This window comes from Rhizobium atlanticum (assembly GCF_030182485.1).
Lineage (GTDB): Bacteria > Pseudomonadota > Alphaproteobacteria > Rhizobiales > Rhizobiaceae > Rhizobium.
In genome coordinates this window covers 227,207-283,500 of record NZ_JAQJCJ010000005.1, presented here as the reverse complement: position 1 = coordinate 283,500, position 56,294 = coordinate 227,207, and the positions used below count along the sequence as shown (strand labels likewise).

General features: G+C 60.4%; 52 protein-coding genes, 3 tRNA genes and 1 riboswitch (1 of these 56 cut by a window edge). Of the genes, 12 read left to right on the top strand and 43 right to left on the bottom strand.

What is annotated here, in order from left to right:
• On the top strand, positions 1–6 hold the 3' end of the coding sequence (locus PH551_RS10220) for a DUF3572 domain-containing protein (protein WP_285192891.1). 303 nt of this gene lie to the left of the window's left edge; 6 of the gene's 309 nt are visible here — the last part of the coding sequence; the start codon falls outside the window, past its left edge; its stop codon occupies positions 4–6.
• Positions 3–677, top strand: coding sequence for a hypothetical protein (locus PH551_RS10215; RefSeq protein ID WP_285192919.1), 675 nt, complete (start codon positions 3–5; stop codon positions 675–677). The genes PH551_RS10220 and PH551_RS10215 overlap by 4 nt, the downstream gene beginning before the upstream one ends.
• Here the strand turns inward: PH551_RS10215 and PH551_RS10210 are convergent.
• Positions 652–1,239, bottom strand: a complete 588-nt coding sequence (locus PH551_RS10210) for a GNAT family N-acetyltransferase (protein ID WP_285192890.1) — start codon at positions 1,237–1,239, stop codon at positions 652–654. The two genes, PH551_RS10215 and PH551_RS10210, sit on opposite strands and share 26 nt — an antisense overlap.
• 74 nt (positions 1,240–1,313) lie before the next feature.
• On the opposite strand from PH551_RS10210, the gene PH551_RS10205 reads away from it, so the two are divergent.
• A complete protein-coding gene (locus tag PH551_RS10205; RefSeq protein ID WP_285192889.1) occupies positions 1,314–2,606 on the top strand; it encodes a DNA polymerase IV in 1,293 nt (430 codons plus the stop codon).
• Between the two features lie 225 nt (positions 2,607–2,831).
• Positions 2,832–4,088 (top strand): L,D-transpeptidase family protein, encoded by a 1,257-nt coding sequence (locus tag PH551_RS10200; protein ID WP_285192888.1) that lies wholly within the window; start codon positions 2,832–2,834, stop codon positions 4,086–4,088.
• Between the two features lie 34 nt (positions 4,089–4,122).
• Here PH551_RS10200 and dnaE read toward each other — a convergent pair whose 3' ends face one another.
• Positions 4,123–7,620 (bottom strand): DNA polymerase III subunit alpha, encoded by a 3,498-nt coding sequence (gene dnaE / locus PH551_RS10195; protein WP_285192887.1) that lies wholly within the window; start codon positions 7,618–7,620, stop codon positions 4,123–4,125.
• Between the two features lie 513 nt (positions 7,621–8,133).
• Here dnaE and PH551_RS10190 point away from each other — a divergent pair.
• Positions 8,134–8,598, top strand: a complete 465-nt coding sequence (locus tag PH551_RS10190) for a DUF5680 domain-containing protein (RefSeq protein ID WP_285192886.1) — start codon at positions 8,134–8,136, stop codon at positions 8,596–8,598.
• Positions 8,599–8,790: 192 nt separating this feature from the next.
• Here PH551_RS10190 and PH551_RS10185 read toward each other — a convergent pair whose 3' ends face one another.
• From PH551_RS10185 to PH551_RS10065, 25 genes are all read right to left on the bottom strand, one after another.
• Positions 8,791–9,474: an ABC transporter ATP-binding protein gene (locus PH551_RS10185; protein ID WP_097598359.1), complete on the bottom strand. Its 684-nt coding sequence runs from the start codon at positions 9,472–9,474 to the stop codon at positions 8,791–8,793.
• A 14-nt stretch (positions 9,475–9,488) separates the two neighbouring features.
• Positions 9,489–10,793, bottom strand: coding sequence for a lipoprotein-releasing ABC transporter permease subunit (locus tag PH551_RS10180; RefSeq protein ID WP_285192885.1), 1,305 nt, complete (start codon positions 10,791–10,793; stop codon positions 9,489–9,491).
• A gap of 15 nt (positions 10,794–10,808) precedes the next feature.
• The gene (gene proS / locus PH551_RS10175; RefSeq protein ID WP_285192884.1) at positions 10,809–12,131 is read right to left on the bottom strand and encodes a proline--tRNA ligase; all 1,323 of its coding nucleotides are present in this window, start codon (positions 12,129–12,131) and stop codon (positions 10,809–10,811) included.
• Positions 12,132–12,719: 588 nt separating this feature from the next.
• Positions 12,720–12,995: a DUF1467 family protein gene (locus PH551_RS10170; RefSeq protein ID WP_020921013.1), complete on the bottom strand. Its 276-nt coding sequence runs from the start codon at positions 12,993–12,995 to the stop codon at positions 12,720–12,722.
• A gap of 163 nt (positions 12,996–13,158) precedes the next feature.
• The gene (gene mce, locus PH551_RS10165; protein WP_097598362.1) at positions 13,159–13,563 is read right to left on the bottom strand and encodes a methylmalonyl-CoA epimerase; all 405 of its coding nucleotides are present in this window, start codon (positions 13,561–13,563) and stop codon (positions 13,159–13,161) included.
• Between the two features lie 2 nt (positions 13,564–13,565).
• Entirely contained in the window at positions 13,566–15,236 is a 1,671-nt protein-coding gene (locus PH551_RS10160; RefSeq protein WP_097598363.1) for a ribonuclease J, read from the bottom strand.
• Positions 15,237–15,253: 17 nt separating this feature from the next.
• Positions 15,254–16,018, bottom strand: coding sequence for a biotin--[acetyl-CoA-carboxylase] ligase (locus PH551_RS10155; RefSeq protein WP_285192883.1), 765 nt, complete (start codon positions 16,016–16,018; stop codon positions 15,254–15,256).
• A complete protein-coding gene (gene nuoN, locus PH551_RS10150) occupies positions 16,018–17,463 on the bottom strand; it encodes an NADH-quinone oxidoreductase subunit NuoN (RefSeq protein ID WP_097598365.1) in 1,446 nt (481 codons plus the stop codon). Before nuoN ends, PH551_RS10155 begins: the two co-directional genes overlap by 1 nt.
• Before the next feature lie 18 nt (positions 17,464–17,481).
• Entirely contained in the window at positions 17,482–18,993 is a 1,512-nt protein-coding gene (locus PH551_RS10145; protein ID WP_285192882.1) for an NADH-quinone oxidoreductase subunit M, read from the bottom strand.
• Positions 18,993–20,993, bottom strand: a complete 2,001-nt coding sequence (gene nuoL, locus PH551_RS10140; RefSeq protein ID WP_183699442.1) for an NADH-quinone oxidoreductase subunit L — start codon at positions 20,991–20,993, stop codon at positions 18,993–18,995. Before nuoL ends, PH551_RS10145 begins: the two co-directional genes overlap by 1 nt.
• Positions 20,994–21,000: 7 nt before the next feature.
• The gene (nuoK, locus tag PH551_RS10135; RefSeq protein ID WP_010066755.1) at positions 21,001–21,309 is read right to left on the bottom strand and encodes an NADH-quinone oxidoreductase subunit NuoK; all 309 of its coding nucleotides are present in this window, start codon (positions 21,307–21,309) and stop codon (positions 21,001–21,003) included.
• Positions 21,310–21,332: 23 nt separating this feature from the next.
• Entirely contained in the window at positions 21,333–21,947 is a 615-nt protein-coding gene (locus tag PH551_RS10130; RefSeq protein WP_183699702.1) for an NADH-quinone oxidoreductase subunit J, read from the bottom strand.
• A gap of 140 nt (positions 21,948–22,087) precedes the next feature.
• Positions 22,088–22,579 carry an NADH-quinone oxidoreductase subunit NuoI gene (gene nuoI, locus PH551_RS10125; RefSeq protein WP_004680064.1) on the bottom strand — a complete coding sequence of 164 codons (492 nt, stop codon included), beginning with the start codon at positions 22,577–22,579 and terminating at the stop codon, positions 22,088–22,090.
• A gap of 40 nt (positions 22,580–22,619) precedes the next feature.
• Positions 22,620–23,663: an NADH-quinone oxidoreductase subunit NuoH gene (gene nuoH / locus PH551_RS10120; protein WP_064801830.1), complete on the bottom strand. Its 1,044-nt coding sequence runs from the start codon at positions 23,661–23,663 to the stop codon at positions 22,620–22,622.
• Between the two features lie 12 nt (positions 23,664–23,675).
• Positions 23,676–25,757 carry an NADH-quinone oxidoreductase subunit NuoG gene (gene nuoG, locus PH551_RS10115; RefSeq protein ID WP_085777780.1) on the bottom strand — a complete coding sequence of 694 codons (2,082 nt, stop codon included), beginning with the start codon at positions 25,755–25,757 and terminating at the stop codon, positions 23,676–23,678.
• A 222-nt stretch (positions 25,758–25,979) separates the two neighbouring features.
• Positions 25,980–26,663, bottom strand: coding sequence for a 5' DNA nuclease (locus PH551_RS10110; RefSeq protein ID WP_285192880.1), 684 nt, complete (start codon positions 26,661–26,663; stop codon positions 25,980–25,982).
• A 2-nt stretch (positions 26,664–26,665) separates the two neighbouring features.
• Positions 26,666–27,970, bottom strand: coding sequence for an NADH-quinone oxidoreductase subunit NuoF (gene nuoF / locus PH551_RS10105; protein WP_064801825.1), 1,305 nt, complete (start codon positions 27,968–27,970; stop codon positions 26,666–26,668).
• 10 nt (positions 27,971–27,980) lie between these two features.
• Entirely contained in the window at positions 27,981–29,144 is a 1,164-nt protein-coding gene (locus tag PH551_RS10100) for an NADH-quinone oxidoreductase subunit E (protein ID WP_285192879.1), read from the bottom strand.
• 16 nt (positions 29,145–29,160) lie between these two features.
• Positions 29,161–29,433, bottom strand: coding sequence for a hypothetical protein (locus PH551_RS10095; protein ID WP_085777776.1), 273 nt, complete (start codon positions 29,431–29,433; stop codon positions 29,161–29,163).
• Entirely contained in the window at positions 29,433–30,623 is a 1,191-nt protein-coding gene (locus tag PH551_RS10090) for an NADH-quinone oxidoreductase subunit D (protein WP_097598371.1), read from the bottom strand. Before PH551_RS10090 ends, PH551_RS10095 begins: the two co-directional genes overlap by 1 nt.
• Positions 30,624–30,689: 66 nt before the next feature.
• Positions 30,690–31,292 carry an NADH-quinone oxidoreductase subunit C gene (locus PH551_RS10085; RefSeq protein WP_285192878.1) on the bottom strand — a complete coding sequence of 201 codons (603 nt, stop codon included), beginning with the start codon at positions 31,290–31,292 and terminating at the stop codon, positions 30,690–30,692.
• Between the two features lie 18 nt (positions 31,293–31,310).
• Positions 31,311–31,895, bottom strand: a complete 585-nt coding sequence (locus PH551_RS10080) for a NuoB/complex I 20 kDa subunit family protein (protein ID WP_064801815.1) — start codon at positions 31,893–31,895, stop codon at positions 31,311–31,313.
• A complete protein-coding gene (locus PH551_RS10075) occupies positions 31,886–32,251 on the bottom strand; it encodes an NADH-quinone oxidoreductase subunit A (protein WP_010055493.1) in 366 nt (121 codons plus the stop codon). The genes PH551_RS10080 and PH551_RS10075 overlap by 10 nt, the downstream gene beginning before the upstream one ends.
• 247 nt (positions 32,252–32,498) lie before the next feature.
• A tRNA-Asp gene (locus tag PH551_RS10070) sits at positions 32,499–32,575 on the bottom strand.
• A gap of 51 nt (positions 32,576–32,626) precedes the next feature.
• A tRNA-Asp gene (locus PH551_RS10065) sits at positions 32,627–32,703 on the bottom strand.
• A gap of 411 nt (positions 32,704–33,114) precedes the next feature.
• Between PH551_RS10065 and PH551_RS10060 the strand changes: the two genes are divergently transcribed.
• Together PH551_RS10060 and PH551_RS32895 are read left to right on the top strand one after the other, a co-directional pair.
• Positions 33,115–33,190, top strand: a tRNA-Val gene (locus PH551_RS10060).
• 314 nt (positions 33,191–33,504) lie between these two features.
• The gene (locus PH551_RS32895; protein ID WP_085777772.1) at positions 33,505–33,717 is read left to right on the top strand and encodes a hypothetical protein; all 213 of its coding nucleotides are present in this window, start codon (positions 33,505–33,507) and stop codon (positions 33,715–33,717) included.
• A gap of 24 nt (positions 33,718–33,741) precedes the next feature.
• Here the strand turns inward: PH551_RS32895 and PH551_RS10055 are convergent, their stop codons facing one another.
• Together PH551_RS10055 and PH551_RS10050 are read right to left on the bottom strand one after the other, a co-directional pair.
• The gene (locus PH551_RS10055; RefSeq protein ID WP_085777771.1) at positions 33,742–34,290 is read right to left on the bottom strand and encodes a glutathione peroxidase; all 549 of its coding nucleotides are present in this window, start codon (positions 34,288–34,290) and stop codon (positions 33,742–33,744) included.
• A gap of 478 nt (positions 34,291–34,768) precedes the next feature.
• Positions 34,769–35,131: a hypothetical protein gene (locus PH551_RS10050; protein WP_285192877.1), complete on the bottom strand. Its 363-nt coding sequence runs from the start codon at positions 35,129–35,131 to the stop codon at positions 34,769–34,771.
• A 163-nt stretch (positions 35,132–35,294) separates the two neighbouring features.
• On the opposite strand from PH551_RS10050, the gene PH551_RS10045 reads away from it, so the two are divergent.
• Positions 35,295–35,900 carry a class I SAM-dependent methyltransferase gene (locus tag PH551_RS10045; protein ID WP_085777769.1) on the top strand — a complete coding sequence of 202 codons (606 nt, stop codon included), beginning with the start codon at positions 35,295–35,297 and terminating at the stop codon, positions 35,898–35,900.
• A gap of 5 nt (positions 35,901–35,905) precedes the next feature.
• Here the strand turns inward: PH551_RS10045 and PH551_RS10040 are convergent, their stop codons facing one another.
• Positions 35,906–36,307 (bottom strand): (R)-mandelonitrile lyase, encoded by a 402-nt coding sequence (locus tag PH551_RS10040; RefSeq protein WP_221127957.1) that lies wholly within the window; start codon positions 36,305–36,307, stop codon positions 35,906–35,908.
• Positions 36,308–36,448: 141 nt separating this feature from the next.
• Here PH551_RS10040 and PH551_RS10035 point away from each other — a divergent pair, with 141 nt between their 5' ends.
• Entirely contained in the window at positions 36,449–37,435 is a 987-nt protein-coding gene (locus tag PH551_RS10035) for an aldo/keto reductase (protein ID WP_285192876.1), read from the top strand.
• Positions 37,436–37,660: 225 nt separating this feature from the next.
• On the opposite strand, the gene PH551_RS10030 is transcribed toward PH551_RS10035, so the two are convergent.
• From PH551_RS10030 to clpP, 6 genes are all read right to left on the bottom strand, one after another.
• Positions 37,661–39,859 (bottom strand): esterase-like activity of phytase family protein, encoded by a 2,199-nt coding sequence (locus tag PH551_RS10030; protein ID WP_285192875.1) that lies wholly within the window; start codon positions 39,857–39,859, stop codon positions 37,661–37,663.
• 92 nt (positions 39,860–39,951) lie between these two features.
• Positions 39,952–40,860, bottom strand: a complete 909-nt coding sequence (locus PH551_RS10025; RefSeq protein ID WP_483315411.1) for a DMT family transporter — start codon at positions 40,858–40,860, stop codon at positions 39,952–39,954.
• Between the two features lie 183 nt (positions 40,861–41,043).
• A riboswitch (FMN riboswitch) is annotated at positions 41,044–41,194 on the bottom strand.
• 117 nt (positions 41,195–41,311) lie between these two features.
• Positions 41,312–41,587 (bottom strand): DNA-binding protein HupB, encoded by a 276-nt coding sequence (hupB, locus tag PH551_RS10020; protein ID WP_003558438.1) that lies wholly within the window; start codon positions 41,585–41,587, stop codon positions 41,312–41,314.
• 206 nt (positions 41,588–41,793) lie between these two features.
• The gene (lon, locus tag PH551_RS10015; RefSeq protein ID WP_085777766.1) at positions 41,794–44,211 is read right to left on the bottom strand and encodes an endopeptidase La; all 2,418 of its coding nucleotides are present in this window, start codon (positions 44,209–44,211) and stop codon (positions 41,794–41,796) included.
• A 403-nt stretch (positions 44,212–44,614) separates the two neighbouring features.
• Positions 44,615–45,892 (bottom strand): ATP-dependent Clp protease ATP-binding subunit ClpX, encoded by a 1,278-nt coding sequence (gene clpX / locus PH551_RS10010; protein WP_004680013.1) that lies wholly within the window; start codon positions 45,890–45,892, stop codon positions 44,615–44,617.
• 302 nt (positions 45,893–46,194) lie between these two features.
• Positions 46,195–46,824 carry an ATP-dependent Clp endopeptidase proteolytic subunit ClpP gene (clpP, locus tag PH551_RS10005; RefSeq protein WP_038688182.1) on the bottom strand — a complete coding sequence of 210 codons (630 nt, stop codon included), beginning with the start codon at positions 46,822–46,824 and terminating at the stop codon, positions 46,195–46,197.
• Between the two features lie 396 nt (positions 46,825–47,220).
• On the opposite strand from clpP, the gene PH551_RS10000 reads away from it, so the two are divergent.
• Together PH551_RS10000 and PH551_RS09995 are read left to right on the top strand one after the other, a co-directional pair.
• Positions 47,221–48,474 (top strand): GGDEF domain-containing protein, encoded by a 1,254-nt coding sequence (locus PH551_RS10000; protein ID WP_285192871.1) that lies wholly within the window; start codon positions 47,221–47,223, stop codon positions 48,472–48,474.
• Positions 48,475–48,619: 145 nt separating this feature from the next.
• On the top strand, positions 48,620–49,864 hold the full coding sequence (locus PH551_RS09995; RefSeq protein ID WP_285192870.1) for a cytochrome P450: 1,245 nt from the start codon (positions 48,620–48,622) through the stop codon (positions 49,862–49,864).
• 61 nt (positions 49,865–49,925) lie between these two features.
• On the opposite strand, the gene PH551_RS09990 is transcribed toward PH551_RS09995, so the two are convergent.
• The 7 genes from PH551_RS09990 to PH551_RS09960 form a co-directional block, all read right to left on the bottom strand.
• Positions 49,926–52,052, bottom strand: coding sequence for a bifunctional diguanylate cyclase/phosphodiesterase (locus PH551_RS09990; protein WP_285192869.1), 2,127 nt, complete (start codon positions 52,050–52,052; stop codon positions 49,926–49,928).
• Between the two features lie 233 nt (positions 52,053–52,285).
• Positions 52,286–52,639, bottom strand: a complete 354-nt coding sequence (locus PH551_RS09985; RefSeq protein WP_285192868.1) for a cupin domain-containing protein — start codon at positions 52,637–52,639, stop codon at positions 52,286–52,288.
• A gap of 253 nt (positions 52,640–52,892) precedes the next feature.
• A complete protein-coding gene (locus PH551_RS09980) occupies positions 52,893–53,204 on the bottom strand; it encodes a DUF982 domain-containing protein (protein WP_285192867.1) in 312 nt (103 codons plus the stop codon).
• 260 nt (positions 53,205–53,464) lie between these two features.
• The gene (locus tag PH551_RS32890) at positions 53,465–53,605 is read right to left on the bottom strand and encodes a VOC family protein (protein WP_350223849.1); all 141 of its coding nucleotides are present in this window, start codon (positions 53,603–53,605) and stop codon (positions 53,465–53,467) included.
• A 318-nt stretch (positions 53,606–53,923) separates the two neighbouring features.
• Positions 53,924–54,439, bottom strand: coding sequence for an AAA family ATPase (locus PH551_RS09970; RefSeq protein ID WP_285192866.1), 516 nt, complete (start codon positions 54,437–54,439; stop codon positions 53,924–53,926).
• Positions 54,440–54,851: 412 nt separating this feature from the next.
• A complete protein-coding gene (locus tag PH551_RS09965; protein WP_285192865.1) occupies positions 54,852–55,076 on the bottom strand; it encodes a hypothetical protein in 225 nt (74 codons plus the stop codon).
• 102 nt (positions 55,077–55,178) lie between these two features.
• Entirely contained in the window at positions 55,179–55,373 is a 195-nt protein-coding gene (locus PH551_RS09960; RefSeq protein ID WP_064711990.1) for a hypothetical protein, read from the bottom strand.
• 625 nt (positions 55,374–55,998) lie between these two features.
• Between PH551_RS09960 and PH551_RS09955 the strand changes: the two genes are divergently transcribed.
• Positions 55,999–56,241 carry a BON domain-containing protein gene (locus tag PH551_RS09955; protein WP_285192864.1) on the top strand — a complete coding sequence of 81 codons (243 nt, stop codon included), beginning with the start codon at positions 55,999–56,001 and terminating at the stop codon, positions 56,239–56,241.
• Positions 56,242–56,294: the final 53 nt, after the last annotated feature.

Here is a 56,294-nt window from a genome sequence, read left to right as displayed (position 1 = left end):
TACTGAGCGTGACAGAGTTCGATGTTTCGCACATCCGGCTCGGCGAGCGGCCGCTGATCGTCTGCGACGTCGACGATGTCGTCCTGCGGTTCATCGACCCCTTCCAGCTTTTTCTTCAGAGCCAGGGTCACGCGTTTCTGCCGCGCTCGTTCAAGCTTCACGGCAACATCGTCTCGAAAGTGGACGGCACGGAGATCGGGAACCAGCAGGTCAGCCGGTTGATCGAGGAATTCTTCGAGGCGCAGGAGCTGTGGCAGACGCCGCTCGACCGCGTAGTCGAAACGCTCGACCGGCTTTCGCGCGAGGCCGATGTCCTGTTTCTGACGGCCATGCAGCCGCGGTTCCAGCAGCAGCGCCGTCGCCTGCTCGACAGGATGGGCCTGCTCTTTCCGCTGCTTGCCAGCGAAGAGCCCAAGGGGCCGATCGTCCACGCCTTGCATGCCAGCCGCTCCCTTCCCGTTGTCTTTATCGACGATATGGCGCGCAATCTGCATTCCGTCAGGGATCACGTCGCCAATTGCCTGCTCATTCACCTGATGCCGGATTCGCCCGTCCATCGTTTCGCTCCGGCGGCAGCCGACGACATCACCCGCGCCACCGATTGGGCGCATGCGGCCGAGCTGATCGAGGCCCACTTCCTTTCCGGCACAATCAACCGCGCAGTTCCAGCCGCATGAGCGGACGGCCGTCCTTGCGTCTGGCAATCGTCTCGAAACCGGCTGCCTCGAAGATTGCCGTCGAGCCGATGCAGAGCGTCACCGATTTCGACTGCTTCGCATGATCGATCGGGCAGGCTTCGAGCAGCCGCGCGCCCTGGCGCCGGGCATGGTCGATCGCGCCGGCGAGCAGGCGATGACTCAATCCCTTGCCGCGCAGTTTCGGCAGCAGGAAGAAGCAGCTGACAGCCCAGATAGAGGGATCACGCGCATCATCCTCCTCCAGCGGCCGCGAGACGGTGCGCGGTGAATTGAACTGCGGCACGTCGTGGCGCGGCCCGACCTGCACCCAGGCGACCGGTCCGCCATCGGCATAACAGATGATCCCCGGCGGCGGCCCGGCCCCGATCCGTTCGCGCATATGCGCCTTGCGCTCGTCGGCCGTCATCGTCGTCCTCACCGCATGCGGCAAGCGCAGCGCGACACACCAGCAATTGTAAAAAGCGCCCTGCGGGCCGAACAGAGTCTCGAAGTCGCCCCACCGGTCTGTCGTCACCGGCTCGAAACGAAGATCTTTATCCAAAGGCAAAGCTCCCGTCCTCTTGTGACTCATAAGCTTAAGGCGTAGTGTCGCGCCGTTCAACCTTTGTTCTCACCATGACGCCCGCGCCTGACAAGACACCCGGCTTCTGTCGCGACTGCCTTGCCGAGCAGAAGTGTGAGGCGCGTCGTTGCCTATCCTGCGGCAGCCCGCGTCTGGTGCGCCATCGCGAGCTCTATCGACTGACGCTTGCGCATATCGATTGCGACGCCTTCTACGCGGCGGTCGAGAAGCGTGACAATCCCGAACTTGCCGACAAGCCGGTCATCATCGGCGGCGGCAAACGCGGTGTCGTGTCCACTGCCTGCTATATCGCCCGTATCCACGGCGTGCGTTCGGCGATGCCGATGTTCAAGGCGCTGGAGGCATGCCCCCAGGCCGTCGTCATACGCCCGGACATGGAAAAATATGTCCGGGTCGGGCGCCAGGTGCGCGCACTGATGCAGGATCTGACACCGCTGGTGCAGCCGCTGTCGATCGACGAAGCCTTCCTGGAGCTGGGCGGCACGGAGAGGCTGCATCATGATCCACCGGCGCGTACGCTCGCCAAATTCGCTCGCCGCATCGAAAAGGAAATCGGCATTACCGTATCGGTCGGGCTTTCCTATTGCAAATTCCTCGCCAAGGTCGCTTCCGACCTGCAGAAGCCGCGCGGCTTTTCCGTCGTCGGCCGTGAAGAAGCGGTGGAATTTCTGGCGCCGCGTCCCGTCACAACCATCTGGGGCGTCGGCAAGGCCTTTGCCGCGACGCTGGAGGCGGACGGCATCCGCACCATCGGGCAGCTACAGCAGATGGAGGAGAACGACCTGATGCGCCGCTACGGCAGTATCGGCCAGCGCCTTGCGCGGCTCTCGCGCGGCATCGACGACCGCGAGGTGCATCTCAACGACGCCGCCAAGAGCGTTTCGGCCGAAACGACCTTCTTCGACGACATCTCGCGCCACGACGATCTGGTGCCGATCCTGCGCAACCTTTCCGAAAAGGTTTCCTGGCGGCTGAAGAAAAACGATATCGCCGGCCGGACGGTGGTGCTGAAGATGAAGAGCGCCGACTTCAAGACGCGCACCCGCAACCGCAAGCTCGAGGACCCGACCCAGCTTGCCGACAGGATCTTCCGCATCGGGCTCGAACTTCTCGAAAAGGAAACGGACGGTACGAAATTCCGCCTGATCGGCATCGGCGTCACCGATCTCGGCGATGCCACCCGCGCCGATCCGCCCGATCTGATCGACCGGCAGTCAGGCCGGCGGGCGGCGGCCGAAGCGGCGATGGACAAGCTGCGCGACAAGTTCGGCAAGAATACGGTCGAAACCGGCTACACCTTCGGCAGCGGCAAGCGCGATCACTAGAACATCTCGCGGTGCGCGCTTGTTAGAGATGCAAAATAAAAGCAATACCTTAGACCAAACAGATCAAACTTTGATTCATCCGGCATGCTTTGCCTTTTATGTATGCGTGTCGTCAGCGCGGAACCGCTGCACCGTTCCGGGCAGGCCGATGAGTCCGGGGTTTAAAATCTTCCTTAAACTTCGTCTCATAATGTGCCGGGCCAGTATTGCGTATGGTTGGGTATCATGTTCTCGCGTCTCGTCTTCGGCCTCGGCTTGCTGTCGGCCACCGCACTCGTGCACCCTGCTCTTGCCGCGGATGCACGCACGCTGCAGATCTTCGTCTCGAAGAACAAGCAGTCGCTTGTGGTTTATGACGGCACCGACGTCGTCGCGACCTCGAAGGTCTCGACCGGCAAGGACGGCCATACGACTCCGAGCGGCATTTTCTCGGTGCTCGAAAAGCAGAAATACCACGAATCCAACCTCTATTCGGCCGCCCCGATGCCGTTCATGCAACGGCTGACATGGTCCGGCATCGCGCTGCACGAATCCAATTCCGTGCCGCGTTATCCGGCCTCGCACGGCTGCGTACGCATGCCCGGCGCCTTCGCAAAAATGCTCTACCGAATGACCGAGCCCGGCATTCCCGTCATCATCAGCGACGACGAATTGGTGCCGCAGCCGATCGACCATCCGAACCTTTTCCGCCCCGATGCGCCGGCAGCGATGCCGCTCCTTTCGGATGTCGAGCTGCGGCCCTCCATCCCCGTCAGTCCCGGGACACCGGTGCAGGTGGCCATGAACGACATCGCCGCAACGCCGATGCCGGCGGCATCGCCGGTTACCGCGCTGGAGGTCCGGCCGCCGTCCGAACCGATCAGCATGCTCGTCACGCGGCGCACGCTGCGCGAGACGGTGATCGACATCCAGACGCTACTCAATCAGCTCGGCTTTTCCGCCGGCGAGCCGGACGGCCTGCTCGGTCCGTCGACCGTGCAGGCGATCAACGCCTTCAAGATCCTGCGGCCGACGGAATTTGCCGGCGACAGGAGCCTGGTCTCCGACAGACTTCTCACATCGGTCTATTCCGCAGCCGGCAAGGGCGAGCCTCCGAACGGCGTCATCATGGTGCGGCAGGCCTTCAAGCCGATTTTCGAAGCGCCGGTAACGATCGCCGATCCGGGATTGGCACTCGGCACGCATTTTTTCACGCTGCATGCGGTCGATGAACAGGCCGGAACGGCGGACTGGTTCGGCGTCACACTTAGCAACAACCTCTCCCGCGAGACGATGAAACGACTCGGCATCACCAGCCAGGAAAGCTCGATTGTCATGGGCAAGCCGATTGCCCTTTCGCTGAGCCGCATCACGATCCCCGACGAGGCCCGCCGCAGGATCGACGCACTGATCGCGCCCGGCTCGACGCTGACGATCTCCGACACCGGCCTTGGCCGGGAAACCGGCGAAGGCACGGATTTCATCACGATCACCCGTGGGTGACGAGATCAACGGGGTCGATCATCAACTGGGTTGATCAGACAAGCTCGACGTCAACGACGCCGGGGGCGGCGCGAAGAGCGGCAGCAATCTCGGGGGTGATCCGGTATTTCTCCGGCAGCGCCACTTCCACCTCGCGTTTGCCCTCCTCCTTGATGACAATGAAGGAAACCAGACCGTCACCCTTAGCATTCAGATGGCCGGCAACCATCTTCAGCGGCCCGGAATCGCGGACATAAACGCGCAGCGCCTTCTGCATCTGCAGCGACTTTTCCTCAAGCGACTGGATCGTCTGAATGCGAAGACCAATACCCTCCGGCCGCTCCTCACCGGTCGCTGTCAGCAGGAAGGATTTTCCGGACTCGAGCACGTCGCGATACTGGTTCAGCATCTCCGAAAACAGCACCGCCTCGAACTGGCCTGAAGAATCGGAAAAGACGATGATGCCCATCTTGTTGCCGGTGCGGGTCTTGCGCTCCTGCTTAGAGATGACGGTTCCGGCAAGGCGTGCATTGGCGGCGCCTTGTTTTATGGCCGCTGAAAACTCGGCGAAAGTCTGCACACGCATCTTCTGTAGGATGTTGTTGTAGGAATCGAGCGGGTGGGCCGTCAGATAGAAGCCCAGCACCTGGAACTCTTTGAGCAGCCGCTCCGATGCCAGCCAGGGTGAATAGGGCGGCAAGGAGATCTTCTCCGGGCCCGAGTTTAGTGCGCTGCCGAAAATGTCCGATTGGCCGCTCAGCTTATTTTCCTGGGCGCGCTGGGCATAACCGAGGATGCGGTCGAGGCCGGCGGAAAGCTGGGCGCGGTCGGTGCCGAAACAATCGAAGGCGCCGGCATAGATCAGGCTTTCGAGCGCGCGGCGATTCACCTGGCGTGGATCGATGCGCAGACAGAAATCCTCGATGCTGGCAAAAGGCTTGTCGCCGCGCACCTCGACGATGTGGTCGACGGCGGATTCGCCGACGCCCTTCAAAGCGGCGAGCGCATAATAGATGCGGTTGTCGCCGGTCTCGAAATGTCGGAAGGATGTCTGCACCGAGGGCGCAATCACCTCAATGCCCAAGCGCTTGGCGTCCTGCCGGAAATCATTGACCTTTTCTGTATTCGACATGTCGAGCGTCATCGAGGCGGCGAGGAACTCGACCGGATAATGCGCCTTCATATAGGCCGTCTGGTAGGAGACGATGGCGTAGGCGGCGGCGTGCGACTTGTTGAAGCCGTAGTTCGCAAATTTCGCCAAGAGTTCGAAGATGTTGTCGGCCTGCGGCTTCGAGACGCCGTTCTTGACAGCGCCGACGACGAAGCGTTCGCGCTGCTGGTCCATCTCCGCCTTGATCTTCTTACCCATGGCGCGGCGCAGAAGGTCGGCTTCGCCAAGCGAATAGCCCGACAGGACCTGGGCGATCTGCATCACCTGTTCCTGATAGACGATAACGCCCTGCGTTTCCTTGAGCAGGTGGTCGATCATCGGATGGATCGATTCCAGCTCTTCGTCGCCATGCTTGCGAGCATTGTAGGTCGGAATGTTTTCCATCGGGCCCGGACGGTAGAGCGCCACCAGCGCGATGATGTCCTCGATGCAGTCCGGCTTCATGCCGATCAGCGCCTTGCGCATGCCGGCACTTTCCACCTGGAACACGCCGACCGTCTCGCCGCGCGACAGCATCTCGTAGGTCGGTTTGTCGTCGAGAGGAATGGCCGCAAGATCGACTTTGATGCCGCGCTTGGCGACGAAATCGACGGCGACCTTCAGCACCGTCAGCGTCTTCAGGCCGAGAAAGTCAAACTTGACGAGGCCGGCCTGCTCCACCCATTTCATGTTGAACTGGGTGACCGGCATGTCGGAGCGCGGATCGCGATACATCGGCACCAGCTTGGACAGCGGCCGATCGCCGATGACGATACCGGCGGCATGCGTCGATGCGTGGCGATAAAGCCCTTCGATCTTCTGGGCAATGTCGAGCAGGCGCGCCACCACCGGTTCCTTCGCCGCCTCCTCCTGCAGCTTCGGCTCCTCTTCGATCGCTTTAGAGAGCGGCGTCGGATTGGCCGGATTGTTCGGCACGAGTTTGCAGATCTTGTCGACCTGACCGTAGGGCATTTCCAGCACGCGGCCGACGTCACGAAGTGCGGCGCGCGCCTGCAACGAACCGAAGGTGATGATCTGCGCCACCTGCTCGCGCCCATATTTCGCCTGAACGTAACGGATCACCTCTTCGCGACGGTCCTGGCAGAAGTCGATGTCGAAGTCAGGCATCGAGACGCGTTCCGGATTGAGGAAGCGCTCGAAGAGCAGCGAGAAGCGCAGCGGGTCGACGTCGGTGATGGTCAATGCATAGGCGACCAGCGAACCGGCGCCCGAACCGCGACCGGGACCGACGGGAATATCATGCTGCTTGGCCCACTTGATGAAGTCGGAAACGATCAGGAAGTAACCCGGGAAGCGCATGCGCTCGATAACGCTGAGCTCGAACTCCAACCGCTCACGATAATCCTTTTCCTCGTAACCCGGCGACATGCCGAGCGTGGCAAGCCGCATGTCCAGCCCTTCCACCGCCTGGCGGCGCAATTCGCCCGCCTCGGCGCGTTCGGCCTCCTCGGCATCTTCGGTGGCGCCGGTAAAGCGCGGCAGGATCGGCTTTCTTGTCTTCAACACGAAAGAGCAGCGCCTGGCGATCTCGATCGTGTTCTCAAGCGCTTCCGGCAGGTCCGCAAAGAGCTTGGCCATCTCGGCCCGGCTTTTCAGATAGTGATCCGGCGTCAGGCGAAAGCGGCTGTCGTCCGAGACGATGGCGTTATGCGCAACCGCCATCAGCGCATCATGGGCGTCGTAATCGTCGCGGGTCGGAAAGAAGGCCTCGTTCGTGGCGACGAGCGGCAGGTCATGCGTGTAGGCAAGCCTGACGATCTTCTGCTCGTGCCGCTTGTCGTAGGTGCCGTGCCGCTGCAGTTCGACATAGAGTCTGTCGCCGAAGAGACGCTTCAGCGTGAGCAGCCGGGCTTCCGCCTGGCCGGGATGACCTTCCCTGACAGCCGCGTCGACCGGTCCGGTCAGGGCGCCGGTCAAGGCGATCAGACCTTCCGTGCCTGCCTCTTCCAGCCAGGAGGCTCTGACATGTATGGCCTGGTTGCTATCGCCGCCGAGATAGGCGCGGCTGACGAGATCGACCAGCCTTTCGTAACCGGCCTCCGTCGCGGCAAGTAGAACGATCGATGGCAGCTTGATCAGGGCCTGCTGACCGCCGCGCTTCTCACTTTCCAATCCGTCTTCCATGTCGATGGAGACCTGGCAGCCGATGATCGGCTGCAGGCCCTCGTCCATTGCCTTCTGGGAGAATTCAAGGGCGACGAAGAGATTGTTGGTGTCGGTAATGGCGATCGCAGGCTGACTGTCGCTGGTCGCCTTGTAGAGGATCTTCTTCAGAGGCAGCGCACCCTCAAGAAGCGAATAGGCGGAGTGGACCCTCAGGTGGATGAAGCCCGGCGTGCCGCCGGTCGCCTCACCCATTGAACCCTTTTCCGTCTCCGCCATGATATGCCTTCCCAATCAGCCGAAATGAATCGGATGCATTGTCGGCATTGAGGGCAATGATGTCCAGAAGAAGACCCGCTTGCGAACCGCATGACTGCCATGCGATCCCCTGAAAACTTTAGATCGCGATGACGATCAGCGAGAAGCTGGCAACGAACATTGCGATGGAGGTGAATGCTGCGATATCACGGATCATGTCAGTCATCTGGCTCTCCTTTACTCGTTATGTTTTCAATTTGTTCCATCTACGTTCCGATGTCAACAGGAATCTTTTCCTTTGCGCTTGCGTTTGAAAATGCCGGCTCCGGACTGCGAATCGAACCTCGCCCTCGGCGCTGGCTTTGAACATGCTCCGCGACCGGCTCGACATCGCCTGCCGAACGGATCCGTACAGCGCATTCGATGTCTGATGCACCTGCCCCAAGTCGATCGGGCGATGCCCACTCTTTCGTTCTTCTTATGTTCTCATCGTTCTGCTATATCCGTATCAGATGAGGCAGGAGGAAGATGATAATGCTCGACACCGTGATGCTGAACGACTTCATCGTAGAGGCGAAGGCCGCGACCTATGTCGGCGGTGGTGTGCCTCGCCCGCCCTGCCGGCCGGGTGCTCACGATATCGGCTACGAGCGCGGCGACTGGTCCTATCTCGACAGCTACTTCGGCGGCACCGACTTCGCCGGACAGGAAGTGATTTGGTTTGCCGGCGAACCCGTCTGGGCCATGAATTATTTCGGCCGCGTCGTCGCGTCCGATTTGATCGACGGCAGAGCCGCCGGAACGGTGATCAAGGCGGCGCTGTCGGCAATGTATCGGGAGGGCCGCTTTCTCGGCGGAATGGAATTCGATCATCCGTTCGGCCGCTATGTCGACCGCAGCGAAGGCGGCTGCGAGGGATTCAGCGGCCAGGAATGCATCATGGTCGAGGAGCGGAAGGCCTATGTGCTCGATTATCGCGGTGGGCTGGTTATTCCCTGATGTCCGACCAGGAGGTCGGCGAGATCAGCCCCTCATCCGCATGCCGGCACCCTTTCCCCGCTTGCGGGGCGAAGGGAGATGGCCGCGACCCCTCCGTTCCCCACCTACCTCTCGCGGGGCAAGTCCCCTCGCCCCGTTTACGGGGAGGGGGTTAGGGTGAAGTGGTCAACCAAACAGCCATGGATAGCCGTCTCAAAAGTCGACGATCTTGCCGTCCGAAATCGTGACGCGCCGATCCATGCGGCCGGCAAGTTCATGGTTGTGGGTGGCGATGAGGGCGGCAAGGCCGGATTGGCGCACCAGCGCCTCCAGCGCATCGAAGACGTAGCTTGCCGTTTCCGGATCCAGATTGCCGGTCGGCTCGTCGGCAAGAAGCAGCGTCGGCGCATTGGCGACGGCGCGGGCGATCGCGACGCGCTGCTGTTCGCCGCCGGAAAGTTCAGCCGGGCGATGCGAACCGCGATGGCCGATGCGCATATAATCGAGAAGCTGGCCGGCTCGCTCCCGGGCCTCCTTCCAGGACAGGCCGGCGATCAGCTGCGGCATCATGATGTTCTCAAGCGCGGAAAATTCCGGCAGGAGGTGATGGAACTGATAGACGAAGCCGATCTCGCGTCGGCGGATCGCCGTGCGCTTCTCATCTGAAAGGCCATCGCAGGCAAGGCCGTTAATGGTAACCTCGCCGCCATCGGGATGCTCGAGCAGGCCTGCGACATGCAACAGGGTCGACTTGCCTGTGCCGGAGGGGGCGACAAGGGCGACGATTTCCCCTTTAGACAGCGAGAAATCCGCACCCTTCAGGATCGTGAGCAGCGTATCGCCCTGCCCATAATGGCGCTCGACGCCGGTAAGCTTGAGGACGACGTTGCGGTTCATGAATGCGGCATTCCTTATTCGTAGCGCAGTGCCTGCACCGGATCGAGCCTGGAGGCGCGCCATGCCGGGAAGATGGTGGCGATGAAGGAGAGGCTGAGCGCCATGATGACCACCGAGATCGTTTCGCTGATATCCATCTCGGCGGGCAGCTGGCTGAGGAAATAGACCTGCGGATTGAAGATCACGGTGCCGGAGATCCAGGAGAAGAACTGGCGGATGGATTCGATATTGACGCAGACGAGAACGCCGAGCAGCACGCCGGCAAGAGTACCGACGATGCCGATCGCCGCTCCGGTCATGAAGAAGATGCGCATGATGGCGCCGGCGCTGGCGCCCATGGTGCGCAGGATGGCGATATCGCTGCCCTTGTCCTTCACCAGCATGATGAGGCCGGAGATGATGTTGAGCGCCGCCACGAGCACGATCAGCGTCAGGATCATGAACATGACGTTGCGCTCGACCTGGAGTGCGGAGAAGAAGGTCTGGTTGCGCTGACGCCAGTCGGTAAGGTTGATCTGGCGGCCGGCCGCCTCTTCCACCTTCGGCCTCAGGGCGTCGATATCATCGGGATGATCGACGAATAGTTCGATCGACTGCACCAGCCCGGCGGCATTGAAGTAGAGCTGCGCTTCCTCGAGCGGCATGAAGATGATTGAGGAATCGTATTCGGACATGCCGATCTCGAACAGGCCGGAAATCTTATAGGATTTGACGCGCGGATTGACGCCCATCGGCGTGATGTCGCCTTCCGGCGAGGTCAGGGTAATGAGGTCGCCGACGCGCAGACCCAGCTGATCGGCCATGCGGGTGCCGATCAGCACGCCCTCGCCAGAGGCATAGCCCACCATGTCGCCGGATTTGATGTTGTCGGAGATTGTCTTGAGTTTCGTCAGGTCTTCGGCGCGGGCGCCGCGCACCAAAGCGCCGGTGCTGCCGCCAGCCTGAGCTGAGGCAAGCACCTGCCCTTCGACCAGGGGCAGCGCCATCTTGACGCCCGGCACCGCCGCGAGTTTGGCGGTCAGGTCGGGGTAATCGGTAAAGGGGCCATCGACCGGCTGCACGATCATATGACCGTTGATGCCGAGGATGCGCGAGACGAGTTCGGTGCGAAAGCCGTTCATGACGGCCATGACGATGATCAGCGTCGCAACGCCAAGCATGATGCCGACGAAGGAGAAGCCGGCGATCACCGAAATGAAGGCCTCCTTGCGGCGGGCGCGTAGATAACGCCACGCCACGAGGCGCTCAAAGGTGGAAAATGGCTTGCCAGCCGGACCCAAGCCGGATTTTGAACTCCGGTCCACTGCTGCCTCTGCCATTTCGCCTCCGTTTCCTTAAGCCACGAACCTGTTGATCGCCGCTTCGATGGTCATCGTTTCACGGGCGCCGGTCTTGCGGTCCTTCACTTCGACCTCGCCGTTCGCGACCGCACGCGGGCCGGCGATGATCTGGACAGGTACGCCGATCAGGTCGGCGGTCGCGAACTTCGTGCCGGCCCGGTCGTCGGTGTCGTCATAGAGCACATCCTTGCCGGCCTTTTTCAGCGCGGCGTAGATCAGCTCACAAGTATCGTCGCAGGCCTCATCGCCCGCCTTCATGTTGATGACGACGACATCGAAGGGTGCGACCGATGCCGGCCAGATGATTCCGTTGTCATCATGCGATGCTTCGATGATGGCGGGAACAAGGCGTGTCGGACCGATACCGTAGGAACCCATGTGAACGAAATGTTCCTTACCATCTGGCCCCTGCACTTTCGCACCCATCGGCTCAGAATATTTCGTGCCGAAATAGAAGATATGGCCGACCTCGATGCCGCGGGCGGAAAGCCGCTCGGCTTCGGGAACGGCGTTAAAGGCTGGCTCGTCGTGCATTTCCGAGGTGGCCGCGTAGAGCGAGGTCCACTTGTCGAAGATCGCCTTGAGGCCTTCGACACTGTCGAAATCGGTGTTTTCGCCGGGAATATCGAAGCCGACGAAGTCCTTGTGGCAGAAGACCTCGGATTCGCCGGTGTCGGCGAGGATGATGAATTCATGGCTGAGATTGCCGCCGATCGGGCCGGTATCCGCGCGCATAGGGATGGCGCGAAGGCCAAGCCGATCGAATGTTCTGAGATAGGCGGCGAACATTTTATTGTAGGAATGCTCCGCCCCTTCGCGCGTCAGATCAAAGGAATAAGCGTCCTTCATCATAAATTCGCGCGAGCGCATGGTGCCGAAGCGAGGCCGGATCTCGTCACGGAACTTCAGCTGGATGTGATAGAGATTGAGCGGCAGGTCCTTGTAGGATTTGACGGAGGAGCGGAAAATATCCGTCACCATCTCCTCGTTGGTGGGGCCGTAGAGCATCGGCCGGTCCTGGCGGTCCTTGATGCGCAGCATCTCCTTGCCATAGGCATCATAACGGCCGCTTTCCTGCCAGAGCTCGGCCGATTGCAGGGTCGGCATCGAAAGCTCGATGGCGCCGGCGCGGTTCTGCTCCTCGCGGATAATGGCGTTGACCTTGTCGAGCACACGCTTGCCGAGCGGCAACCAGGAATAGATGCCCTGAGACTGCTGGCGTATCATGCCGGCGCGCAGCATCAACCGGTGGGAGACGATTTCCGCCTCCTTGGGGTTTTCCTTAAGAATGGGCAAGAAGTAGCGAGACAGACGCATGGCGATTCCGGAGCAGTTGAGATCCCGCCGGCGAGCGGAATCGAAGATACTTGTGAATGTGGGAGCGTTCATAGCCGCTTCGCGGCGGGAAGGAAACCCGCAACTGCTGTCGGCCGCCTCCCGGATACGCATGTTCGCACCCGCAAAACGAAAGGGCGTGAAAAAGCGCGTGTTTATAAGGACTTGAACGAAAATCTTGTCAACAGAAAAATTTTGCTAGGGTGTAGCAAAAATGCAAAAAAAGCTAATGACAAAGCACAATCTTTGAGCTAGCTTTAGCTCACAAAACAGGCAGGAAGCTAAATTCTTGCTGTACTCGCGGTCAAGTCTTGGGAGGATCAGATCTTAGGCGCGCTCGTCGCAGCCCCGGCAACGGTTACAGATCACGCGATACTTAAAACAAGGCTTCTGGCCTTGTTTTTTTTTGGCTTTTCGCCCTCTCCTCCCATTCAAGCTCCAGACAGCTTCCGTAAGGGAAGCATCTCATTCCGTTAGGCGAGCTCTCTGACGCGCCAGCATGACGCCAATATACGAGCTCGATTTCCATGATAAGATTTGCATATGCTCAAACTTTGAGCAAAAGCTATCTCAATAGAAGCTAGGCCCGAGTTGTGGAAGGGCGTCGAAGCCCCAGCCGAAATAGGTGTCGCAGACATACCAAATGCCATAGATCAGCGCCGAGATCAGCGTCGTCAGCGAAAAGACGAAGGCGGCGCGAAAGCGGGTGGGCGCGCTTGGCACGGTGCCGAGCACGATATCGTCGTCTTCCGCCTGGGTGCGCAGCCCGATCGGCAGAACGGCGAACAGCGTCATCCACCAGATGATGAAGTAGACGGCGAATCCCTGAAGGAAGGTCTGGAGCATTATCTTTCCCGGTGGTGTCTTGCCGACAGAACGCGTGAAGCGCAGTGCCGCTTGGAGCTGGCGCACTTATACGGCGGAATAGCGTGCAACTCAAAGCGAACGAAACATTTCGCCTTCTTCGGGTCATTCTGCCGCAGCGAAACCCTGTCCGATTGTATTTGATTTAGGCCTGTTCGAGTTCGATCAGCGTGCCGAAGAAATCCTTGGGATGCAGAAAGAGCACCGGCTTGCCATGCGCGCCGGTCTTCGGCTGGCCGTTGCCAAGCACCCGCGCGCCGGCGGCGACCAGCCGGTCACGGGCGAGGATGATATCGTCCACCTCGTAACAGATATGATGCATGCCGCCGGACGGGTTCTTTTCGAGGAAGGTTGCGATCGGCGAGTCCTGCCCGAGCGGCTGCAGCAATTCCACTTTGGTGTTCGGCAACTCGACGAAGACGACGGTGACCCCGTGTTCCGGCAGAGGCTGCGGCTCAGATACCGCGGCCCCCAGCATGTCGCGATAAGCGGCCGTCGCCGCTGCGAGGTCGGGAACGGCGATGGCGATATGATTCACTCGGCCGAGCATGGTCAGACCTTGGTGACGAAGGCGGTGACAACGGGCTTTTTGCCCCAGGCGTGATTTGCGGCTGCGCGGATGGCACGGCGCACGGCCTCCTGCAGCATGTCGATATCCTTGCGGCGGGCACGCGGAATGCTTTCGATGGCGCTGATCGCCGCATCGTAGAGCGTATCCTCCATCTCCTCGCCTTCGTCATCATAAACCGGCAGGCCGATCGAGACGAGGTCGGGATCGCCGAGGATGTCATAACGCCCGTCGAGCACGATGCTGACCGCGACATGGCCGACATAGGAGAGTTTCTTGCGCTCGCCGATACCCATTTCGTCGAAATCGCCGATCAGCAGGCCATCCTTGTAGATGCGGCCATGCGGCGCTTCCGCGATCACCTCGACCGGGCCTGGCGCCAGCCGCAGGATATCGCCATTGCGCACCCGCGGCACGATCGCGATGCCGGACTGCTCGGCAAGCTCCTTATGCGCCGTCAGATGCGTCGCCTCGCCATGCACCGGCACGACGATTTTCGGCCGGGTCCACTCATACATCCGCTGTAACTCGTTGCGGCGCGGATGGCCGGAGACGTGGACGAGCGCCTCGGTATCGGTGATGATATGCACGCCCTGCTCGACGAGGCCGTTCTTGATGTCCTGGATCGCCTTCTCGTTGCCGGGAATGGCACGCGAAGAAAAGACGACGATATCACCTGCCGCAAAGGCCACATTGCGCATCTCGTCACGGGAGAGCTTGGCAAGGGCCGCCCGCGCCTCACCCTGGCTACCGGTCAAGATGACGACGACCTTGTCGCGCGGGATATAGCCGTACTCCTCCTCGGAAATGAAAGGTTTGACCCCTTCCATCAGGCCGATGTCACTAGCGACATCGACGACGCGCTTCAGCGAACTGCCGAGCAACAGCACTTCGCGGCCGGCCGCCTCGGCAGCCTCGGCTACGGTGCGAATACGCCCGACATTGGACGAGAAGGTCGTGATCGCCACCCGGCCCTCGGCATCCTCGATGATCTTGCGCAGGCTTTCCGACACGTCCTTCTCGGAGGGTGAAACACCGTCGCGCAGGGCGTTGGTGGAATCGCACATCAGCGCCAGCACGCCCTCGTCGCCAAGCTGGCGGAAGCGAGTCTCATCGGTCAGAGGTCCGAGTGAGGGCTCGTGATCGATTTTCCAGTCCCCCGTATGGATGATGTTGCCGGCCGGCGTGCGGATCATCAGCGACATCGGCTCGGGGATCGAATGGTTGACGGCCACACCTTCGATGCTGAACGGGCCGACATTGATCGTGTCGCCTGCCTTGAACGGCGTCACCGGCACTTCGCCGATCGTTGCCTTTTCGAAGTTGCGTTTGGCTTCAAGCAGACCCGATGTAAAGGCCGAGGCGAAAACCGGAACATTGAGGCCCGGCCAGAGATCGGCGAGTGCCCCGTAATGGTCTTCATGGGCATGGGTGATGATGATTGCCTTGAGATTCTTTCGCTCGCTGGCAAGGAAGCGGATATCGGGCAGCACGAGGTCGACACCCGGCAAGTCAGGTCCGGGAAAAGTGACGCCGCAATCGACCATGATCCACTGGCGATGCTCGGGCGGGCCGTAGCCGTAAAGGGCAAGATTCATCCCAATCTCGCCGACGCCGCCCAGAGGCAGGAATACCAATTCATCCTGTTTCGCCATAATTTTCGTTTTTTCCGCTATCTAAAAAACACATCACCGGCGGCAATAGACATGATCGTGCCAGCGCCGGTACCGAGCATCAACAAGCCATTATCATCAATCCCGGCGAATTGTCCGGAAATCGACCGGTCCGGTAAATTGACCGTGATCTTTTCCCCGATGCCACAGGCAATGGCGCGCCAGCGCTCGGTGATCTCGGCAATGCCGCGGCCCTGATCCCATATTTCGAGCACATCCGCCATCGCCGCGAAAAGATGAGCGAAAAGTTCCTCCGGCGAAGCCGCGCTCGCATGCTGGCGCAGGCAGGTGACGGGATAGAGCGGATTGTCCGGCATGACCGAGACATTGATGCCGATGCCAACGATCAGCGCATAACGGCCATCCGGCAACCCCTCGCCTTCGACCAGGATGCCGCAGGTCTTCTTTCTGCCGATGAGAATATCGTTCGGCCATTTGACCTCAAGCGGTTCGCCGCCGGGGGGCAGTACCCTGCGGATGGCCTGGTGAACGGCAACGGCAACCGCCAGCGGCAGCGAGCCGAGGCGCTCCATCGGCGCCGGGTCGATCAGCAGAAGAGACGCGTAGAGATTGCCGCGTTCGGAAACCCAGAGCCTGCCGCGACGGCCGCGGCCGCCGGTCTGCCTTTCGGCCGTCACCCAGAGATTGCCGGGATCCCCCGCCCGGGCTCGGGCGAGGCACTCACTATTGGTGGACGATGTTTCCGACAGAGCCTCATGCCTGATATCGCCGAGCGATATCCGGCGTCGTCCGTCGGAGGCCATCAGAAGAGCGTCGCAGCGGCAAGCTCTGCCGCGCCGCCGATCGGGCCGCCGATGAGCACATAGGCGGTGACGAAGAGACCGGAGAGACCGAAGACCAGACGCAGGGCGCTGGAGACACGGGCGAATTCGCCGGTCGCTTCATCGAACCACATCAGCTTGATGACGCGCAGATAATAATAGGCGCCGACGACCGAGGCGAGAACGCCGATGATGGCAAGCGCATAAAGCTTGGCTTCGATCGCAGCAACGAAGACGAAGTATTTGGCGAAGAAGCCGGCGAGCGGCGGAATGCCGGCGAGCGAAAACATCAGCGCCGTCAGCACCACAGCCATGAACGGGTTGGTTGTGGAAAGACCGGCGAGATCGTTGACGTTTTCGACGACGGTGCCGTCCTTGCGGCGCATCGACATGATGATCGCGAAGGTGCCGAGCGTCATGATCATGTAAATGACCATGTAAAGCATGACGCCGGAAACGCCGGTCTGGTTGCCGGCGGCAAGGCCGACCAGCGCATAGCCCATGTGGCCAATCGAGGAATAGGCCATCAGCCGCTTGATGTTCTTTTGGCCGATCGCGGCAAAGGAGCCGAGCAGCATCGAGGCGATCGAGATGAAGACGACGACCTGCTGCCAGTCGGCCAGGACCGGCTGAAAGGCGGTGATGACCATGCGTGTCATCATCGCCATGGCGGCAACCTTGGGGGCTGCGGCGAGGAAGGCGGTAACCGGCGTCGGCGCGCCTTCATAAACGTCCGGCGTCCACATGTGGAAGGGAACGGCCGAGATCTTAAAGGCGATGCCGGCGAGGATGAACACCAAGCCGAAGATGAGGCCGAGCGAACGCGCGCCTTCAACCGAAAGCGCCTGGGCGATCTCGGCGAAATGGGTATGGCCGGTGAAGCCGTAGACCAGCGACATGCCGTAGAGCAGCATGCCGGAGGACAGCGCGCCGAGGACGAAATATTTGAGGCCGGCTTCGGTCGACTTCAGGCTGTCGCGGTTGATCGCGGCGACGACATAAAGCGCCAGCGACTGCAGTTCCAGCGCGAGATAGAGCGAGATCAGGTCGTTGGCCGAGATCATCAGCAGGATGCCGAGGGTCGCAAGCACCAGCAGAACCGGGAACTCGAACTTGTCGAGCTGATTTTCGCGGGCATGCCCCATGGTCATGAACAGGGCGACCAGCGAACCGATGAGCGCCACCAGCTTCATGAAGCGCGAGAAGCCGTCAGCCATATAGACGCCGCCGAAGGCGAGGCCTTCCGCCGGCACGAAGAGCAGCCACAGGCCGGATGCGAGCAGCAGGACGATGGCAAGGCCGGTGACGGCAAGGCCCGACCGCTCGCCTGAGAAGACGCCGACCATCAACAGGACCAGGGCGCCGACCGCGAGGATGAGCTCCGGCGCGGAAAGATGCAGACTGAGGAGAATTGTTTCAGCGGTCATGTCCGATAAGTCCCGTAATCATTTCATAGACAGCGCAACATTCTGCGCTGCGTGCACGGCGGCCGTGTAGTTGTTGACCAGCAGATCCACCGAGGCGGCCGTCGCATCGAAGACCGGAGCCGGATAAACGCCGAAGAAAATGGTCAGCGCGAGCAGCGGATAGAGAATAAGCTGTTCGCGTCTCGAAAGATCGAGCAGCGCCTTCAGCTTTTCCTTCTCCAGGGCGCCGAAGATCACCCGGCGATAGAGCCAGAGCGCATAAGCGGCCGAGAGAATGACGCCAGTGGCGGCAAAGAGCGCGACCCAGGTGTTGACCCGGAAGACGCCGATCAGCGTCAGGAATTCGCCGATGAAGCCAGACGTGCCGGGAAGCCCGACATTAGCCATGGTGAAGACCATCATCGCCACGGCATATTTCGGCATGTTGTTGACGAGGCCGCCATAGGCGTTGATCTCGCGGGTGTGGGTACGGTCGTAGACGACGCCGACGCAGAGGAAGAGCGCGCCGGAGACGATGCCGTGCGAGAGCATCTGGAAGATCGACCCCTGAACACCCTGCATGTTGGCGGCGAAGATGCCCATGGTCACGTAGCCCATATGCGCCACCGAGGAATAGGCGATCAGCTTCTTGATATCATCCTGCATCATTGCCACCAGCGAGGTGTAGATGATGGCGATGACCGACATGGCGAAGACGAGCGGCGCGAAATAGTCGGAGGCGACCGGGAACATGCCGAGCGAGAAGCGGATGAGACCGTAGCCGCCGAGCTTCAAGAGCACACCGGCCAGGATCACCGAACCTGCCGTCGGCGCCTGAACGTGGGCGTCCGGAAGCCACGTATGGACCGGCCACATCGGCATCTTCACCGCGAACGAGGCGAAGAAGGCAAGCCAGAGCCATGTCTGCAGCGCCGGCGGGAACTTGTAGGCGAGCAGCGCGGTGATGTCGGTCGTGCCGGCCTGCCAGTACATCGCCATGATGGCGAGCAGCATCAGCACCGAGCCGAGCAGCGTATAGAGGAAGAACTTGTAGCTCGCATAGACACGGTCCTTGCCGCCCCAGACGCCGATGATCAGGAACATCGGGATGAGGCCCGCCTCGAAGAAGACGTAGAAGAGCACGATATCGAGCGAGACGAAGACGCCGACCATCATCGTTTCGAGGATGAGGAAGGCGATCATGTATTCCTTCAGGCGCTTCTCGATCGAGAGCCAGCTCGCGAGCACGCAGAAGGGCATGAGGAAGGTCGACAGAATGACGAACAGCATGGAAATGCCGTCGACGCCGACGTGGTAGCCGATGCCGGTGCCGAGCCAATCATGCTTTTCGAGCATCTGGAAGCCGGGATTGGCATTGTCGAAGCCGATCCAGATGAAGAGCGAGACGACGAAAGTGAAGACGGTGGTGATCAGCGAGATCCACAGCACGTTCTTCCGGCCGCTTTCGCTGTCGCCATTCATCAAGAGCAGGAGCACCACACCGACGAGCGGCAGGAAGGTGACCGTTGAAAGAATAGGCCAATCGGTCATCAGAAGGAACTCCCGAGCATCATCCAGGTAACGAGCGCCGCAATGCCGAGCAGCATGGCGAATGCATAGTGATAGAGGTAACCGGTCTGCAGGCGGACGACGCGGTCGGTGACGGCGACAACGCGGGCTGCCACGCCGTTCGGGCCATAGGTATCGATGACGCCGACGTCACCCTTTTTCCACAGGAAGCGGCCAAGCGCCCTTGCCGTGCGGACGAAGAGGAAGTCGTAGAGTTCGTCGAAGTACCACTTGTTGAGCAGGAAGTGGTAGAGCACCCGGTGCTGCTTGGCGAGGACGCGCGGCGTCTGCGGCGAGCGGATATACATGTACCAGGCTATGACGAAGCCGATCAGCATGGCGATGAACGGGCTCAGGCCCACGAGCGCCGGCACATGGTGGAACTCCTCGACCAGTTCGTTCTCGGCGCCGGTAAACAGCGCGCCCTTCCAGAACTCGGCATATTCCTCGCCGTAGAACCGGCCTTCGAAGATCACGCCCGCCAGCACCGCGCCGATCGCCAGGAGATAAAGCGGCACCAGCATGACCTGCGGCGATTCGTGGACGTGGTGCATGACCTCGTGCGAAGCGCGCGGCTTGCCGAAGAAGGTCATGAAGATCAGACGCCAGGAGTAGAAGCTGGTGAAGAGAGCCGCAATGACGAGCAACGAGAAGGCAAAGCCCGCGACCGGCGAATGCGAGGCATAGGTCGCCTCGATGATCACGTCCTTGGAGAAGAAGCCGGCAAAGCCGATCGGCGTGAAGGGAATGCCGACGCCGGTGATCGCCAGCGTGCCGATGATCATCATCCAGAACGTTACCTTAATGTGTGGCCGCAGGCCACCCATGTAGCGCATGTCCTGCTCGCCATCGACGGCGTGGATGACCGAGCCGGCGCAGAGGAAGAGCAGCGCCTTGAAGAAGGCGTGGGTGAAGAGATGGAAGATCGCCGCGCCATAGGCCCCTACCCCGAGCGCCACGAACATGTAGCCGAGCTGCGAGCAGGTGGAATAGGCGATGACGCGCTTGATGTCGTTCTGGACCAAGCCGACAGTTGCCGCGAAGAAGGCGGTGATCGCGCCGATGACGGTAACGACGGTCAGTGCGTCGGGCGACAATTCGAAGAGCGGCGACATGCGGGCGACGAGGAAGACGCCGGCGGTGACCATGGTGGCGGCATGGATGAGGGCCGAGACCGGGGTTGGGCCTTCCATCGCGTCCGGCAGCCAGGTGTGCAGCAGGAACTGCGCCGACTTGCCCATCGCGCCCATGAATAGCAGCAGGCAGATGCCGGTCAGCGCATGCGCCTTGTCGAGCTGCATGCCGAAAAGGTTGAGGATCACTTCGCTCGCCTCGCCGCCGCCTTCATGCGGGGCGAAATTCGATGCATTAGCGAAGATCGTATCGAGGTTGATCGAGCCGAACAGCACGAAGACGCCGGCAATGCCGAGCACGAAACCGAAGTCGCCGACGCGGTTGACGATGAAAGCCTTCATCGCCGCGGCCGTCGCCGAAGGCTTCTTGAACCAGAAGCCGATCAGTAGATAGGAGGCGAGACCGACGCCTTCCCAGCCGAAGAACATCTGGGCAAGATTGTCGGCTGTCACCAGCATCAGCATGGCGAAGGTGAAGAGCGACAGATAGGCAAAGAAGCGCGGGCGATGCGGATCGGTATGCATGTAGCCGATCGAATAGATATGCACCAGCGTCGAGACCGTGTTGACCACGATCAGCATGACGGAGGTGAGCGTATCCACGCGCAGCGACCAGGAGACGTCGATGCCGCCGGACTGGATCCAGCGCAGCACCTCGACCTTGATCGGCCCGCCTTCAAGATGGCCCATGCCGACGTTAAAGAAGACGATCCAGGACAGGATGCCGGCAATGATCATCAGGCCGCTGGTGACATATTCCGAAGCCTTGGCGCCGATGGCGCGGCCGAAAAGGCCGGCGACGATGGCGCCGATCAAGGGAAGAAAGACAATAGCCTTATAGAGGAACATGAGCCACTCAGCCCTTCATCATATTGACGTCTTCGACCGCGATCGAGCCGCGGTTGCGGTAGAAGACAACGAGAATTGCAAGACCGATCGCCGCTTCGGCAGCCGCGACCGTCAGAATGAACAGCGCGAAGACCTGACCGACAATGTCGTTCAGGAAGTGAGAGAAGGCGACCATGTTGATGTTGACAGCAAGCAGGATCAGTTCGACCGACATAAGGATGACGATGACGTTCTTCCGGTTGAGGAAGATGCCGAAGACGCCGAGCGTGAAGAGGATGGCGCTGACCGTCAGGTAATGGGAAAGTCCGATGACCATGTTCTTTGTTCCTTGACCTGCCTTTAGGCGCCCTGCCCGGGCTTGACCGACACCACCTCGACGGCGGTGGCGGGCGTGCGGGCAACCTGCCTTGAGATATTCTGCCGCTTGATGTTGGTGCGATGCCTCAGCGTCAGCACGATCGCGCCGATCATGGCGACCAGCAGCACCAGGCCGGCAATCTGGAAGAAATAGACGTAGTTGGTGTAAAGCACGTCGCCGAGAGCGGCCGTATTCGTACGCTCGCTGAGCGCCGGGATCGGCATGGCGACTGACTTGGCGATATCAGGCGAGATGACGCTGCCGCCGATCACGACGATCAACTCGGCCGCCAGGATGATCCCGATCAACCCGCCGATCGGCGCATATTCGAGCACGCCTGCCCTCAATTCGGTGAAGTCAATGTCGAGCATCATCACCACAAAGAGGAAGAGGACGGCGACGGCGCCGACATAAACGACGAGCAGGATCATCGCCAGGAACTCGGCGCCGAGCAGCAGGAACAGGCCGGCCGCGTTGAAGAACACCAGGATCAGGAACAGAACCGAGTGAACCGGGTTCTTCGCCCAGATGACCATGAACGCCGACGCCACAGCGACAAAGGCGAAAAGATAGAAAAATAGAGCCTGCAGACCCATGTTGGTGCCTTTTTCATCTTCCCCCGGGCAGCCGGGAGTTTCCCTGCCCGATGAAGCTTCGCGGCACTCGCCGGCAAAGCTCCTGTACATATTGACCGCGACAGGAGCGAGCGGCTCCATCACAGCATTTCAGATATCAATCAGCGATACGGCGAGTCGATCGCGATGTTGCGGGCGATTTCACGCTCCCACCGGTCTCCGTTATCGAGAAGGCGCGCCTTGTCGAAATAGAGCTCTTCGCGGGTTTCCGTCGCAAATTCGAAATTCGGACCTTCGACGATCGCATCGACCGGGCAGGCTTCCTGGCAGAAGCCGCAATAGATGCACTTCACCATGTCGATGTCATAGCGCACCGTGCGGCGTGTGCCGTCGTTGCGGCGCGGACCGGCCTCGATGGTGATGGCCTGGGCAGGACAGATCGCCTCGCAGAGCTTGCAGGCGATGCAGCGTTCCTCGCCGTTCGGATAACGGCGCAGCGCGTGCTCGCCGCGGAATCGCGGGGAGACCGGGCCCTTTTCGAAGGGGTAATTGATCGTCGCCTTCTGGCGGAAGAAATAGCGCATCGACAGAAAGAACGCGCCGAAGAATTCCTTGAGGAACAGCGAGTTGATGGAGCTGGACAAGCTTGCCATCTTCAACCTCCAATTTTGCCGGAAACGAGAGCAGGCATCATTACGCCCATCCCATCAGTTTCAGCACGAATGCAACGATAATCACCATAGCGAGCGACAGCGGCAGGAAGACTTTCCAGCCGAGACGCATGAGCTGGTCGTAGCGGTAGCGCGGGACGAAGGCTTTGACCATCGCGAACATGAAGAACACGAAGCATGCCTTCAGCATGAACCAGATGATGCCAGGGACCCAGTTGAGGATCCAGATATCGACCGGAGGCAGCCAGCCGCCGAGGAAGAGGATCGTCGTGAGCGAGCACATCAGGCAGACGGCGGCATATTCGCCTAGCATGAACATCATGTATGGGGAGGAGCCGTATTCGACCATGAAGCCGGCGACAAGTTCCGACTCCGCTTCCGGAAGGTCGAAAGGCGGGCGGTTCGTCTCGGCGAGCGCCGAGATAAAGAAGACGATGAACATCGGGAACAGCGACAGCCAGTGCCAGTCGAGGAACGAGGCCGGCAGGCCGAGCATGGTGCCGAGGCCATTGTGCTGCGCATTGACGATGTCGGTCAGGTTGAGCGAGCCGACGCAGAGCAGAACGGTGACGATGACGAAGCCGATCGAGACTTCATAGGACACCATCTGTGCGGCCGAGCGCAGCGCGCCGAGGAACGGGTATTTCGAATTCGAAGCCCAGCCGCCCATGATGATGCCGTAGACTTCGAGAGAGGAGATCGCGAAAATATAGAGGATGCCGACATTGATGTTGGCGATCACCCAGCCGTCGGCGAGCGGCACCACCGCCCAGGTCGACAGCGCCAGAAGCACCGTAACCAGCGGGGCCAGCAGGAACACCGCCTTGTTGGCGCCGGCCGGAATAATCGGCTCCTTGAAGACGAACTTCAGAAGGTCGGCGAAGGACTGGAACAGGCCGAAGGGACCGACGACGTTCGGACCGCGGCGCAGCTGCACCGCCGCCCAGATCTTGCGGTCGGCAAGCAGCACGTAAGCGATGAAGACGAGCAGGCAGACGAGAAGCAGCAGCGACTGACCGATCATGATGATCCCCGGCCAGACATAGGTTGAGAAGAAAGAATCCATGAGTTCCTGCCCTTACTCTGCCGCGACTTTGAAGTTGTTGCGGGCCAATGCCGAGCACTCGGCCATGACAGCCGAGGCGCGCGCTATCGGGTTCGTCAAATAGAAGTCTTTGACCGGCGACGCAAACCCTGACTTGTTCATCTTGCCGGCTTTTTTCGCGACTGCGGCAATTTGGGCGCTATCGGTTTCGGCGATCTCGTCGATGGCGGCGAAATGCGGGAAAGCGGCATAGAGCCGGCCGCGCAGCTCGCTCAGCGAATCGAAGGGAAGCTTCTTGCCGAGCACGTCCGACAGAGCGCGAATGATCGCCCAGTCCTCGCGGGCATCACCCGGCGCAAAGCCTGCGCGGTTGCCCATCTGGACACGGCCTTCGGTATTGACCCAGGTGCCGGACTTTTCGGTATAGGCTGCGGCCGGCAGGATGACGTCGGCATGGTGGGCGCCGTTATCGCCGTGCGAGCCGATATAGACGGTGAGCTTGGCCTTCTTGGCGGTGAAGTCGAGTTCGTCGGCGCCAAGCAGGAAGAGCACGTCCATTGCCGTCAGCATCTCGGCGGCGCTGACGCCCTTGGCACCGGGTACGAAGCCGAGGTCGAGGCCGCCGACGCGCGAAGCGGCAGTGTGGAGGACGGCAAAGCCGTTCCAGCCGTCGACGACCGCACCGACCGAACCGGCAAGCTTGGCGGCACTTGCGAGTACGCCGGCGCCATCGCTGCGCGACAGCGCGCCCTGGCCGATGATGATCATCGGCTTGGCGGCGTTCTTCAGGACGTCCGCGAAGGCATGACCGCCGTCGACCAGATCCTTCAGTGTGTCAGGTCCGCCGCCGAGATAGTCATAGCTGTAACGCAGTTCACTGGGCTCGCCGATCACGCCGATCGGGAACTTGCCGCGGCGCCAGCGCTTGCGGATGCGGGCATTGAGGATAGCCGCCTCGAAGCGCGGATTGGCGCCGATGATCAGCAGCGCGTCGGCCTGGTCGATACCAGCAATCGTCGGGTTGAAAAGGTAGCTGGCGCGGCCGAGCGACGGATCGAGTGCCGTCCCATCCTGGCGACAGTCGAGATTGGCCGATCCCAGCGACTTCACCAGTTCGGAGAGCGCATACATTTCTTCGACGGAAGCGAGGTCGCCCGCGATCGCACCAATCTTGTCACCCGAGGTGGCGCTGACAGCAGCCTTGATGGCGCCGAAGGCTTCGGCCCAGCTCGCCGGCTGCAGGCGGCCGTCGCGGCGGACGTAAGGCCGGTCGAGGCGCTGCGTCTTCAAACCGTCCCAGATGAAGCGGCTCTTGTCGGAAATCCACTCTTCGTTGATCGCCTCGTTGACACGCGGCAGGATGCGCATCACTTCACGGCCACGGGTGTCGACGCGGATCGCCGAACCGACGGCATCCATGACGTCGATCGACTCGGTCTTGTTCAATTCCCAGGGGCGCGCGGTGAAAGCAAAGGGCTTGGAGGTGAGCGCGCCGACCGGGCAGAGGTCGACGACGTTGCCCTGCAGTTCGGAGGTCATCGCCTGTTCGAGATAAGTAGTGATCTCGGCATCCTCGCCGCGGCCGATCAGGCCGAGCTCAGAAATGCCGGCAACCTCAGTGGTGAAGCGGACACAGCGCGTGCAATGGATGCAGCGGTTCATCACCGTCTTGACGAGCGGGCCGATATACTTGTCCTCGACGGCGCGCTTGTCTTCCTGGTAGCGGGAGGTGTCGATGCCGAAGGCCATCGCCTGATCCTGCAGGTCGCATTCGCCGCCCTGGTCGCAGATCGGGCAATCGAGCGGATGGTTGATCAGCAGGAATTCCATCACGCCTTCGCGGGCCTTCTTGACCATCGGCGTGTTGGTGAAGACCTCCGGCAATTCGCCATTCGGGCCGCCGCGGATGTCGCGCACGCTCATGGCGCAGGAAGCCTGCGGCTTCGGCGGGCCGCCCTTCACCTCGACAAGGCACATGCGGCAGTTGCCGGCAACCGACAGGCGTTCGTGGAAGCAGAAGCGCGGAACTTCGGCGCCGGCATCCTCACACGCCTGCAATAGCGTGAAATGATCCGGAACTTCGATCTCGTTGCCGTCAATCTTCAGTTTTGCCATCGTCGCTCAGTCCTGTTTCCCGTTTGCCTGAAGGCGGCAAACAAACCTGTTTTGCAACATTCTCTTTGCCGAGCCGGATCTTTCGTCCTGCCGGCAGCCGATGTCGCCCAAATTGTCTGTCGCGCGTTCCAGACGCGGAACCCGCACCGGCATCTGCAGCGTGAGGCCCCCACCCCTTCGCCGATCCGCCCTATTTCCGGCCGGTTTGCACGGCCGGACAGTTCATTTCCTTCTGCGGCCCCGCCCGGCCAGAACCTTCGCCTGCCCAATCCAGTCATCACGCGCGATGCGGCCGCTAAGGCCGAGCTCGGCGTCGAGCCGGGCGATATCCTCGTCGGTCCAGGCGGCAATATCGGCGAAGCCGCGAATGCCTTTGGTGTTCAGCACCTGCTCCAGCTTCGGGCCGATGCCGGCGATCAGCTTGAGATCGTCGGCCTTTGCAGTCCGCTGAGCGGCTTTTGCTTTCACAGCCGGCTTTGGCCGGCTCGCCGGAACCGGTTCGGCAGCCGGCTTGACGACTGTCAGCCTCGGCCCAGCCTTCCGCTCGACCGCAGGATTGTCGGCCGCGGGCTTGCGGAAAGCCTTGGCGGCCGGGCGGATATTTTCCGGTCGGATATCGACCGCGGGCGCCGGTTCGTCGGGCGGCGTGTCATCGAGGGCTGCGGCGAGTTTGCCCGTCGTTTCCAGAGCGCCCTGAAAGGCTCCGAAAAAGGCGCTCGCCATCTGCGTCGAGAGGCCGAAACCGATTGCCGTTGCGGCGGCAAAGGCTGCGGCAGGGTGCGCCATCAGCGGATGCACAGGCATTGCCTGCGCGTTTTCCAGCATCTCGGCGGCAAGACGGCCGAAGCCGGCCGCGAAATCGGCGGTCTCTTCCTTCTTCCCACTCTTGGATGCCTTGTCCGTCATGATTATTCAGCCGCCTCCAAAACCGCCCCGTGGTCGAGCGCACTTGCCGTATACTGGTCGATGCGCTTTTCGATCTCAGGGCGGAAGTTACGGATCAGACCCTGCACCGGCCATGCGGCGGCGTCGCCGAGCGCACAGATGGTGTGGCCTTCGATTTGCTTCGTCACCTGGAACAGCATGTCGATTTCGCGCTTCTGGGCATTGCCCTTGGCCATGCGCTCCATCACGCGCCACATCCAGCCAGTGCCTTCGCGGCAGGGCGTGCACTGGCCACAGCTCTCATGCTTGAAGAACGCGGAGATGCGGGCGATCGCCTTGATGACGTCGGTGGACTTGTCCATGACGATCGCGGCGGCCGTGCCGAAGGAGGAGCCGACACCGCGCAGGCCGTCGAAATCCATCGGGCAATCGATGATGTCCTTGGCCGGAACGATCGGGCAGGATGCGCCGCCCGGAATGACGGCGAGCAGGTTGTCCCAGCCGCCGCGGATGCCGCCCGCGTGGCGGTCGACCAGTTCGCGGAATGTGATGCCCATTTCCTCTTCGACGGTGCACGGCTTGTTGACGTGGCCGGAGAGCATGAACAGCTTGGTGCCGACATTGTTCGGACGGCCGATAGAAGAGAACCAGCCGGCGCCGCGGCGCAGGATCGTCGGCGCGACAGCGATCGATTCGACGTTGTTGACGGTCGTCGGGCAGCCGTAGAGACCCATATTGGCGGGGAACGGCGGCTTGAGCCGCGGCTGGCCCTTCTTGCCCTCGAGGCTCTCGAGCAGCGCGGTTTCCTCACCGCAGATATAGGCGCCGGCGCCGTGATGGACAAAGATGTCCATGTCCCAGCCGAGCTTGTTGTTCTTGCCGAGCAGGCCGTAATCATAACATTCGTCGATTGCAGCCTGCAGCGCTTCACGCTCGCGGATATATTCGCCGCGCACATAGATATAGGCGGTATTGGCGCCCATGGCGAAGCTCGCGACGACGCAGCCTTCGATCAGCGTGTGCGGATCGTGGCGCATGATGTCGCGGTCCTTGCAAGTGCCGGGCTCCGATTCGTCGGCATTGACGACCAGGTAATGCGGGCGGCCGTCGCTTTCCTTCGGCATGAAGGACCATTTGAGACCCGTGGGGAAGCCGGCGCCGCCGCGGCCGCGAAGGCCAGAGGCTTTCATCTCGTTGATGATCCAATCGCGGCCCTTTTCGAGGATCTGCTTGGTGCCATCCCAATGGCCGCGGCTCATCGCGCCCTTCAGGGACTTGTCCTTGAGGCCGTAGATGTTGGTAAAGATGCGGTCTTTATCTTGTAACATGCTTCACCTCTTACCGCGGCTTCTTGCCGAAGACCTTGATATATTCCGCTTCGCCGCCCTTGGCGAGCGCCTTGGCCTGCTTGACCCAGTCGTCACGCTCAATGCGGCCGCGGAAATTCAGGTAGCCATCGACCCATTCGCGCTCGGCCTTCTTCCAACCTGCGACCTGCGAGAAGGTGAAGATGCCGATTTCATTCAACGTCGCCTCGATCTTCGGACCGACGCCGGAGATCATCTTCAGGTCATCCGGTGCGGCGGGCTTTTCGATGCCGGCTGGACGGTTCTTGTCAGTCAGGCTGGGCTTGGCCGCCGGAGCGGTTTCGGCCTTGGCCGCAGCAAGCGCCGGCTCGGCAGGCGCCGTGCCGGAAACCGGCTGCTGCGCGGCTGCCTTGGCATTCTTCGCTGCTGCCTTCGGCGCCGTCGCCGGCGTCTTCAAGGCGGCATTGGTCTCGGCATCGGTGCTCTTCGGGCGGCCGGCCTCGGAGGGCGGGACCGGCGCGCCGTCGACCGGTGCCGACACGGTTTCGGTATCGGCCTTCTTGGCGCGTGTCCTCGCCTTCGGCTCTTCCGTCGTCAGCGAGGTCGGGCCGCCTTCAGGTGCTGAGAATATCCGGTCGATCTGGGTGCCCGGCTTGATGCTCGCGCCATTGCCGGCGGCAAAGGTGTCGATGATCTCTTCGAGGCGCTCCGGCGTCAGGTCTTCGTACGTGTCCTTGCCGATCATCACCATCGGGGCGTTGACGCAGGCGCCAAGACATTCGACCTCTTCCCAGGAGAGCGTGCCTTCGGCATTGCGCTCGAAGGGGTGCACGTGGATCTTGCTCTTGCAGACCGACATCAGCGCTTCCGAGCCGCGCAGCATGCAGGGCGTCGTGCCGCAGACCTGGACATGGGCGCGCGTGCCGACAGGATGCAGCTGGAACTGCGTATAGAAGGTCGCGACCTCGAGCACTCTGATATAGGCCATGTCGAGCATGTCGGCGATCTTTTCAATCGCCGCGCGCGTGACCCAGCCGTCCTGTTCCTGCGCCCGCATCAGCAGCGGAATGACCGCCGACTGCTGGCGGCCGGCGGGGTATTTCTGGATCGTCTTGTCCGCCCAGACCGCATTTTCATCGCTGAAGGCGAATGCGGCAGGCTGAAATTGATCTTCGGCTAATCGACGAACGGACATTCTTCCTCACGCCTTGTCAGTTTAGGGTTCCACACCGCGAAGCAGTCAAAGACTGCATTTCGCAGGCATAGGCCGACTGGTCTTTCTGCATAAATACGACGAATTTGCTGCCATTCGGAATGGCGGCCTTGATCTGATAGCCCTTGGACAAAAGCTCGCCCATGGACGATTGCTGCCCCGGCGGCGTCACTTCCTTATGACCCAGCGGCGTGCCGAGGGTGTCGGCCTCCTGGGCCGAAACCCCGGATGCCGCAAGAAGAATTGCGACGGCCAGCGGCAGAAGCTGCATCAGCGGTCCACCTCGCCGAAGACGATATCGAGCGAGCCAAGGACAGCAGCGACGTCGGCGAGCTGATGGCCGCGGCACATGAAGTCCATCGCCTGCAGATGGGCGTAACCCGGAGCGCGGATCTTGCAGCGATACGGCTTGTTCGAGCCGTCGGAGACGAGATAGACGCCGAACTCGCCCTTCGGCGCCTCGACGGCGGCATAAACCTCGCCGGCAGGCACGTGGTAGCCTTCGGTGTAGAGCTTGAAATGGTGGATCAGCGCTTCCATCGAGCGCTTCATCTCGCCACGCTTCGGCGGCACGACCTTGCCGTCGATCGACGAGAAAGGACCGGTCTTCGCATCCGAGAGCAGGCGATTGACGCACTGCTTCATGATGCGGACCGATTGGCGCATCTCGATCATGCGGATCAGGTAGCGGTCGTAATTGTCGCCGTTCTTGCCGATCGGGATGTCGAATTCAAGATCGGAATAACATTCGTAAGGCTGGGCGCGACGCAGGTCCCAGGCAGCGCCCGAACCGCGCACCATGACGCCGGAGAAGCCCCAGGCCCAGCAATCTTCCAGAGAGACGACGCCGATGTCGACGTTGCGCTGCTTGAAGATACGGTTGCCGGTCAAAAGGTCGTCGATGTCGTCGAGCGCCTTCAGGAACGGATCGCACCAGTCGCCGATGTCCTGCACGAGCTTTTCCGGCAGATCCTGGTGGACGCCGCCCGGACGGAAATACGCTGCATGCATGCGCGAGCCGCTGGCGCGTTCATAGAACACCATCAGCTTTTCACGCTCTTCGAAGCCCCAGAGCGGCGGTGTCAGCGCGCCGACGTCCATGGCCTGCGTCGTAACGTTCAAGAGATGTGAGAGGATGCGGCCAATTTCCGAGTAGAGAACGCGGATCAGCTGACCACGGATCGGGATCTGGATACCGAGCAGCTTTTCCACGGCCAGCGCATAGGCATGCTCCTGGTTCATCGGCGCGACATAGTCGAGGCGATCGAAATAGGGCACCGCCTGAAGATAGGTCTTGGTCTCGATCAGCTTCTCGGTGCCGCGATGAAGCAAGCCGATATGCGGATCGACCCGCTCCACAATTTCGCCGTCAAGCTCCAGGACAAGACGAAGAACGCCGTGCGCCGCCGGATGCTGCGGTCCGAAATTGATGTTGAAGTTACGGACGTTATGTTCTGTCATGGCGATGAGCTCGCGTTTTCAGATAACCAGTGAATGACGGGCGCAGAGCCCGCCAGCCGCCTTGAATTATTGTTTCGCTTTTTCGTCGCCAGGAAGCACATATTCCGTGCCCTCCCATGGCGACATGAAGTCGAAGTTGCGGAATTCCTGCTTGAGTTCCACCGGCTCGTAAACGACGCGCTTCGCCGCGTCGTCATAACGAACTTCGACGAAACCAGTGGTCGGGAAGTCCTTGCGCAAAGGATGACCTTCGAAACCATAGTCGGTCAGGATGCGGCGCAGGTCCGGATGGCCGGTGAAGAGCACACCGTACATGTCCCAAGTCTCACGCTCGAACCAGTCGGCGCCGGGATAGACGGGGCAAGCAGAGGGAACCGGCGTATCCTCGTCGGTCGCGACCTTGACGCGGATGCGCAGGTTCTTCTTCGGCGACAGCAGATGATAGACGACGTCGAAACGCAGTTCGCGCTGCGGCCAGTCGACGCCGCAAATGTCGATCAGGTTGACGAAACCGCACTTGGCGTCGTCACGCAGGAAGGTCAGGAGCGGGATCAGGTTTTCACCCGTCGCCGTCAGCGTCAGCTCGCCATACTTCATCTGCGAGGCGACGATCAGGTTGCCGCGCGCTCCGCCAAGATAGGAGGCAAGCTCAGTCAGGGCTTCACTCATATGCCTTGTCCTTAACCCTTAGCGTTCGATCGTGCCGGTGCGCCGGATCTTCTTCTGCAGCAGAAGCACGCCGTAAAGCAGTGCCTCCGCCGTGGGGGGACAGCCCGGCACGTAAATATCGATCGGCACGACACGGTCGCAGCCGCGAACAACCGAATAGGAATAGTGATAGTAGCCGCCGCCATTAGCACAGGAGCCCATCGAGATGACATAGCGCGGCTCAGGCATCTGGTCGTAAACCTTGCGCAGAGCCGGCGCCATCTTGTTAGTCAGCGTGCCGGCGACGATCATCACGTCGGACTGGCGCGGCGAAGCGCGCGGCGCAAAACCAAAGCGCTCGACGTCATAACGCGGCATGGAGAGCTGCATCATTTCGACAGCGCAACAGGCAAGACCAAAGGTCATCCACATCAGCGAGCCGGTTCGGGCCCAGTTGATCAACTCGTCCGTCGAGGTGACGAGGAAACCCTTGTCGGCGAGTTCGTTGTTGATCTCGCCGAAAAATGCGTCGTTGCTGCCGATCGGCTTGCCGGTCGACGGATCGATGATCCCCTTCGGCTGCGGCGCGACGAGCGGCTGATTGCTCACAGGGGTCACTCCCATTCCAGGGCTCCCTTCTTCCATTCATAGATAAAGCCGATGGTCAGCACGAGGAGGAAGACCATCATGGACCAGAAGCCGAACCAGCCGATGGCGCCGAAGGAAACGGCCCAGGGGAAGAGGAAGGCGACCTCGAGGTCGAAGATGATGAAGAGGATCGACACGAGATAGAAGCGGATGTCGAACTTCATGCGGGCGTCGTCGAAAGCGTTGAAACCGCATTCGTAAGCCGAGAGCTTTTCCGAATCGGGCGCTTTGAAAGCCACGGCGAACGGCGCAATGAGCAGCGCCAGGCCGATAACGAGCGCAATGGCGATGAAGATAGCGATCGGAATATAGGAACTGAGCAGTTCAGTCATCATGTTCATCCTTGCTTGCCGGAGGCGCCAGGCGGCGCATTTGGGCAATTGCCCGACAAGCGAACGTGCGTTGCAACAAGCCGTGGTTAGCGCAGCCGACGCCGCGGCGCAAGACTTTTACAGAGGCAATTCGACGCGTCGCGGGCGGACATTATCAAGCAGATGCAACGATGTCGCGACAAATCCGCAGAAGTCGATTCAAGCTGCATGCCTGACCCCTGGAAACTGCATGGCTTTCGGAAGAGAATGGCGCGAGTGACGGGGCTCGAACCCGCGACCTCCGGCGTGACAGGCCGGCACTCTAACCGACTGAGCTACACCCGCGCATGACGGACGGAAGAGCCGGACGGCGGCGATTGAACGCCTGCTTTGAAATGGCGCGAGTGACGGGGCTCGAACCCGCGACCTCCGGCGTGACAGGCCGGCACTCTAACCGACTGAGCTACACCCGCACTTCATTTCAAGCAATCCGGATGCCTTCGCACCCTCACCAAAACGGCTGGCCGTTTCGATGAGCGGCTAACTACGGGGTTCGCCTTTTAGTGTCAAGCAGGTTTGGAGACAAAACCATGACAGTCGTTGAATTGTTTCGGCAAAGCCGCTGCAGGAAGAACGGAAAGCCGGCAATTCCAACTTCCGCAGCCGTAGCGAGGCACGATCGGAGCCGACAGCGCAGGCAAAATGCATAAGCCCGCGGCTCCCCTCCCCTTTATCCACAGGCCGACCGAGCCCGTTCGGCAGCGCAGACGAGCAGACCACCGCCAAAAAAATCAAAAATTCTTCACAAACACTCTTGCGGTTTTGCCGCGATCCGCATAGATCACGGCCACCAACGCAGCAGGCCGATCGGCTTCGCCAGCGATGGGCGATTAGCTCAGTTGGTAGAGCGCCTCGTTTACACCGAGGATGTCGGGAGTTCGAGTCTCTCATCGCCCACCATTTTTCCTCTTGAGTTTCGAAGAGTAATGTCGAGCCGCAGTGATCTGCCGCGGATTGGCTCAATGCAGCTATCTGCCTCTTGCAGAAGCTATCTTACATGAACGCGACCCGACATTCGGCAAGACATTCCGGCACAGCATAGCTGTCCGGCAGGTCAAATGCGGCGCCGTCAGGGAAGCCAGGTTCCACCAAAACGGACTACTCCAGCCTCCGCGCACCTCCTATTGGGCGAATGGATGAGGGCGGGCAAAAATGAGACTATTCGTCGCCCGGAAGTCTCCGCGCTTGAAGGCTTACGGCGCCGGGGGGGTACCATGAGAACTCTATGCTCCGCATTGACGCTGTGCATTGCGATTGCCCTTTGCACGCCAAGCTCCATCTATGTCAGCCTGCCCGGATACGCCTTCAAGACGAATCCTAAATGCCAGCGCCACGTACCGAAGACGAAGTTTGACAGAAGGTGCGACCAGCCGATACTGGGCTTCAAGGACTTTACGCCTCCGCTTGTGACCGTCCTCGGGATCTGAAGATCCTGCTCGGCTGCCGGCAAATCATCCCTTCGCCAACTCCTGATCCACCGCCGAAACCAGCCGCGAATCATCTGCCGTCACATCGGGCGCGAAGCGGGCGGCGACCTTGCCGTCGCGGCCGATCAGGAATTTTTCGAAATTCCAGAGAATGTCATCCTCGTCGCCGCCTGATATGCCGTGGGCATTCAGGCGTTCGCGCATCGGACCCTCGCCCGTCGTCTTCACGCCCGATTTGGTCAACTGCCGGTAGAGCGGGTGCTGGGCCTCGCCCTTGACCGAGATCTTAGAAAAGATCGGGAAGGTGACGTCGTAGGTGGTGGTGCAGAAATCGAGGATCTCGGCGTCCGTGCCGGGTTCCTGGCCCTTGAAGTCGTTGGCGGGGAAAGCGGCGATGACGAAGCCGCGCTCGCGCTTTTCGCCATAGAGTCTTTCAAGCCCCTCATATTGCGGCGTCAGCCCGCATTTCGACGCGACGTTGACGATCAGAAGTACCCTGCCCTTGTATTCGTTCAGCGTGGTCTGTCGACCATCCACCGTCTTGACCGGAATATCCAGCACATTGCCCGTCATGGGAACCTCCAATTGGCACGGATCGTTCCGGGAGCTTAGAGCTTTTCCGGGTTAGATTGAAGCATTCTGCCGGAGCAGGTTTTCGTCAGGGCAAAGGCGACTGGCGAAGGGCATACCCCAAGGTACGTCCGAGTCGATCGCCTTTGATCCTGGCTAGAGATGCCCGACCCACCGGCCGCACCGCTTCGCCGTGGCGAAGCGATAGGTGCGTCCGGCGGTTCTAAAGTCTTGCAGATTTGCCGGGCAAATCTGCAAGAGGGTTGGCTGAAACGGGCCGGCTGATCGACCGGCCGGCTTGGCCGTAGAGCTGGGCTACGAAGCGCGCCGGCCGGTCGACCATCCGACTCCGTTTAAGCCAACAGAATGCTGCAAGCTAACCGGAAAAGCTCTAACGATATCGCCGTCATTGTCATCAGGGTGAATATCAACTCGGCGTCAGCATCCCGGCGTCGCCGTTTGGCGACACCGGGGAAGCCCGTCAGGCGGGCGAGGTTTCCCTTACGTCATCGAGTAGGAAATGGACGACGAGATAATCCGTCTTATAGTGGCGGCCGCTGTCCGAGACGGATTCGATGCTGCCGCCATCCTTTGGATGCCAGGGATGATAATGAGGGTTGGTGGTGATGAGCGTGATGGCCTTGCCGGCGAACGGCCCCTCGCCCAAGCGGAAGCGCATCTCGGCGAGCGGCCAGATTCGCTCGTAATCTTCCATGGCGATGCGCGCCTTCAGCGCTTTCCGGTGCAGCGGGTCGCCGGCGCCTGCTTCTGCGGATGATTCCAGCATCACTTCTTCGGCATGGGCAATGATGGCATTGAACTCTTCGGGCCACATCCGTCTCATGAAGTCGCTCCTCCCAGGGCTCTTTCGTCATTCACAGGCGAAACTTAACCTTTTGTCCGCAGGAAGCAAATTCTTGTCATGCCGTTGTCATCCGCCTCGGCTGCTCCTACGTTCCCCTCGAACCGCACAAGGGCCGCCAGCCGCCCCAATCCCGAGATCAAAGATGAAGACACGTGAAGAAAGGCAGGCGTTGCGGGCGAGCATGCCGCGCACCCCGCTCAGCGCCCATCATATAGAAAACGCCCGGCTGCTGCCGGATCGGGGCGAACTGCTCTACCGGATCCCGAATGGCGGCATCGGCGTCGAGGTGGGGGCGGCCTTCGGCGAGTATACGGCGGAGATCCTGGAAAAGAATCGCCCGGCCCAGCTTTATCTCATCGATCCCTGGTCGATGGATCGCTACAGCTCCGGGCTCGACGCGATTCACACGAATTTCGCGGCCGAGATCGAGGCCGGCCGGCTGCACCTGATGCAAGGCACATCGCTCGACAAGCTAGCCGAATTCGAGGATGACTTCCTCGACTGGGCCTATATCGACACCGATCATTCCTTCGAGCTCACCTGGCAGGAGCTCCTGCTCTGCGAGAGGAAGGTGAAGCGCACAGGACGCATCGCCGGCCATGATTTCTGCACCGGCAACACCGTCAAACCGATCGTCTACGGTGTCGTCGAGGCGGTTACGAAATTCTGCAAGGATTATGGCTGGCAATTCGAATTCCTGACGGTCGAATCACACGCGCATTTTTCCTATTGCCTGAAGCGCCTTTGATCAGTTCACGCCTTGCCGGAATATTGTTCGTCGCTGACCTTTTCCATCCAGTCGACATGGCTGCCGTCCAATGCCTCGTGAATGGCAATATGCGTCATCGCCGTCTCCGGGCCGGCGCCGTGCCAGTGTTTTTCGCCCGGCGCAAACCAGACGGTGTCGCCCGCGCGAATCTCACGAATCTCCCCGCCCCAGCTCTGGGCAAGGCCCTTGCCTGAGGTGACGATCAGCGTCTGGCCGAGCGGATGCGTGTGCCAGGCGGTGCGGGCTCCGGGTTCGAAAGTGACGGAGGTTGCCTTCACCCTTGCCGGCGTCGGCGGCTCGATCAGCGGATCCTGCCGAACGGCGCCGGTAAAATAGTCGGCCGGCGGCTTCGTCGAGGGGCTGGAGCCAGCGGGTTTGATCTCCATGATCGTTCCTTTCCATCCATGCTGTTGAAGCTTTACGGTGCGACGATATTTGATCGAGGCGACCGATCAAGACCAGATCGGCAATTGCCGCGCAGTTGCCCGCCTGATAGGCCAAAGCGTTCATAACCTAGGGAGATGTTCATGAAACACCATGCGTTTGGCCGCATGCCGTTCACCGTTACCAATGTCGGCTTCGGCGCCTGGCAGATCGGCGGCTCCTGGGGCGATATCAGCGAGGCGGATGGGCGGGCGGCGCTGAACGCCGCGCTCGATGCCGGTATGACGTTCGTCGACACGGCGGATGTTTACGGCGAAGGCCGCTCGGAAAAGATCATTGCCGATGTCCTGAAGACGCGCGGCGGCGAGCGCCCGATGGTCGCAACCAAGGTAGGCCGCCGCCTCAACCCACATGTCGCGGAAGGATATACCAAGGCCAATCTCCAAGGCTTCATCGACCGCAGCCTCAAAAACCTCGCGGTCGACAGCCTCGATCTCGTGCAGTTGCACTGCCCGCCGCGCGAGGTGCTTTACCTCCCTGAGGTCTTCGAGGGCCTCGACGCGCTGCAGAAGGCCGGAAAGATCAAGGGTTATGGCGTTAGCGTCGAAAAAGTCGAGGACGGGCTGAAGGCGATCGAATATCCCGGCGTCGTCAGCGTCCAGATCATCTACAACATTTTCCGTCAGCGCCCCGACCATCTGTTCTTCGAGGAAGCACGTCGCAGGAATGTGGCGATCATTGCGCGCGTGCCGCTGGCAAGTGGTCTTCTCTCCGGCAAGATCAGCCGCGAGACGCAGTTTGCCAGCGACGACCATCGCAATTTCAACCGCCACGGCGAAGCTTTCGACGTCGGCGAGACCTTTGCCGGCGTACCTTTCGAGGTCGGGCTGCAGGCGGTCGAGGAAGTGCGCAAGCTGGTGCCGGCCGGCGTCACTATGGCCGCCTTCGCGCTGCGTTGGATCCTGATGGCTGAAGCCGTTACTGTCGTCATCCCCGGCGCCCGCAATGCCGAACAGGCGAGAGCCAATGCGGCCGCAGCCGATCTCGCGCCGCTCTCGCCCGATGTGTTAGTGGCGACGCGCGAGATATACAATCGGCTGATCGCGCCGCATGTGCATCAGCGCTGGTAAGGCTGGAGCGAGTCGCTTTTATTGAAGGCTGCAGCGAGCCGAGAGCGGCCCCTCACCGGCTGCCGCCACCGACCGGGGTCGCGGCACCGGTTTCGACCCGTCCTCCGGACCCCCGCGAGCGGGGCGAAGGGATATGCCGCACGTGCTTCCTTCACCTCGACGTTGCGCTTGGCACGTCCCCTCGCCCCGTTTTAACGGGGAGAGGGTTAGGATGAGGGGCAGCTTTCAGTTCGTGGCACTCAGTTCGACCGTAAAGAACAAGGTCTCGCCGGAAGAGTCGCTCACACCGTCATTATCGGTGACAGCGTAAGGCTTGCCGGAGGCGTCGAAGGTGAAGCCTTCGAGCTTGTCGAGCACATAGCCGTTCGTCACGGTCTTTAGTTCGTCGAGGAAGTCGTGTGCTTCGGTTTTCTTCACGACCGGCAGTTCGGCCCCGAGCTTGGCTGGCTTCAGTTCCGAGATCGCCACCTTGTAAAGCTTCTTCAGCCTGGCGGCGTCGCCGACGAGGTTGTCGCGCTCGATGATGTAAACGTTGTCGCCGTGGGCGGAGATCTCAGACAGGCCGACCCAGCCGCTTTCCGTCTTGTCGAGGGGATAGCGCAAGGCGCCCCATTCCTTTTTCTTCGGATTGTAGGAGACGAGCTTGACGAAGCCCTTCTCGTCGTCACCCCACTCGCGCTGGACGACCATCCACAACGTAGCATCGTCGCCGGTGCCGACAATGGTGACACCCTCGAAGCCGTAGCGAATTTCGTTGGCGGCGAGTTCCCTAGGCAGAGCAATCTCGGCCTTGATGTCGCCCTTGGCATTGACGTTGTAGAGCGCATGCGGGACGAGGCGCTCGCTGTTTCCTTCCGAGGCGAGCCAGAAGGAGCCGTCGGCTGCGACCGCAATGCCTTCGATGTCGAGCTTCTGCGCCGGAGCGCCGTCGCGCTTGACGACGAGGGCGTCGGTGATGACGGCCGGCTTCTTGGTTGCGTCGATCGAGTAGATCGTCGGCTGCGAGCCCAGAACGCTGTCGCTGACGGCGTAGAGCATGCCCGGTTTTCCGGGAACGGCGGCGAGACCCGAAAGGGCTGCGAAACCGATCGGATTGCCGTCCTTCTCGGTGGAGACGATCTGTGGATAAGCTTTTTCGCCTTCCGAGCGCTCGTAGATCATCACGTGCGAGCGCACTCCGCCGTCCTTGCCGAGATCGAGTTCATTTGCGGTCGCGAAGAGATTACGCTGGGGGATAGCGACCCCGCCTTCCGGCGAAATGCCCGACGGCAGAAGCTGCACGAGTTCGGGGTCGGCGCCGGTATCCTTATAGACGCCGACGACCGAGGCGCGCTCGGCAAGCAGGAAGAAATACTGGTCATCGCCGAACTTGGCGGCTTCGAGACCTTCCGGCTCGACGCCCTTCGATCCCGAACGGCTTTCCGGATAATGGCCGATATGGGCGACGGCGCGTTCGAAGGATGCGCCCGATTCGTAGAGGACCTTGCCCGTCTTGTCGAAGATGGTGAAGCCGCGCGAGCCGCCCTGATAGTCGCCTTCATTGGCGACGACGAGGCGGTTGTCGTCCAGCCACTTCACGGCGTCCGGCTCGCGCAGCACGCCCTTCGATTCGCTCGAGAATTTCAGGGCGCCGTCGCGCTTCGTGTCGATGCCGGAGAGATCGACGCTGCCGGCGGTAAAGTGGGTCTTCACCTGAGCCGTGTTGGCGTCGATGATGACGATCTCGTTGTTTTCCTGCAGCGTCAGGGCAATTTCATTCAGGCCGTTGAAAGCGACGAATTCCGGCTCCGGATCTTCAGGGGCAACACCGGCGAGACCATTCAGCGCCACATGCTTGATGGCGCCGCAGTCGACGGTGCCGTTGTTGACCTGGAAAACGGCGAGCTCGCCGGCCGGCATCTGCGGGATCTTGCCGTGATTGACCTCTTCGTCGCGTTCGTTTTCGATCGCGATGGCGCCGAGCGTCTTGTCATTGTTGAGGGCAATCGAATCCGGCTGGCCACCGAGATCGCAGGTGTTCTCGATCTTCTTCGTCGCCACGTCGACGATTGCGAGGCGGCCTGAGGGCTTGGCCTTGCTTTCGGAGGTGTTGACGGCAACCAGCGCCTTGCCGGCGCTCGAGGTAACCGATGTCGGCTCGCCATCCATCATCAGCGCGCCGGCGGCTTTCGGGGCCTTGGCGTCGGTAATGTCGATGAAGCCGATCGCGCCGAGCGGGCTGTCGCTATAGATCAGCGTGTTACCGTCGTCGGTCGCGGTGATGATTTCCGCGGATGTCGGCGAAAGCTTGTCCTTGTCAGCAGGCAGGTTCTGGGCGACCGGGAAGGAGGCGATGCGGTTGAAAACCGGCTCGGCCGCAGCCGGGACGGCACCGGATGCGAGAAGCACAGCAGTGAGCGCTGCCTTGCGCGATAAAATTGTCATGAAATCCCCCAATGTCGAAAGATCGAACAGAGGGGTTTTGCGGGACTGCCATGACAGAGACATGACAGCCCGCGCGTTTTCAGAGGTCGGCGTCAGGCCGGCGGCCTTTCCCGGCGCATCTCGTTTCGCATGATGAAGAGCGACGCTGAAAGAATGAGCGCGGCGCCCAGCCAGAGATAACCGGCCGGCGCGTAACCGAAAAACAGCCAGCCGGCGAGCACGTTCAGCGGCAGCTTCAGATCATCGAATGGCTGGATATAGGCGGCGTCGGCACTGGCATAGGCTAGGGTCAGCAGATATTGCGCCACGACCGTCAGGAGGCCTGCCAGAAGGAAGAGCGCGAGTGTCGTGCCTGTCGGTACGGCGAAGCCCGCCGCAAGTGCCAGACCGCCGTTGATCGGCGTCAGCAGCACCAACAGCCAGACGGTGATGGTCTCTGGCCTCTCGATACCGGTCAGGCTCTTGGTGATAAGCGAGGAGGCACCCCAGAGCAGCGCCGAGAGCACCGGCAGGAGCGCCGCCCAGGTGAAACTATCAGACCATGGCTGGAGGATGATCATCGCGCCAGCAAACCCGACACCAGTCGCTGCCCAGCGGGCCGGGCCGACGCGCTCACCGAGGAACAGGCGGGCGCCGAGGATAATGAAGAAGGGCGAGGTCATGACCAGCGCGATCGCCTGCCAGATCGGCACTGAGGCAAGACCGGAAACCCAGGCCTCGACACCAAGCGCGGCAAAGAGGACGCGCACGACGTGTCGCCAGGGATAGTCCGTACGCATGGCCGAAAGGCCTGATTTGCGCAGGAAGGGCAAGGAGAAGAGGAAGGCGAAGGCATATTGCCAGAAGGCTGCGGAGGCCGGCGGAAAGGCGAGCTTCATGGTCAGCCACTGGGTGACGACGTTGAGCAGCGAGAAGGCGACGCCTCCAAGCACCATGAAAGCAGCGCCGGCAACGGCGCGAGATTGCGAGACTGCAAGCGAATTCTGATTCATGTCTTCCATCCGGAACTACAGCGCCGCGCGTCTTTCCAGACGCGCAAAAGACGCTCTAGCGCTTTTAATTGCTGCATAGTTCATCCTTAAATCGATTCCGATTTAAGGAATTATGCAGGCGATCAACATAAATCAGGACGCTTGAGGCGACGGCGCGCAGAGGCCGGCAGTCCCCTGCCCGATCACGGCCATGCTCATTCTCTTTCTTCCAACTATACCGTCGGCTCCGGAATCGCACCGGATCTGCTGACCCTTCCCCGGCCGAAGCTTGAGAAGGCGCTCGCGGGCTCGGGCCACAGCCCTTACCGCCGGTGGGGACTTTCACCCCGCCCTGAGAACAGCATCGTTCGTAAAACAAGGCGCTGCCTGCGGCAAGCGGCAAAACAAAAGGGGTCCGGCAGCGCCGAACCCCTCGAAATCCTGCTCAGCCGTTCTCGTTTACGACTGGCGGACGATCAAATCAACCGTTGACGGCGTCCTTCAGGCCCTTGCCGGGCGTGAACTTCGGCACGTTGCGGGCTGGAATATCGACTTCAGCGCCGGTCGACGGGTTGCGGCCCTTCGTTGCAGCGCGATGAGAAACGGTGAAGCTGCCGAAACCAGCGAGGCGGATATCGCCCTTGTTCTTGAGTTCGGCCTGGACAACGTCGAAAACCGCGTCAACAGCGGAAGCCGCGTCAGACTTCGTCAGTCCTGCCTTTTCGGCCACTGCGGACACGAGTTCATTCTTGTTCATGTTTCCACCCCTTTCTAAATGGTATGAAACGACTCAAATGTAAGCTAGGCGCAGAATAGGTTTCATCAGGCCCGCCGGGAACCCAAAAGCCCTGCAAATCAAGGAAAAGCAAGCGTCTCCATGACGTTTTCACAAAAAAGGCTGGCGTTTCCGCCAGCCTTTTCGCGTCTTTTGCGCCAATAGGGCACAAATGTGGCAAACGCCACTCAATGAGCGATCGTTGCGCCCGTATCGTCAAGGCCTTCGACCGAGGTGATAACAGGCGTTTCCACCGTGCCATCCCACTCGATCGGCTCCGGCCGGCGGATCAGCGCGTGCTTGATCACCTCGCCCATCCGGGAGACCGGGATGATCTCCATGCTGTTCTTCACGTTGTCCGGAATCTCCGCCAGATCCTTTGCGTTTTCCTCCGGAATCAGCACCTTCTTGATGCCGCCGCGAAGCGCTGCCAGCAGCTTTTCCTTGAGACCGCCGATCGGCAGCACCCGGCCGCGAAGGGTGATTTCACCGGTCATGGCCACATGCTTGTTGACCGGGATGCCGGTCATGATCGAAACGATGGCGGTTGCCATGGCGACACCGGCCGACGGGCCATCCTTCGGCGTCGCACCTTCCGGCACGTGCACGTGGATGTCGTTCTTTTCGAACATCGGCGGTTCGATGCCGAAATCGACAGCGCGCGAGCGGACGTAGGAAGCCGCCGCCGAGATCGATTCCTTCATGACGTCCTTCAGATTGCCGGTAACCGTCATGCGGCCCTTGCCCGGCATCATCACGCCTTCGATGGTCAGCAGCTCGCCGCCGACTTCCGTCCAGGCAAGGCCGGTCACGACGCCGACCTGATCCTCGCCCTCGGCTTCGCCATGGCGGAAGCGCGGGACGCCGAGATAGTCGGCGATGTTGGCGGCCGTCACGTGAACGGACTTCGTCTTGCCCTTGATGATCTCGGTGACCGCCTTGCGGGCGAGCTTCATCAATTCGCGTTCGAAGCTGCGGACACCGGCTTCGCGGGTGTACTGCTGGCTGATCGCCATCAGGGCATCGTCGCTGACCGAGAATTCTTCCGGCTGCAACGCATGTTCCTTGATAGCCTTCGGCAGCAGGTGCCGCTTGGCGATCTCGCGCTTTTCATCTTCGGTGTAGCCGGCGATACGGATGATCTCCATGCGGTCCATCAGCGGTGCAGGGATGTTCAGCGTATTCGCGGTCGTGATGAACATCACATCCGACAGGTCGTATTCGACTTCCAGATAGTGGTCCATGAAGGTCGAGTTCTGCGCCGGATCGAGCACTTCGAGCAGGGCCGAAGACGGATCGCCACGGAAATCCATGCCCATCTTGTCGATTTCGTCGAGCAGGAAGAGCGGGTTGGACTTCTTCGCCTTCTTCATCGACTGGATGACCTTGCCGGGCATCGAGCCGATATAGGTGCGGCGGTGACCGCGGATTTCGGCCTCGTCGCGAACGCCGCCGAGCGCCATGCGAACATACTCACGGCCGGTTGCCTTGGCGATCGACTGGGCGAGCGAGGTCTTGCCGACGCCCGGAGGGCCGACGAGGCAGAGGATCGGGCCCTTGATCTTGGTGGCGCGAGCCTGCACGGCGAGATATTCGACAATGCGTTCCTTGACCTTGTCCAGACCGAAGTGATCGGCCTCGAGGATCTTCTCGGCATTGTTGAGGTCGGCCTTGATCTTCGACTTCTTGCCCCACGGAATGCCGAGCAGCCAATCCAGATAATTGCGCACGACCGTGGCCTCCGCCGACATCGGGCTCATCTGGCGCAGCTTCTTCAGCTCCGCCTCGGCCTTTTCACGGGCCTCCTTGGACAGCTTGGTCTTGGAGATGCGCTCTTCCAGTTCGCTCATCTCGTCACGGCCTTCCTCGCCGTCACCGAGCTCCTTCTGGATCGCCTTCATCTGCTCGTTGAGATAATATTCGCGCTGGGTCTTCTCCATCTGGCGCTTGACGCGCGAGCGGATGCGCTTTTCGACCTGCAGCACCGAGATCTCGCCTTCCATGAAGCCGAGAGCCTTTTCGAGACGCTGCTTGACGCTCGTCGTCTCCAGCATCTCCTGCTTCTCGGTGATCTTGATCGACAGATGCGAGGCGACCGTATCGGCGAGCTTGGAATAGTCGTCGATCTGGCTGGCGGCACCGACCACTTCCGGCGAAATCTTTTTGTTCAGCTTCACATAGCTTTCGAATTCGGAAACGACCGAGCGCGACAAAGCTTCCAGTTCGACCGGATCGTCATGGGGCTCCTCGAGCACATGGCCGAGCGCCTCATAGAAATCCTCACGGCTCGTATAAGTGTCGATCTCGGCGCGGGCGCGGCCTTCGACCAGAACCTTGACGGTGCCGTCAGGCAGCTTCAGCAGCTGCAGCACGTTTGCCACGGTGCCGACATTGTGGATCGCCGAAGGGTCCGGATCATCGTCGCTGGCGTTGATCTGCGTCACCAACATGATCTGCTTGTCCGAGCCCATGACCTCCTCGAGCGCACGGATCGACTTTTCCCGTCCGACAAACAGCGGCACGATCATATGCGGGAAAACCACGATGTCACGCAAAGGCAGAACAGGGTAGGCAGTGCTGCTCGCTACAGACGTTTTCTTCGTCATTTTTTATCCTTTCCATCGTCCCGTTGCCGGGCTCTTTGCACGGCCGCTTGGGATCAGCCGGCACTCTCACTTGGCCTACAAGTGGAGGTTCTCACTATGCTTTTCAAGCCACGCTAACGCCCTCGTTCCCCGGATATGACAGCTTCGTTACAACGGAACACCAGCACTATGAAACGCGTGGCTGGACCGGCGCTTACCACTTCCGACCCGGCTATATACAACGCCAGCAATACACTCACGGAATCACTGCATCATTGCCAAGCATCGCCCCTTGCGCAACATCGGCAAAGGCAAGCTCCAGTTCCCACCGGCAAAATACTAACAGCGCCTCGCATGGTTTTTCAAATAGAAAGGGGCTCGCCCATGGCAAGCCCCTTAAAATAACGGTGCGAAAACCACGAGATTACGCGGAAGCGTTGGCTTTTTCTTCCTGACGATCGGCATAGATGTAGAGCGGACGAGCCGAGCCGCGCACCACCTCCTCCGAGATGACTACCTCGCGCACGCCTTCCAGCGTCGGCAGTTCGAACATCGTGTCGAGCAGGATCTTCTCCATGATCGAACGAAGGCCGCGGGCGCCGGTCTTGCGCACGATCGCCTTGCGGGCGATTTCGCGCAATGCATCCTCGTGGAAGGTGAGTTCCACATCTTCCATCTCGAACAGCCGCTGATACTGCTTGATCAGCGCGTTCTTCGGCTCGGATAGGATCTGGATCAGCGCGTCCTCGTCGAGATCCTCGAGCGTCGCCAAAACCGGCAGACGGCCGATGAACTCGGGAATGAGGCCGAACTTGACCAGATCTTCCGGCTCCAGTTCGCGCAGGACTTCGCCGACGCGGCGGTCGTCCTGAGCCTTGACGGTCGCGCCGAAGCCGATCGAAGTCTTCTCGCCGCGGGCGGAGATGATCTTGTCGAGGCCGGCGAAGGCGCCGCCGCAGATGAACAGGATGTTCGTCGTGTCGACCTGCAGGAATTCCTGCTGCGGGTGCTTGCGGCCGCCCTGCGGCGGAACGGAAGCGACCGTGCCTTCCATGATCTTCAAGAGCGCCTGCTGCACGCCCTCGCCCGAGACGTCGCGGGTGATCGACGGATTGTCGGACTTGCGCGAAATCTTGTCGACTTCGTCGATGTAGACGATGCCGCGCTGCGCGCGTTCGACATTGTAGTCGGCCGCCTGCAGGAGCTTCAGAATGATGTTTTCGACATCCTCGCCGACATAGCCGGCTTCCGTCAGCGTTGTCGCATCCGCCATGGTGAAGGGAACGTCGATGATGCGGGCGAGCGTCTGGGCCAGATAGGTCTTGCCGCAGCCTGTAGGTCCGACGAGCATGATGTTGGACTTCGCCAGCTCGACTTCGCCGTTCTTGGAGGCGTGCGCCAGGCGCTTGTAATGGTTGTGAACGGCGACCGACAGGATCTTCTTCGCCTGCCTCTGGCCGATGACGTATTCGTCGAGGACCTTGATGATGTCCTGAGGCGTCGGGACGCCGTCGCGGGACTTGACCATCGAGGACTTGTTCTCCTCGCGGATAATGTCCATGCACAATTCGACGCATTCATCGCAGATGAAGACGGTCGGTCCGGCAATCAGTTTCCGGACTTCGTGCTGGCTCTTTCCGCAGAACGAACAATAGAGGGTGTTCTTGGAGTCGCCGCCGTTGCTGCCGCTGACCTTGCTCATATCACTTTCCTTCCAGCACGCCGCATTTCAAGGCGAAATCGCGGTCCACTCTATCAGCTCCTGGCGGCACTCCGTTTCCGGAGCCTTTGCCGAGAAGGGCTTCAGGGGCTACAAACCGGTCCCAATCAACCATGTCAGGGTCCCGGCGGCAACGAATTCCCCTTCGAATGCCGAATGCTATGTCATAAAAATTCAACATAGCATTAATAGTTACTATTAGCGTCTTCGTCGCCAGTTGAAAGCCTTGTTCGATCACAAATGAGATAGAACTGTGGCGAGGAAAACACCATCCCAATTAATTACTAGGCCTGCTCGCCTTCCATCTCGAGGCGTGATGTCAGAACCTTGTCGATGACGCCCCAGCCCTGGGCCTCGTCCGCATCCATGAAATGGTCACGATCGAGCGTCTTTTCAACTTCCTCGTAGCTGCGGCCGGTGTGCTTGACATAGACCTCGTTCAGCCGGCGCTTCATCTTTAGGATGTCGCGGGCGTGGCGCTCGATGTCCGAGGCCTGGCCCTGGAAGCCGCCCGAGGGCTGGTGAACCATGATGCGGGAATTCGGCGTGGCGAAGCGCATGTCTTTATGGCCGGCCGCCAGCAGCAGCGAACCCATGGACGCGGCCTGGCCGATGCAGAGCGTCGAAACCGCCGGTTTGATGAACTGCATCGTGTCGTAGATCGCCATGCCCGCGGTGACGACGCCACCGGGAGAATTGATGTAGAGAGCGATTTCCTTCTTCGGGTTTTCCGCCTCGAGGAAGAGAAGCTGGGCGCAGACGAGCGTCGCCATGTGATCCTCGACGGCGCCGGTCAGGAAGATGATGCGTTCCTTCAACAGACGGGAATAGATGTCGTAGGAGCGTTCACCGCGGTTGGTCTGTTCGACGACCATCGGCACGAGGGCCATTGCGGTATCAACTGGGTTTCTCATGTGCGTCCTTTGTCAACGTCATGCCGGCACGCCGGGAATCAAAGAAAATGTCTTATCCCTACATAGAGTGTCCCTGCCCTCCTCTTCAAGACACGCATTGGGATAACGTTAAGAAGACGGGGCAAGGCCCCAGGGCTTGGGCGCCGACAGCCTCTTTCTCGCAAACGCCTGTCGGCCGCGAGCCCCCGATGTCGTCTCCCCTCGCTTTTCTCCATGACAGAATGAAGGAAAGGTTACTCCATTCGACAGCGCTCAAGCACGTTTACCCAACGGAAAGCCTATCGCCAGATACCGGCCGAATATCATGCCGCAGTGCAACGACATTAAGGAAGTGGCGAGCTTCCTCCGCAAGGATGCGGGCCAACAGACAAGGTCGACGGGCAAGGGGTTGCTGCCGTGTTCAATATCGCTACAGGTCTCGCCATCTGGTGTTCGGAGGCCATGACGCTCGCTCTGGTGCTCTTCGTCGCTTGGCGCCACAATGTCAGAAATGAAGCCTATCTCTATTGGGGCCTGGGCTTCTTTCTGACCGCCATAGGCTTTGCGATGATCTCGCTTCGCAGCGAAATCCCCAGCCTGTTTTCCATCGAGGTGGGCAATGCCATCGCGCTGCTCGGCCAGAGCGCCTGGGTGGCGGGTTTTCTCGCACTCGACCGCAAGAAGATGGAATGGTGGGCTCTGCTGCCGCCGGCAATCTGGCTGGCCGGGGTCTTTCTGCCCTGGGTCAACACTGATTATTCCAACCGCGTCGTGCTCTATAATCTCGCTTCGGCGACGGGCGCCACGGCATTGGCCATGGCGGTGGCCGCCGGCGACATCCGCCGTGAGCGCACCCGCACTAAGCTTATGGGAGTGTTCGTCATCCAGGGCTGCCTGTGTTTCGGCTCGGCGCTGACGATGGCGGTTACGCTGCCGAGCGATATCGAGGCAACTAATCTCGGCGGCGTCTCGGCCATGGCAAGCGCCTTCCTGCTCACCATCGCCTTCGCGCTTACCTGTCGACTGGTGATGGAGCGCTCCGAACGGCATCTGCGCGTCATGACGCTGACCGATTCCCTGACCGGTGTGCTCAACCGCCGTGGCCTGCTCGGCTATTTCGAGTCAATCCAGGAGAGAGCCCATAGCGAGCAGCGGCAGGTCGCGGTGATCCTTTTCGACCTCGATCATTTCAAGCGCGTCAACGACCGTTTCGGCCATCAATCCGGCGACGCGGTGCTCACCGCCTTCGCGCGCATGGCCCGGCAATATATTCCAAACAACATCTTCGGCCGCATGGGCGGGGAAGAATTCGCCGCCTTCGCAGCCGTCGCGGATCAGACGGAAGCCGAGGCGATCGCCGAAGCGATCCGTACCGAATTCTGCCGCCTTCCCGTCAGCACTGGCGAAGCAATCGTTCCGGTCACGGTGAGCATCGGCATCGCGCTCGCCTCCTCGATCGAAGCCAATATCGACAAACTGATCTCAGCCGCCGACCGGGCTCTCTATGCGGCCAAGGCCGCCGGCCGCAATTGCACGGTCACCTTCGGCGAAGAGGAAGCGGCGGCTCCAGCGCCAGCCACGCCGAGCACCACCGCCGGCGAACTCGTGCCCACGGTCGACGACCAGGTCGAGGCGCTGCGACGCATGGGCACGCTGTCACGGGCCGGTTAGCCGCAAGTCTGAAAACAGATTCATTCCCCAGGCTTAGACAAAAATCTCGATATGGTCAGCGCGTCTGATCGGGCGTGCCCGGCTTCCGCCGGCCTTTCTCTCCCGCATCTTTTACAGGTCGGACAAATCCGTTAAGCCTCAACGCATGACCATACCGCCCTTTCTCTCGATCGATCGCGCCAGCCGCCATGTCTCGCTGGATGCTCGCAACCCGGCCTTCTATGGCAATCCGAACGCCGTCTATGCGGCTCTTCACGCCCACTGCCCGACCTTTTACTGGGAGGAGCAGAAACAGTGGTTCTTCACCGGCTACGACCATGTGAACGGACTGTTGCGCGACCGCCGCTTCGGCCGGCAGATCCTCCATATCGCCAGCCGGGAGGAGCTAGGCCTCGCCGAGCCGATGCCGCATCTTGAAAGTTTCGATCTCTCGGAACGTTACTCCCTGCTCGAGCTGGAACCGCCGGAGCACACGCGTCTGCGCACGCTCGTCAACCGCGCCTTCGTCTCCCGCCATGTCGAGAAGATGAAGCCGGAGCTTGTCGAGCTTGCCAATCGGCTGATCGACGGCTTTGCGGAGAAGCGCGAAGTCGAGCTGCTCTCGGCTTTTGCCGACATCATCCCGGTGACGATGATTGCCCGCATGATCGGCATCCCCGAGGATATGGGGCCGCAGTTGCTCGCCTGGTCGCATGCCTATGTGCGCATGTACATGTTCGGCCGCACACGCCAGCAAGAAGAAGAGGCCGAACGGGCGGCCAGAGAATTTTCCGACTATGTCAGAGGGGCAATCGCCGAACGCCGGGCAGAGCCTCGCGATGACCTGCTGACCCACATGATCCGCACGGAGCACAAGGGCCAGTATCTCACTGAAGAAGAACTCATTTCAACGACGATCGTGTTGCTCAATGCCGGCCATGAAGCGACAGTGCACCAGATCGGCAACTCCGTGCACACCATCCTCAACAGCGGTCGAGATCCGGCAGAACTCTTCCGGGACGATGCGGCGACGGAGCGCACCATCGAGGAGACCCTGCGCATCTGCGCGCCCGTCCACATCTTCCAGCGCTGGGCGCTCGAGCCCGCGGAGATCGACGGCGTTTCGTTCAAGCGCGGCGAAAAGGTAAGCCTCATCCTCGCCGCCGCCAATCTTGACCCGGCGAAATTCACCGATCCCCTCGCCTTCCGGCCTGATCGCAACGAGGCTCAAAACCTCTCCTTCGGCGCCGGCATCCATTTCTGCATCGGCGCGCCATTGGCGCGGCTGGAACTTAACGTCGTGGTGCCGATCCTGTTCGAACGGCTTCCCGGCCTCAGGCTGGCAAAGACGCCCGTCGTCAAGGACGTCTATCATTTCCACGGGCTCGACCGCCTGGATCTCCGGTGGTGATCGGCACAGTATCCCAGATCGGCCGAAGTTCCGCCCAGCCTGCTGCCGCGATCTCGCGGCATTACGCTGCCTGTTCTTGAAGCTTGCTGGATATGTCGAGCGCCGACATCGGTTTTCCGATCAAATAGCCTTGCAGCTGGTCACAGCCGGCCTCCCGCAAGATCGCCGCCTGACGGCTATTCTCGATGCCCTCCGCCGTAACGGGAATCTGCAGAGCGGTCGCCAAAGAGATGGTCGCCCTGAGAACATCGGCGCCATTCGATGCCTGGTCGAGAGCGGAGACCAGCGAGCGGTCGATCTTCATCCGATCAAAGCCGAACTGCCGCAATGCGCCGATGCTTGCATAGCCGCAGCCGAAGTCGTCGAGCGCGAATTTGATACCGACCTTTTTGAGGTAATCTATCGACCGGCGGGCCTGATCCGGATTCGTCATGAGGACGCCTTCGGTGATTTCCAACGTCAGCCGCCTCGGATCGAAATCGAGTTCCTGTAGGAGGGAGATCACGTCGGCGGCAAATTCCGGATTGCAGAGCTGAACCGGCGAGACGTTGACGGACAGGGCCATACCTGGCCAATTTCTGGCGTGCTCGATCGATGTTTTCAGCATATGACTGCCGAGCGCATCGATGAGGCCGCATCTTTCGGCAAGCGGAATGAAAATTTCCGGACTGATATTTCCTGTCGCAGTGCGCCAGCGGGCCAGCGCTTCAAGACCGGTCACCGCGCCCGTCGTCGCAGAAACGAGAGGTTGGAATACGGCTTCGATCGCGCCATTGCTGAGCGCATTCTTCAACAGAGCTTCCAATTCAGCGATCCTTTCGCGCTCCCGATCCAGCTCGGGATCATATTCGATCGCCCGGCCTTTGCCATTTTCCTTGGCGCGGTAGAGGGCCATATCAGCCCTGCGCAAAAGCTCCAGCGGCTCGATGCCTGCATCACGCGCAGCAGCTCCGATGCTCGCACCAACTTCGATCGTTCGTCCGTCGATTTTGAAGGGTTCGACAAACAGCGCCAGAATGGTTTCTTCTATCTCCTGACGCGGAGCAGTGCCGGCCTGGACCAGAGCGAATTCGTCGCCTCCCAACCGGGCCGCAGCAACGACTTCGGGATGACAGGCGATCAGCGCGTTCGAAACGATCCGGATAAGGTCGTCCCCCACCGCATGACCCCAGGCATCATTGACGGCCTTGAACCCATCAAGGTCGACCAGATAGAGGCGGGGCGGCGCACTATCCGAACCCTCCAGGTCTTCCAGCAGGGCGAGAAGCCCATGCCTGTTCAGCAGGCCGCTCAGACTATCGTGATTTGCTTCGAAAATCGCTGCCTGCGCCAGTTGACGCAGACGCCGCGCTTCGGCTGCGCCCACCAGTAGAACGCCGGCCAGGAATAGCACGAGGATGATGATGGCGGCTGCAACGAAAGGGTAGACCTGTCGGAACACGGCGCTTCCCGGCGCTTTGCTCGGCCAGACGAGATGGCCGATGACGCCACCCTTCATATCCGTAATCGGTGTGTTCAGCAGACCCGGCTCGGGCGCGGCGGCAAGGCGCAAGCCCTCGAGTTCGTGTTCGTTTGACAGCGTACTGAGAACGTCCGAGTTGAACTCTTTGTAAAAGCTCAGCACGCTGAGCTTCGGAAGCTCGCCTTCTTTCTCGAAAGGCTGGATTGGCTGTGATGCGATGACAGCGATGCCGGTTTCCGTCTTAATGAAATTGACCACCGGCGCCTGTGGGAAATCGATGGCCGTATTGATCTGCCGGTAGAAAGCTTCGCCGAAAAAGGCGCTTGGCTGGAAGGGCTCGCCTTTGGCATAGGCGGAGACGATCGACGAGCGATCGGGACCGGTCACGATGGCACCGTCATAGAGCGGGTAATCCTCGCTGGTCTTTCCCCAGTTCTCATAAGCCCAATCCGCGGCTCCGGGAGTTGCGATCGCCTTATAGGCATCATCCCATACGGCGTTGTCGGTTGTCGTCGCGCTCAGGCGGCTGACAAAGGCTGCGATCGCTGCGCGTGAGGCGCGACTGGCCCTGGCATCGTCGATTTCGTTCGCCGATCGGGTCATCGAGGCCACGACGTGGGCCATGAGGCCGGTCAGAACGAGCGCGACGACAAGGAAGAAAACGGTGGTCGCAATGATGGAAGACGTTTGGGTCCGAACGTGCCTACCCGCAAGATTCGACGACATGCCAATCCCGAAAAGATGAATTTCAAGGCCATGTCTATAGTGACGGCAGGAGACATCATGTCCGCAATGCGCTGCAGATAAGGTCTAGCACTTGACGATTTAGGTTCGATTAATAGGCAACATCAAATGCCTTTTGTCGGCGGAGGGGAAGCGGTTATTGCAGGAGAAACGGGTCATAATCGCAGCAAAGCGGGACAGGCCCGCCAACGTGAGAGTCGGCTCTGAGCCGCTGTTCAGACCTTGATTACATAGTCCTTGCGAGTCGTTTCAACCACTTCCCAGGTTCCCTTGAAGCCCGGCCTCAAGATCATCCGGTCGCCCGGCTTCAGATGCACCGGCTCACCGCCGTCCTCCGTCACGATCGAATGGCCTGACAGCAGGCTGAAATATTCCCACTCTTCGTAGACGATCCGCCATTTGCCGGGTGTTGCCTCCCAGATTCCGGAATAAAGACCGCCGTCGGTCTCCTCCAGATTCCAGGTGCGAAATTGCGGATCGCCGGAGACGATCCGAGCGGCCTCCGGGGCGCCGAACTCGGGTTCGACGCCATCGATGTTGAAGGTGATGAAATTCGCCGCAACCATCATAAACCCTCCGCCGCCAGTGTCTTTCGCGGCAAACGTCTGCGCGCGAATGTTCGAAATCTTTGCAATTTGTCTCTCGTCGCACAGGGCATTTACCGCCCTTGGGAACTGAGCCCTTTTCCCATCACCTTGAGCGACATTTGTGAAGATGGCGGTTAGGATTGACGGCAGTGCTTTCAGTTGTGAGAATTTTGCCAGTCTTGGCAGCGGTCGTATTTGACACAATGCTCCTGGTAGGAGCCGCTTGAAAGAGGGGCTATCTTGGCGCGGCTGAGCGCAGGTCCGGTCGCCGCTCTGTCACTCCGACGGGGACAATTGTCAGAGCAGCGATACCCGCTTCATCGGCTGCAAGCAGAAGCGCCTCGCGGAATCGTTCCGGGCTAATTTTGCCGGTAATTGCATCGACACATGCTTTTACGGCAGCGACGTATTCCTCGCCGTCATCAGAAGGCCAATCGTTGATCAGGAGATGTGCCGCATCGCCGAGCGTCCGGACGATCTTGCGTGCTGCCGGACCGCGCAAAGCAAGCGCGACCGGCGTGAATGCCCCTGACGTATTCCAGCACATCGTCCCCGACCCCTCAAGGCATGGTTACCGCAATCCTAACCGCGCAACATACGCTTGTTTTCTGAAATTTGGAATTGAAAACTGAGCAACAAAACCGCTTCAACGTGAAGTAGCGGGAACTAAAGAAAAGGGCTTAAGGACCTCCTATCCGAACGCCCTGAGGCTCGGCAGCAATTGATCCTACCGATTTGCAACGGTCGCCACCGAAGCGCAGCCGTTCAGAGTTTGGCACGAAGCCCATAGCCGCCATGATGGTCCAGTCAGTTCCTGTGGGTGCTGGTCACTCTGACATAATAGCCGTCGGGGTCGACAAGGCGAAAGTCGGGCAGTCCCCAAGGCTGCATGGCGAGGGCGGAAAGTGGCCAGCCGCTCTTCCGCCTTGCGATAGGCATCCTGGACATCAGTGACCTTCAAGACAATCTCGACGCCGAGGCCGACCCTGTCGCCGATTTCGCCGCGTAACGGATGATCGCTCGAAAGGACGCTTCGCGAATTGATCGCGATGACGGCGTCGCCGTTTCTCACCATCGTATATCCCGTGCTCGCCGAGCCCTCGACTTCAAAGCCAGGACTCGCTGGTAGAAATCAATCGATGTCTGAGGCGTTTGGACAAACAACTCCAAAGTCAGGTGCAACTGCGCCTCCCTCTCTATGCTTTTAGCAGAACAAGCGGACGAACGCCGCACTGGAACGGCCAAACTTCAACTGCCTGGTCCGGATCAAATAGGCCGCCGCAATTCGCAAAGGACTCGTTCCACTCCCTGTTCCAGCGTCAGGTTCGATGTGTCGAGAATTTCGCAGCCGTATGCCGCTGCTTCATGCCGTAGGAAGGCGGCCCAGTTCATCATATCCGGATTTGCCAACTCAGGCTGGCCTCGATCAATCAAAAGGCGCCTGGCTCGGGTCTCGTCGTCGCAATCGATCAAGATACAGGAATGCGAACCGATCCCGGCACGTGCGGCCGCTTCGGCCAGAAAGGAAAAACGCGACTGGCCCTCGAATAGGACGCTGCGCCCTTCTGCCAGAAGCGGCGACAGTCGCGACATCCAGGCTAAAGTGGCCGCTCTCTGCCATCCTTCGACGGAGCCGAATTGACCAACCATCTCCTCGACGGGCGGAACCCCGGTGCGGTCCTGGTAAAAGACGTCGTGCTCTTGCCCATGCAGCCGCTCAATAGCTTCGGCGATTGTCGTTTTTCCGGCCCCCGATGCGCCAGTGAGAATGACGAGAGCCATGATTGCTCCATCCACCGCAGTCAGCAAAAGGTATCAGCAAGGAAGCGTCGGTCGTATTCCAAAGATCGTCGGGACATTACGACGTCCGCCGCGAAGGCGAGCGAGGGCCGCCTCTTCAACGGACGCGGCACTTCAAAGGCGAGACCCTTAGATCGCTCGTCGAGCGCGCCGGCGTCTTCGGTCGCGAGGCTATTGCGCGAACTCTGGGACTACCGCAGCACCATCGTCACATGAGCAGGCGCTGGAGGCCCTCGGTCAAGAAGTGAGGCGACCCGCCGAAATACGAACAAGTCGCGTGACCTAACTCCGCCAATCAGAGAAGCACCATCTATCGCCTACTAGACTTTGTTACTGGCCTCGTATCGGATTTCGAGTGCGCTGAGATTCGCGATGTTCCCATGCCTCGGAGCGATTAATGGAGGGCTGTGGGCGCAGGCGCGATCAGGGGGAACCGCGCGATTAATATACTGGTGAGTTCCTCCTGGGTGCGATGGCCGCGATTGAAAAGGTCGATTGCCGCGCTGCAGATCATTTCCGATGTCTTGTCGTCCGGTTTGGCCTTGTAGTGCCTAAACCAAGATTGAACGGACAGCGAGAGCACGGCCCATTCTGTTTCTTGGACGCTCGTGATCAACATTCCTCATCTCCTCACAAGTTGAAACGCGGCAGCTTTGCAGGGCTTTACAAGTGAGCCTGCAATCCCATTTGTGCCGTGACGTTGAAGAATATCTCCTGCCATTCAGTGCGAGATGATCGCACGACCGCTGGAGGCCAGATGCTGTGTAATGGCGCGCCGTATTTCAGTAACCGTGTCGAAGAGCCTGTTGTCCAGGTCGATGACATTGAAGCGGACAGCGATGAATTTGAGGCGGTTTTCCACGGGGACCGCGATCCCGACTTCCTGACCATTGAATACGACAGCTTGCTTTTGCATAACAAACCTCGGGCGCGCCACACGGGAGCACCATCTTAGAAAAGTGGAACAAAGGGTTTAGGACGCGTCAGATTGCCGTCGTAGGTCGGTATCGGATCGAGACGAGATCACGCATTCGCTGCACCACCGCGAAGAAACGAAGACGGACAAACAAAGTCATGATCCTCCCTCAAGCGAGGTCAAACGATCGCTGAGCAGCGCCAACAAGCGCCGACATTTCGGAACTTCTCGCTAAAAAACGTAGTCGAGAAATTTCAAGTAAGCAACTGATTTTTGTATTTATTTAGCGCTTTAAATCGTATGACAATTACCGCAGGTGCGAAGTTATAGATGATGTACGTTCATCCAACCTGTCGTCGAGGCCGGCTGGTGGGACCGACGTAAGCGACAGGGCCGTTATTGGGCAGGTCGAAGACCCAGTACGAACGATAGCTAGCGCCAATGTTTGCGGGGCTAACCGGCATAACAGGGGCGATGTTCCGCTCCTGCGCTGCCTTCCAGAAGCTGCCGGGACCTACCTTCATGATGGCGGTACGCCTTCCGTTATGGCTTCTCGGACCTAAGTCCCTATCGCGAACCAAATTACCAGTTCGCTGTTTCCTTCGTATCACGAAGGAGGACTGCCATGAGCTTTGAGCCTGAAAGCCTAGCCAACGATCAGCTTGCGAGCGTGCAGGCCGCGGTGTCAGCGGAACCAGAGCTGGAAAGCTCGTCCATCTCTGTAAGCATGGTCGGCAGAAGCGTCCTGTTGGAGGGCTATGTGGCCGGCTACGGTGATCGGGAGAAGGCGACGGCGATCGCCGCTTTGATCGCGGGCCCGGAGAACGTGCGTGATAGGATGCAGGACCGGGAAGAGATAAACGGGTAACGCGTCACCAAGCGGGAACTTTCCGACCGGTATTGTGGTCACCGCCGGTTCGC

What these genes read in the sequence shown, in the direction of transcription:
- PH551_RS10080 (WP_064801815.1), bottom strand. Translation starts at nt 31,895, where the DNA reads ATGGGAGTGACCCCTGTGAGCAATCAGCCGCTCGTCGCGCCGCAGCCG.
- PH551_RS09995 (WP_285192870.1), top strand. Translation starts at nt 48,620, where the DNA reads ATGACCATACCGCCCTTTCTCTCGATCGATCGCGCCAGCCGCCATGTC.
- PH551_RS10160 (WP_097598363.1), bottom strand. Translation starts at nt 15,236, where the DNA reads ATGGCGAAACAGGATGAATTGGTATTCCTGCCTCTGGGCGGCGTCGGC.
- PH551_RS10130 (WP_183699702.1), bottom strand. Translation starts at nt 21,947, where the DNA reads ATGGGTCTGCAGGCTCTATTTTTCTATCTTTTCGCCTTTGTCGCTGTG.
- nuoG (WP_085777780.1), bottom strand. Translation starts at nt 25,757, where the DNA reads ATGGCAAAACTGAAGATTGACGGCAACGAGATCGAAGTTCCGGATCAT.
- PH551_RS10180 (WP_285192885.1), bottom strand. Translation starts at nt 10,793, where the DNA reads ATGGCAGAGGCAGCAGTGGACCGGAGTTCAAAATCCGGCTTGGGTCCG.
- PH551_RS10050 (WP_285192877.1), bottom strand. Translation starts at nt 35,131, where the DNA reads ATGAGACGGATGTGGCCCGAAGAGTTCAATGCCATCATTGCCCATGCC.
- PH551_RS10095 (WP_085777776.1), bottom strand. Translation starts at nt 29,433, where the DNA reads ATGCAGCTTCTGCCGCTGGCCGTCGCAATTCTTCTTGCGGCATCCGGG.
- nuoL (WP_183699442.1), bottom strand. Translation starts at nt 20,993, where the DNA reads ATGTTCCTCTATAAGGCTATTGTCTTTCTTCCCTTGATCGGCGCCATC.
- nuoF (WP_064801825.1), bottom strand. Translation starts at nt 27,970, where the DNA reads ATGTTACAAGATAAAGACCGCATCTTTACCAACATCTACGGCCTCAAG.
- hupB (WP_003558438.1), bottom strand. Translation starts at nt 41,587, where the DNA reads ATGAACAAGAATGAACTCGTGTCCGCAGTGGCCGAAAAGGCAGGACTG.
- nuoK (WP_010066755.1), bottom strand. Translation starts at nt 21,309, where the DNA reads ATGGTCATCGGACTTTCCCATTACCTGACGGTCAGCGCCATCCTCTTC.
- PH551_RS10030 (WP_285192875.1), bottom strand. Translation starts at nt 39,859, where the DNA reads ATGACAATTTTATCGCGCAAGGCAGCGCTCACTGCTGTGCTTCTCGCA.
- clpX (WP_004680013.1), bottom strand. Translation starts at nt 45,892, where the DNA reads ATGAGCAAGGTCAGCGGCAGCAACGGCGGCGACTCCAAGAACACCCTC.
- nuoH (WP_064801830.1), bottom strand. Translation starts at nt 23,663, where the DNA reads ATGGATTCTTTCTTCTCAACCTATGTCTGGCCGGGGATCATCATGATC.
- PH551_RS10025 (WP_483315411.1), bottom strand. Translation starts at nt 40,860, where the DNA reads ATGGAAGACATGAATCAGAATTCGCTTGCAGTCTCGCAATCTCGCGCC.
- PH551_RS10145 (WP_285192882.1), bottom strand. Translation starts at nt 18,993, where the DNA reads ATGACCGATTGGCCTATTCTTTCAACGGTCACCTTCCTGCCGCTCGTC.
- PH551_RS09970 (WP_285192866.1), bottom strand. Translation starts at nt 54,439, where the DNA reads ATGGCTCTCGTCATTCTCACTGGCGCATCGGGGGCCGGAAAAACGACA.
- PH551_RS10205 (WP_285192889.1), top strand. Translation starts at nt 1,314, where the DNA reads ATGACGCCCGCGCCTGACAAGACACCCGGCTTCTGTCGCGACTGCCTT.
- PH551_RS10110 (WP_285192880.1), bottom strand. Translation starts at nt 26,663, where the DNA reads ATGACGGACAAGGCATCCAAGAGTGGGAAGAAGGAAGAGACCGCCGAT.
- PH551_RS10200 (WP_285192888.1), top strand. Translation starts at nt 2,832, where the DNA reads ATGTTCTCGCGTCTCGTCTTCGGCCTCGGCTTGCTGTCGGCCACCGCA.
- PH551_RS10045 (WP_085777769.1), top strand. Translation starts at nt 35,295, where the DNA reads ATGAAGACACGTGAAGAAAGGCAGGCGTTGCGGGCGAGCATGCCGCGC.
- PH551_RS10040 (WP_221127957.1), bottom strand. Translation starts at nt 36,307, where the DNA reads ATGGAGATCAAACCCGCTGGCTCCAGCCCCTCGACGAAGCCGCCGGCC.
- lon (WP_085777766.1), bottom strand. Translation starts at nt 44,211, where the DNA reads ATGACGAAGAAAACGTCTGTAGCGAGCAGCACTGCCTACCCTGTTCTG.
- PH551_RS09980 (WP_285192867.1), bottom strand. Translation starts at nt 53,204, where the DNA reads ATGTGCTGGAATACGTCAGGGGCATTCACGCCGGTCGCGCTTGCTTTG.
- PH551_RS09965 (WP_285192865.1), bottom strand. Translation starts at nt 55,076, where the DNA reads ATGTTGATCACGAGCGTCCAAGAAACAGAATGGGCCGTGCTCTCGCTG.
- nuoN (WP_097598365.1), bottom strand. Translation starts at nt 17,463, where the DNA reads ATGACCGCTGAAACAATTCTCCTCAGTCTGCATCTTTCCGCGCCGGAG.
- PH551_RS10075 (WP_010055493.1), bottom strand. Translation starts at nt 32,251, where the DNA reads ATGACTGAACTGCTCAGTTCCTATATTCCGATCGCTATCTTCATCGCC.
- clpP (WP_038688182.1), bottom strand. Translation starts at nt 46,824, where the DNA reads ATGAGAAACCCAGTTGATACCGCAATGGCCCTCGTGCCGATGGTCGTC.
- dnaE (WP_285192887.1), bottom strand. Translation starts at nt 7,620, where the DNA reads ATGGCGGAGACGGAAAAGGGTTCAATGGGTGAGGCGACCGGCGGCACG.
- PH551_RS10090 (WP_097598371.1), bottom strand. Translation starts at nt 30,623, where the DNA reads ATGACAGAACATAACGTCCGTAACTTCAACATCAATTTCGGACCGCAG.
- PH551_RS09960 (WP_064711990.1), bottom strand. Translation starts at nt 55,373, where the DNA reads ATGCAAAAGCAAGCTGTCGTATTCAATGGTCAGGAAGTCGGGATCGCG.
- PH551_RS10085 (WP_285192878.1), bottom strand. Translation starts at nt 31,292, where the DNA reads ATGAGTGAAGCCCTGACTGAGCTTGCCTCCTATCTTGGCGGAGCGCGC.
- PH551_RS10190 (WP_285192886.1), top strand. Translation starts at nt 8,134, where the DNA reads ATGCTCGACACCGTGATGCTGAACGACTTCATCGTAGAGGCGAAGGCC.
- PH551_RS10170 (WP_020921013.1), bottom strand. Translation starts at nt 12,995, where the DNA reads ATGCTCCAGACCTTCCTTCAGGGATTCGCCGTCTACTTCATCATCTGG.
- PH551_RS10035 (WP_285192876.1), top strand. Translation starts at nt 36,449, where the DNA reads ATGAAACACCATGCGTTTGGCCGCATGCCGTTCACCGTTACCAATGTC.
- PH551_RS32890 (WP_350223849.1), bottom strand. Translation starts at nt 53,605, where the DNA reads ATGTCCAGGATGCCTATCGCAAGGCGGAAGAGCGGCTGGCCACTTTCC.
- PH551_RS10100 (WP_285192879.1), bottom strand. Translation starts at nt 29,144, where the DNA reads ATGTCCGTTCGTCGATTAGCCGAAGATCAATTTCAGCCTGCCGCATTC.
- PH551_RS10155 (WP_285192883.1), bottom strand. Translation starts at nt 16,018, where the DNA reads ATGGCCTCCGACGGACGACGCCGGATATCGCTCGGCGATATCAGGCAT.
- proS (WP_285192884.1), bottom strand. Translation starts at nt 12,131, where the DNA reads ATGCGTCTGTCTCGCTACTTCTTGCCCATTCTTAAGGAAAACCCCAAG.
- mce (WP_097598362.1), bottom strand. Translation starts at nt 13,563, where the DNA reads ATGCTCGGCCGAGTGAATCATATCGCCATCGCCGTTCCCGACCTCGCA.
- PH551_RS09955 (WP_285192864.1), top strand. Translation starts at nt 55,999, where the DNA reads ATGAGCTTTGAGCCTGAAAGCCTAGCCAACGATCAGCTTGCGAGCGTG.
- PH551_RS32895 (WP_085777772.1), top strand. Translation starts at nt 33,505, where the DNA reads ATGAGAACTCTATGCTCCGCATTGACGCTGTGCATTGCGATTGCCCTT.
- nuoI (WP_004680064.1), bottom strand. Translation starts at nt 22,579, where the DNA reads ATGGCAAGCTTGTCCAGCTCCATCAACTCGCTGTTCCTCAAGGAATTC.
- PH551_RS10055 (WP_085777771.1), bottom strand. Translation starts at nt 34,290, where the DNA reads ATGACGGGCAATGTGCTGGATATTCCGGTCAAGACGGTGGATGGTCGA.
- PH551_RS09985 (WP_285192868.1), bottom strand. Translation starts at nt 52,639, where the DNA reads ATGATGGTTGCGGCGAATTTCATCACCTTCAACATCGATGGCGTCGAA.
- PH551_RS09990 (WP_285192869.1), bottom strand. Translation starts at nt 52,052, where the DNA reads ATGTCGTCGAATCTTGCGGGTAGGCACGTTCGGACCCAAACGTCTTCC.
- PH551_RS10185 (WP_097598359.1), bottom strand. Translation starts at nt 9,474, where the DNA reads ATGAACCGCAACGTCGTCCTCAAGCTTACCGGCGTCGAGCGCCATTAT.